Raw genomic sequence first — 57,671 nt, forward strand, 5'->3', positions numbered from 1 at the left:
AATAAAGGCTAAAAGATCTGTATAAGATTTCATATTCTTCTCCTCAATGTAAAAGCTATGGCCTTGTTATCATAAGCGGAAATAAGGTTTTTCTAGCTTTTCTTTTCTCTCAAGTGGTACCAAGTTTAAATCGGAGAGTGATTCTTCCAGTTTATTCGAGACCCCCGACCTCTTGAGGTTGCTTCTTTGTGGGTCGTCTAATGGGTAATTTTAAATTTTATTTAACTTTAATAAGGCCTTTAAGGGATCTAAATGAGCGCCAAAATATTTCACAAGTTCTTATTTTTTAAACCTTTCCCTGTATTTCTTTTCTTTCTTGTTTTCTTTTTTGGAGGGTGTTCTGCTTCTCAAAAATTAATAAGCTCGAATTGGTATGAGGTGGAGACCGAGCATTTTCGCATTGTCACCAATGGGAAGCCGGACAAGGTAGAGAAGTTGGCTGATGATCTTGAAAGACTTAGAGTAGCAGCTACAAAGCATATTAATTTTATTCCAGATCAGCAAAAGTTAACTGTATATGCTCTTTCAGATAGATTGAGTTTTAAAGGAGTTACTGGTAGGGATGATACCCAGAGAGTTGTAGGTTTATTTCAAAATACCTCTCATGGTAGCTTTGCTTTAGTGAACCTATCTGGAAACCAATATTACCCTGGTAACCCGGCACGCCAGATTTTATTTCACGAATATATACATTTCCTTACTTATGGGCGTAACTCATCGAATCTTCCTTATTGGTTTAGTGAGGGTGTGGCGGAAGTCTTTTCAACTGTTAGTTTTCATGGGGAAGAATATGAGCTGGGGATGATACCAGTAAGTCGAGCAATTACTTTAAGTCATTTGGATGAGTTATCTTTAAAGGAACTCCTTACAGCAAAGAATGGCTCTTTAAGTAATAATGAGAGAGAAGCCTTATATGCTAACGGTTGGATGCTGGCGCATTGGCTGCTTTTTGATCCGCATCGTGTTAAAGCTTTGCAGCGGTATTTAGAAGGATATAGTAAGAGCTCAGATGAGGCGCGACCACTTTGGGATGAGTTGGGTATGAGTTTTGAAGAGTTAGAATCCCAATATCTTCGATTATCAAAGTCTGATTTTGGATACTATACAATGCGCATGCCTAAAATGAATATGGCTAATTTTGCTAAGAGCGTAAGGCAGCTTTCCCAAGAAGATGCAATTTTAGAGATTGCGCAATTTATGGCGGTTTCAGGGCAGAAGTCTAACAAATTAAAAGAATTCATTGATTATGCCAAAGAGCAGGGTGTTCATAGTTATCAGTTAAATTCAGCGATGGCTTCTGCAGAGTTTCAGAGTGGAGATTATCTTCGGGCAAGAGAGTGGTTAAGCTCTATTCCCGCTGAATTTCACGATGAAAAATGGTTCCTGGAAGTTCAGACACGCATAAGGCTAGCTGAAGAACTCTCGAAAGCAGAGGGTCTCAATTTAAGCGTAGTAGCCGATATACGAGATGAGTATATTAAGCTTGTTAATTCCCATGATGATGTGCCTGTTTATTGGTATGAACTTGCAATTGCAATGCAGGTACTAGGGTATCCAAGAGAAAGTTATCTAGAAATGCTGGAGCAGGCTTATTTACGTGCGCCAAGGCACACAGGTATAGCATGGTGGTATGCCCATGAGCTTTATATTAGCCGTGAGAAAGAATATTTCTCTCAGGTTGTCAGCCCCCTAATGGTACAGCTATCCAATTTGGAAAGGGAGGCTCGCCTAAGTTCAATGCGCAGGGAAATTGAAAATGTTAGCAGCCCTCGTTTATCCGCTAAACCTGTGAAAGAAGGTCTGGGAGAAGGCATTACTAAATACCAGGGTATGTCAGGGGAAAAAGCCTTCGCGTTGGCTTTAGATTTTAGGGGGGCTTTTGTTGTGGGCTTTTCTGAGAAGAATGTTAATCAGGAATCTGCAAATGATGATGCCCTTAATCTCTGCGAGAAATCTCGGCAGCGTTATAAGGTTTATGGAAAATGCCGCCTTTATGCAGAGGGGAATAAAATTGTAGACTCAGGGGTGGCTAATAGGCAACTTTGATTCACCCTTAATTTTGTATTAGATGCATTGGTAGGAAAAGTGTGGGCTTTTAGCCCACACTTTTAGTTTAAGAATATTGGCTATTTACTAGCTAAGTTCTCATTTACTCTTTCTCTATCCGACTTATGCTGATCAAACCAGTACAAAATAGAAGCCACTTTCGCAATCATCTGGCTGGGTCTTGCGGCAATACTGTGAGAGGCGCCTGGAATTCGTACCATTGCAGCTTCCACATCGTTCAACTTCAGTGCCTGGTAAAACTGCTCTGTTTCAGACATGGGTGTGCGGTAGTCCTCCTCTCCGGTAAGCAGCATAGTTGGCGTAGTGACATTGCCCACATAAGTCAGCGGTGAGCGGCGGCGATACTCCTCCGGTTTTTCCCAGGGCATACCCGAGAACCAGTATTTGGTAAAGAACCTGGAGTAATCTGCAGTTAAAACGAAGCTCTCCCAGTTGATTACCGGTTTGGCAACTACTGCTGCACGGAATCGGTCAGTTTTACCGATAATCCAGGCTGTTAGGGTGCCGCCGCCGCTGCCGCCGGTAACGAATAATTGCCCCTCATCGATATAACCCTGGTCGATTACTGCATCGACGCCGGCCATTAAATCGTCGTAATCCTGGCTCGGGTAATTGTGATGAATCAGGTTGGCAAATTCATGCCCGTAGCTGGTGGAGCCCCGTGGGTTTGTGTAGAGAACTACATAGCCGGCGGCGGCAAAAAGCTGCACCTCGGCGGCAAACCGGGGGCCATAGTTAGAGAAGGGCCCGCCGTGAATTTCCAACAGCAGGGGATATTTTTTCTTCGGGTCGAAATTGGGCGGGTAGGCGACCCAGCCTTGTATATCGCGGCCATCAAAACTGGACTTGTAATTGATCTCCTCCACGCGGGCCATATTGCGCAACGGCATCACATCGTTATTGAGGCTGGTCAGCGCTTTTACTTTGCCGTTGTGGGCCAAAGCCAGCTCTGCCGGATGTTGCGGATTAGTTTTCGTGTAAGCAATAGCTCCGCGTTTGGATGTGGCAAAGTGAGTGCCCGAGTAGGGCCGCCCCAGCGATAGACCGCCAGCATCACTGGCGACTACGGTGTCACTGCCACCAATTTTTTTAATGGCAATTTTTGTGGAGCCCTGATCGTCGTAGCTGTACGCGATACGTTTGCTGTCGCCGAGCCAGTCGAAGCTTGAGATGCTGCGGTCTTTAGCGGTTTGGACTTTGCGGGACTTGCCGCTGTCGAGATCGATGATGCGCAGGCTGTGTTGTTGGTACCCGAGCCGTTGATCCTCGAATCCCAGGTAGGCGAGCTTTTTACCATCGGGGGAAATCTGCGGATGGTGATCGGGCCCGAATCTTTCGGTGATCTGCTCGATTTTGCCATCCTTGAGATTTACTCTATAAATTTCAGAGTTCATCAATTCGATCTCGTGATCGGGGTGGCGGTTTGCAGAAAAGTAAATAGCGTCGTTGTTTTTACTCCAGGCGAGACTACTGCCGTGATCGAACTCACCGCTGGTAAGCTGACGCGGCGTGCCGCCCTCACGGGGGATGACAAATACCTGGGTGTGCCCCTGCTTGAGATAACCCATGCCGTCCGCACGATAAATACTGCGGTCGATAAACTGAGGTGGTTTTGCCCACTCTGCGCCCTCGGGGGCACCGGGTAGTTCAACCGGGAGCGGTTTGCTTTCTGGCACAAACATGGTGAAGGCAATTTGTTTGCCGTCTCGTGACCACTGAATATTTGAAGGGGATTTTGGCAGGTGGGAGATCTGCAGATTTTGGCCGTTGTCGAGCCACATTAGGTGTATCTGGGGGCTGCCGCTGCGGGAACTGATAAAGGCAATTGTTTTACCGTCCGGGGATAGGCGTGGCGAATAATCCGAGTAATCTCCTGAGGTCAGTGGGCGGTGGTCCTTGCCGTCGGCACTGATGCGCCATAGGTTTGCCCGCTTGTTGTCCGCCATTTTGTTCATGGAGTTGCGGACGTAGTAAATACTCTTTCCGTCGTTACTGAACTGAGGGTCGCTGGCATACTCGAGATTGAATACATCCTCATAGCTGAAGTTAGTGGGTTGCTCTTCAGCGAGGGCAGGACTGGCGATTAATATCGCCGCGGCTATTTTCAATAGTCTGTTCATGATCTGCGGGCTCCTCCATTTTGTTATCGGAAGGAGCATACCGCAGAGGCAGTTGGTTAGGAGGCGAATAAGCCGATCCGTGTATTTAGTGGGATAGTCCGTGCAATTAATAAATAATTATCGTCTGAGGCAGTAAGCTCAGGTTAGAAGCTCCCTAAGTACTTCCCGATAGATTTCCTGAAGTATATCCAAATCGTCGGCTTTGACTCTCTCATTAACTTTGTGAATAGTGGCATTGACCGGCCCCAGTTCCACTACCTGCGCTCCTGTTGGAGCGATAAAACGGCCATCGGAAGTGCCCCCGGCCGTCGATAATTCTGTTTCCTTTCCTGTGATTTTTTGAATCGCTTGCTCTGCAGCGTGGACCAGTGGACCCTCGGCAGTGAGGAAGGGGTGCCCGGACAAATTAAAGTTTGCTTCATATTTTAAGTTGTACTTATCCAGGATTGCTCGGGCACGGGCCTCCAGTTCTTCGGCGGTGGATTCTGTAGAAAAGCGCCAGTTACAGAGCAGATCCATCTCACCGGGAATCACATTGGTTGCTCCTGTACCTCCGTTGATGTTGGAAACTTGGAAGCTGGTGGCTGGGAAAAATTGGTTGCCCTGATCCCACTCTTCTGCGGCCAGTTCAGCGAGAGCTGGGGCCAAATTGTGAATTGGGTTTTCCGCCAGATGTGGATAGGCCACATGTCCCTGCACACCGAAGACTTTTAATTCAAGGCCCAGGGAGCCGCGTCTTCCATTCTTGATAATATCGCCGACGCGCCTGTTGCTGGAGGGCTCACCGACAATACAGCAGTCTATTTTTTCTCCCTGCTCCTCAAGCCACTCAATGACTTTGACTGTGCCGTTGATTGCCGGCCCCTCTTCGTCGCTGGTGATCAAAAAGGCGATGCGACCTCTGTGATCGGAGTGTTGCTGGATAAACTCCTCGCAGGCCACCACCATTGCTGCCAGTGAACCCTTCATATCGGCCGCGCCGCGACCATACAGAAAGCCATCGCGGATTTCGGGTTCGAAGGGTGGGCTGCTCCAGTTTTCCTCCGGCCCGCTCGGCACGACATCGGTGTGACCGGCAAAGGCAAGTAGAGGGCCTTTGCTTTGCCCGTTGCGCACCGCCCAAAAATTATCGGTATCGCCACGGCGCAACTTTGTCACCTTGAACCCAATTTTTTCCAGCCGCTCAATCATCTGATCCATACAGCCTGCGTCCTCGGGGGTTACGGAGCGACGGCGGATAAGCTCAAAGGCCAGTTGCAGTGTGGGGGTCACGGAATAATCCTTTTAGTTGATCAGGTGCGTTGTTATCGGAATTTATGCAGATGGAGAGCGGGCGGGGCCGGGGCCCCGCAGGGTCAGGTTTTAATTGCTGTGCAGAGCTGCATTCAACTCAATGGCACTCTTATTCGTTAAACATTCAACGGCGCCATTGGTGGAATTTCTGCGGAACAGGAGGTCGGACTTTCCGGCCAATTCGCGTGCTTTGATGTATTCGACCAGTTTGCCGCTGTCGTCCAGTAGGGCCACTTTGGTCCCAGCGGTGATATATAAACCCGCTTCCACGGTGCAGCGATCCCCCAGGGGGATGCCGATACCGGCGTTGGCACCCAGCAGGCAGTTGTCGCCCACGGAAATCACTATGTTTCCGCCGCCGGAGAGAGTACCCATGGTGGAGCTGCTGCCACCCAGATCGGAGCCAGCACCGACAAAAACGCCGGCCGAGATGCGGCCTTCGATCATGCCCGGTCCCTCGGTGCCCGCGTTAAAGTTGACGAAGCCCTCATGCATGATCGTGGTGCCCTCACCGAGATAGGCGCCGAGACGCACACGCGCGGTGTGGGCGATACGCACGCCCGTGGGCACCACGTAGTTGGTCATCTTGGGAAATTTGTCGACACAGGCAACTTCCAAGTGCTCCCCGTTCAGGCGCGCTTCCAGTTGGCGCTGTGGCAGTTCTTCCAGGTCGATCGCGCCCTGATTGGTCCAGGCCACATTGACCAGTTTGCCGAAGATACCTTCGAGATTCGTTTCGTGAGGTTTCACCAGCCGGTGGGAAAGCAAATGTAATTTTAAATAGGCTTCAGGTACTGTCTGTGGCGCCTCGTCGCTGGAAAGTACGGCCACTACCAGAGGTCGGTGGCTGTTGGCGAACTGCTGTAGGATCTCCGCCTGTTCGCCCGCCCCGGCACTGTGCAGTTTTTCAGTGAGGCTGTGGAGCAGGGTCGCGTCGAGAGGCAGGCTGTGGTTGCCGCTTTCGATATGTAGGGTCTCGGTCACCGCTTTGGCTATTTCTGCACTGGGTTTGAACAGCGGTTTTGGATAGAAGACTTCAAGCCAGTCGCCCTTGCTATTACAGGTGCCAACGCCGAATCCAATGCTGTAGATATCGCTCATATTTTTCTCCTAGTTAGCTTGGCCGGTAAGCGCGGCGAATTCTTGCTCTTTAAAGCCAAAGCGAGTAGTGCCGTCTGAGGTGGTCACTGGACGCTTGATCAGGGTGGGGGTCTCGATGGCCAGGGTCAAAGCGCTGGCGTTGTCCATTGCGTTTTTCTGTGCTTCGCTCAGGGCGCGCCAACTGGTGGAGCGGCGATTCAGCACTTCCTGCCAGCCAAATTTATTTAGCCAGGCTTTTAGGGGCACATTGTCCATGCCGTCTTCACGGAAATCGTGAAACTGATAGTCGACCCCATTCTTTTCCAGCCATTTGCGGGCTTTTTTTACGGTGTCGCAGTTTTTAATGCCGTACAGAGTAATCACAGTTACGCCTTTTTGGTTTTCTTGGGGTTTTTGCGGTTGGGATAGCAGGTGGTGCAGATTTCGCAGACTGTGCCGTCGCAGCCGCGTGCCGAGCAGTACTCGCGGCCATAAAAAATAATCTGCAGGTGCAATTTATTCCACTTTTCTCTGGGGAATAGCCTTTTTAGATCTTTCTCGGTCTGGGTGACATTTTTACCGCTGGTGAGTCCCCAGCGCTGCGCCAGGCGGTGAATATGGGTGTCCACAGGGAAGGCCGGGTGACCAAATGCCTGGGACATTACCACACTTGCGGTCTTGTGGCCGACGCCGGGCAGGGTTTCCAGGGCGGCCATATTTTCCGGCACTTTACTGTGGTATTCGTTGACGAGAATTTGTGACAGCTTGCTGATGGCTTTGGATTTTTGCGGTGATAAACCGCAGGGGCGGATAACCGCTTGAATATCCTCCACGGGTACTAGAGCCATATCCTCCGGGTTGTCGGCCAACTGCCAGAGGGCGGGGGTGATCTGGTTTACGCGCTCATCGGTACACTGCGCCGAGAGTAGTACGGCGACTAACAAGGTGTAGGAGTCTTTGTGATCGAGCGGAATTGGGGTCTGCGGATAGAGTTCTTCCAGGCGCTGTAGAATAAAATCCACGCGCTCTTGCTTGAGTAAATTTTTTACTGCCATTCTCGTCTGTGCCTGGGTGGGGCTCCTGGGTTACGGTGTCTGTTGGATTAGTTCGCCTGTCAGGTTTGCCGGCAAAATTCCTTGATGCGCTCTGCAGCCTCTATGCATTCTTCCAATGTGGCCACCAGGGCCATGCGTACATACTCGCGGCCTGGATTTACTCCCTCGCTATTGCGGGCGAGGAAAGAGCCCGGCAAAACCGTGATGTTTTGCTGGCGGTATAGCTCTCTGGCGAACTCCTCCCCGTTGCCGACTCGCGGCCACAGGTAAAAGCTGGCCTGTGGTTTTTGTACTTCTAAGCAGCCGTCGAGAATATCGAGCACCGCGTCGAACTTTTGTCGGTAGAGTGCGCGATTTTCGCGTACGTGCTCTTCATCCTGCCAGGCGGCAATAGAGGCGTATTGGTTGGGTAGCGGCATTGCGCAGCCGTGGTAGGTGCGATAGAGGAGGAATTTCTCCAGCAGCTGAGCGTCGCCGGCAACAAACCCGGAGCGCAGCCCAGCCAAATTGGAGCGCTTCGACAGGCTGTGAAAAACCACACAGCGGTGATAGTTGCTGCGGCCCATTTGCTCGCAGGCTTGCAGCAGCCCGGCCGGCGGCGCACTCTCATCGAAATAGAGTTCCGAGTAGCACTCATCTGAGGCGATGGTGAAGTTGAAGCGGTCTGCAAGCTTGATGAGTGATTGCAAATCGTCGATCCCTAGCAGGGCGCCTGTGGGATTGCCCGGTGAGCACAGGTAGAGCAGTTCACACTGCTGCCACACCGATTCGGACACCGAGCTGAAGTCTGGGTTAAAACTATTGTCGGCGAGACAGTTGATAAAGTGCGGCTCGGCGCCGGCGAGCAGGGCCGCCCCCTCGTAAATCTGGTAGAAGGGGTTGGGCATCAGTACTTTACTGCCCGGCGTGACTGTGGCCTGTGCGAAGGCGAATAACGCTTCGCGGGTGCCGTTTACTGGCAGCACCTGGGAATCGGCACTCACCTGTTTGAGTTGGAAGCGGGCGCCCAGCCAGTCGGCAATTGCCTGGCGCAGGGGTTCAAGGCCTATGGTGAGCGGGTAGGCGGAGATTTTATCCAGGTACGCGACTAGCGCTCTCTGTACGAATTTGGGCGGCTCGTGTTTCGGTTCGCCGATGGAGAGGGCGATATGGGGTTTGTTCGCCGGCTGCAGGCCCGCTTTCAGTGCCTGTAACTTGGAAAAAGGGTAGGGCTGCAGCTTGTCCAGGTTTGGATTCATGGCGTTCTTATCCGCTCGTCATTGGTGATATTACGGCGCTGTGTGGTCATCCAGCTCCCGGCAAATGGCCTGCTCCAGAGCGCGGTTGGTCTCGGCATTGCAGAGCGCGCGCCCCTCGGCGTCGGTGATATGGAAAATATCCTCCACCCGCTCCCCGAGAGTGGAGATCTTGGCATTGTGCAGGCGCAGATCGTGTGTGACAAAGGTGCGTGCAATCAGGGCCAGCAGGCCCGGTCTATCAGCACTGGTGATTTCCAGCGTGCTGTACTGATCTCCCGGTTCTGTGGATAGGTGCGCGCGGCTCTCCAGTGAAAACATCTTTAGGCGCCTCGGGGTGCGCCGTTGGATCACCTTGGAGTAATCCTCCACCAGTTGCAGCTCCTCTTGTAGGGTTTCGCGAATTTGCTGCAGGCGCTGGGGTTCGTCGAGCAGGGGTTGTCCAGATTCATCCAGTACATAAAAAGTGTCTAGGGTGTAACCTGAGGCCGAACTGTAAAGGCGCGCGTCGTGCACGTTCAGGTTGAGCATATCGAGTCCGGTGACTGCGGCGGCGAACACATTGGCGCGGTCGGGGGTATAGACGAAAACCTGGGTGGCGCCATCGTGCTCACCGGGGCCCGAGTTGCGCGTTAGTACCAGGGTGTCGCTCGGCAGCAGCGGGCTGTTGCTGTGCAGCTCATGGATGGCTGCTGTGTGCCAAACGATGTTGTCGGCGCTCTCGCGCACAAAGTAGTCCTCGCCCATTTGCGCCCAGATATTTTCTATGGAGGCCTCTGGCAGACCGAGGGCGCTCAGCTTTTCCAGTGCCAGGCTGCGGGTCTCCTCGATGATTTCCTCCCGATCGACGGGATTCTCCAAACCACGGCGCAGGGCGTGTTGGGTGGCCTGGTAGAGTTGGCGCATCAGGCTGGCGCGCCAGCTGTTCCAAAGCTCTGGGTTGGTGGCGTTGATATCGGCTACTGTGAGGGCGTAGAGGTAATCCAGGTGTTCGCGGTCGCCCACCTCGCGGGCGAAGGCATGCACCACCTCCGGGTCGCTGATGTCCTGTTTTTGGGATACCTGGCTCATCAATAGATGCTTTTCCACCAGCCAGCACACCAGGCGGCGGTCGCGTGCTGGCAGTTGGTGGCGCTGGCAGAATTCGGCGGCGTCCACCACGCCCAGCTTTGAGTGGTCGCCGCCGCGACCCTTGGCGATATCGTGGTAGAGACCGGCAATATACAGCAGCTCGGGCTGGCGCAACCGCTCGAGGATCTCCGCGGCGATCGGGAATTTCTCGCGTGCTTCGGGGCCGCGAAAACTGCGCATATTGCGCACCACCTGCAAGGTGTGAGCGTCCACAGTGTAGATATGGAAGAGATCGTGCTGCATTTGCCCGGTAACGCGGCCGAATTCTGGCAGGTAGCGCCCGAGAATACCGTAGCGGGTCATGCGCGACAGCTGTGTGGAGAGTCCGCGCGCAGAACGCAGCAGTTCCATAAACAGCTCGCTGTTGGCGGAGTCCGCGCGAAAGCGCTCATCGATCAAGTGGCGGTGCTCCCGGATCAGGCGGATAGTTGAGGCACGCACCCGGGTAATCTGCGGGTGCCTGGCCATCAACACAAAGATTTCCAATAGCGCAGAGGGGTGCTGATTAAACACCTGCGGATAGGCGGCTTCAATCGCGCCGCCGCGCAGTTGGAAGCGCTCATTGATGGGGGTGATAGCCTGCTCACCCCCTTGTTGGATCACCTCGCCTAAATACTGCAGCAATACATCGTTAAGCTCGCGTAGGGCCATTACGATGCGATAGTAGTTGTGCATAAATTGCTCAACTGCCAGCTGGGTGTCGCTGTCTTCATAGCCAAATTGTTTGGCTAGCTCCCTCTGGTAGTCGAACAGTAGTCGCTCCTCGGCGCGTCCGGCAAGCAGGTGAAGGCCGTAGCGCACACGCCAGAGGAAGCTTTCGCCGGACTGCAGGATGGCGAATTCTTCCTCAGTGAAAAAGGCCTTGCCCTGCAGTTGTCTGAGCGTGCGCACCCGAAAAAAGTACTTCGCTACCCAAGAGATAGTCTGGATATCGCGCAGCCCGCCGGGTGCGTTTTTGATATTGGGCTCGAGAATATATTCCGCTGCCTGCTGGCGGTTGTGGCGCTCATCCTGTTCCGCCAGCTTGGCTTTGAAGAAGTCCTCGGTGGACCAAAGTTTGCCACCCTCCATCCCGGCCGCAAGCCGTTCGCCGGGTTTGCTATCACCCACTACAGTACGGGACTCGGTGAGATTGGTGATGACGGTGATGTCCTCGGCGGCCAGCGCCAGGCACTCTTTTACGTTGCGCACTGAGTGACCGATCTCCAAGCCCAAATCCCAGAGGAAAGTAATAAGGCGCTCTATGTTGTCGACTGTTTCATTATCGGCCCGTTCTTCGGTGAGGATCAACAGGTCGATATCGGAATGGGGGTGTAGCTCCCCGCGCCCATAGCCTCCGACGGCCAGCAAGCTGGCGCCCGGTCTCCAGCTGTACTGATGCCAGGCGTAGTGCAACAGGCAGTCGATGAATAAGGCGCGCTCATGCACGAGGGTGGCCACATCTTCCCCCTCGCGAAAACGTTCAGCCATCTGGTGCTCGGCAGCGCCAATCGCATCTTTAAATACTTGCAAGGGCGGTTTTTCACGGGAAGCCAAGTCCCGGCGAAAGCGGGTTTGATCGAAGAAGAACAGGGGGCGCTCGAAGTAAGGGATATTGGCCGGCTGCATGACTGAAGTCCGTTTGGCAGTGTCCCGCCGCGCGGCAGCGGGACTGTGCATCTTTAATTGGAGCGGGGAGAGTTTGCGATTAAAACTTTTCCTCACCGCGTGCGGTCAGTACCTCAACCCCGTTGCTGGTGACCACCATGGTGTGCTCCCACTGCGCCGATAGGCGGCGGTCCTTGGTGACTGCCGTCCAGCCGTCGCCGAGAACGCGGGTTGCGGCTTTGCCGGCATTGATCATCGGCTCAATAGTGAAGGTCATGCCCTCCTGCAAAACTTCGCCAGTTCCGGGCTGGCCGTAGTGCAATATCTGAGGTTCTTCGTGGAAGACATCGCCGATACCGTGACCGCAGAAGTCGCGTACGACGGAGTAGTAATTCTTTTCGGCATGCTGCTGGATCACATGGCCAATATCACCGAGGCTGGTACCCGGGCGCACTATCTCAATAGCCTTGTACATGCATTCTTGGGTTACGCGCACCAGTCGCTCGGCGTGTGCAGCGGGCTTGCCGACAAAGAACATCTTGCTGGTGTCGCCGTACCATCCATCCTTGATCACGGTGACGTCAATATTAATGATGTCGCCCTTTTTGAGGACTTTGCTTTCAGAGGGTATTCCGTGGCAGACCACTTCATTGACCGAGGTGCAAATGGACTTTGGGAAGCCTCGATAGCCGAGGCAAGCGGGAATGGCTTTCTGCACATTGACAATATGGTCGTGGCAGCGGCGGTCCAGTTCTTCCGTTGTGACACCAGGGACCACATATTCGCCAATCATTTCCAGGACCTCTGCGGCGAGGCGGCCCGCGGTGCGCATTTTGGCAATTTGTTCCGGCGTCTTTATGGCTGAGGTCATGCGTGTCCTTAAGTCTATCTGTGAAGGCGGGCATTGTAGCGGATTGCCGGTGGTGGGGCATAGCGTCAGGGCTTGACACTATTCAGCGAGCGAATCGGCGCACTCATTCGCACCATATTTGTCCTCGTCCTTCACTCAGCTGTGCGATTGTGGTATAAAGCGCGCCGCTCCGGAATGCTTCCGGGGTGAAAATGCCGCACACGCATCGACACATGTGTCTGGGTGCCTCGATAGGGGTTGACGCATGGGATGTGTGGAGGACTAACCCGTATATATAGAGGTTTATTATGCCGCAAGTAAGCATGCGCGATATGCTGCAGGCTGGTGTTCACTTTGGTCACCAGACCCGCTACTGGAACCCGAAGATGGGTCAATTCATCTTTGGTGCCCGCAACAAGATTCACATCATCAACCTGGAGCACACTGTACCGGCCTTCAACGAAGCCCTGCAGGTGATCAAGGGGATGGCTGCTCAAAAGAAAAAGATTCTGTTCGTTGGCACCAAGCGTGCTGCACAGAAATCTATCAAAGAGCAGGCTGAGCGCTGTGGCCAGCCCTTCGTCAGCAACCGCTGGCTGGGCGGTATGCTCACCAACTACAAAACCATCCGCGCGTCCATCAAGCGTTTCCGTGAGCTGGAAGCCCAGTCTCAAGATGGCACTTTCGAAAAGCTGACCAAAAAAGAAGCTCTGATGCGCACCCGTATGATGGAAAAGCTTGACCGCTCCATCGGTGGTATCAAAGACATGGGCGGCCTGCCCGACGCGATTTTCGTAATCGACGTTGAGCACGAGCGCATCGCCATCCAGGAAGCTAACAAGCTTGGTATTCCGGTAATCGGTGTTGTCGATACCAATAGCGATCCCGCTGGTGTTGACTATGTAATTCCCGGTAACGACGACGCTATCCGTGCAATCAAGCTGTACACCACTGTTGCAGCTGACGCGGTGCTCGCCGGTGCAGCGGAAGCTGGCAGCGCGGTGAACAAAGACGAGTACGTCGAAGCTAGCGATGACGAAGCTGCTGCAGAGTAATTTGCAGGGCTAAGTGGTGTAACGGAGTAGCGTTACATTGCGAACTTAAAAAGGGGCCCGAATTACGGCCCCTTTTTTCTAATTTTTAGTGACAGAACCCCGAGGAAAAAATCATGGCGATTACCGCGTCAATGGTAAAAGAACTGCGCGAGCGTACTGGCCTGCCGATGATGGAGTGTAAGAAAGCACTTACCGCAGCGGATGGCGATATCGAGAAAGCGATCGAAGACCTGCGCAAAGCCTCCGGCCTGAAGGCTGCTAAAAAAGCTGGCCGCACCGCTGCAGACGGCGTTGTCGCTGCAAAAGTAGCCGAGGACGGCAGCTACGGTGTGTTGGTTGAAGTGAATTCTGAGACTGACTTCGTTGCCCGCGATGAAAACTTCCAGGCTTTTGTTGCCAAGGTGGTCGATAAGGCATTTGCTGAGCGTCAGCAGGACGTAGCAGCCCTGATGGAAGGTGATCTGGAAACTGCTCGCGAAGCACTGGTTCAGAAAATCGGTGAGAACATCGGTGTGCGTCGAATCCAGCTGGTTGAGGCTCCGGTTGTAGGTGCCTACGTACACTCCAATAATCGTATCGCCGCCCTGGTAGCTCTGAGCGCTGGTGAGGTTGAGCTGGCGAAAGACGTTGCTATGCACGTAACCGCGGTAAATCCCCAGGTGAATAAGCCTGAAGATATGCCTGCTGATGTTCTGGAAAAAGAGAAGGACATCATCAAGGCGCAGCCGGATATGGAAGGCAAGCCCGCTGAGATCGTTGAGAAAATGATGGGTGGCCGTATCAAGAAGTTCCTGAAAGAGAACAGCTTGGTCGAGCAGCCTTTCGTTAAGAATCCTGACGTGAGCATTGGCAAGCTGGTTAAAGATGCCGGCGCTGACGTAGCTTCTTTCGTTCGTTTTGAAGTGGGCGAAGGTATCGAGAAAGAAGAGGTGGACTTCGCTGCAGAAGTGGCTGCACAGGTTAAGTCCTCTTCTTAATTGATAATAGTGGGTGCCCTGTGCGCTCACTCGCGGTGGGGTGCCTTCGCTGGAGCCTATGTGCTTACAGCGGGGCACCCCTCTGTGTAAATGACTGAAAGTGTTGTAATGTTCGGCGGCAATACTTGGCCACTAAACAGGTACATTTGAGAGGACCGAAGAATGCCCGGTATTAAAGACCGCAAATATAAAAGAATTCTGTTGAAACTCAGCGGCGAAGAGCTGATGGGTGATCAGGGTTTTGGTATCAGCCCTAAAGTGCTGGACAAAATGGCCCTGGAGATTGGCCAGCTGGTAGGTATCGGCGTTCAGGTTGGATTAGTTGTGGGCGGCGGCAATTTGTTTCGCGGCGCGGCCCTGAGTGCAGCCGGACTCGATCGCGTGACCGGCGATCATATGGGAATGCTGGCTACGGTAATGAATGCCCTGGCCCTGCGAGATGCGCTGGAAAGGTCCAATATCTCCTCGCGGGTCATGTCCTCTATTCAGATGAGCGGAATTGTGGACCACTATGACCGCCGCGCGGCCATTCGCTACTTGGAGCGCGGTGAGGTACTGATTTTTGCCGCGGGTACCGGCAACCCATTTTTTACCACAGATTCTGCAGCCTGCCTGCGCGGTATTGAAATTGAGGCTGAGTTGGTGCTAAAAGCCACCAAGGTAGACGGTGTTTACTCGGCTGATCCGGTACTGGACCCTACCGCAACCCGCTATGACCAGCTGACTTATGACGAAGTGCTCGATAAAAAACTTGGCGTGATGGATTTGACTGCGATCTGCCTCTGCCGCGAGCACAATATGCCCGTTCGGGTGTTCCGTATGGATAAAACCGGTGCGCTGCTCAATATTGTCGTGGGCGGCGAGGAAGGCACGCTAATCGAAGAGGAAGTGAAATCGTGATTGAAGATATCAAAAAAGACGCTAAGACTCGCATGAGCAAGGCGCTCGACGCACTGGCCAATAATTTCAATAAAATTCGCACCGGCCGTGCGCATCCGAGTATTCTCGACGGTATTCATGTTTCCTATTACGGTTCAGATACTCCACTATCTCAGGTTGCCAATGTCACAGTTGAGGATGCGCGCACCTTATCGGTGACTCCCTGGGAGAAAAACCTGGTTCCAGACATCGAAAAGGCGATTATGAAATCGGATCTGGGCCTCAACCCAAGCACAGCGGGTGCGGTTATTCGTATACCGATGCCTATGCTGACCGAAGAGACTCGCAAGAACTTTATTCGCCAGGCTCGCGGTGAGGCTGAGACTGCGCGTGTGTCCATCCGAAATATTCGTCGCGATGCGCTGGCTGAGGTGAAATCTTTGGTCAAGGACAAGGAGATCTCCGAGGACGATGAGCGTCGTGCAGGTGATGATGTTCAGAAAATTACAGATCAGTTTGTAGCGGATGTCGATAAGGCGCTCACAGCTAAAGAAAAAGATCTGATGGAAATTTAATGGGTAATAGTGGTACCAGCTTGAGCTCCCCAGTCCCCCGACATATCGCCATTATTATGGATGGTAATGGGCGCTGGGCCGCCCGCAGAGGGCTCTCGCCCTCGGCTGGGCACAAGGCTGGAGTTGAGCGCATACGCGATCTCCTGTCTGCGTGTAGGAGTCGCGGTGTAGAGGTGCTGACATTGTTCGCTTTTTCCAGCGAAAATTGGCAGCGCCCTCCTAAGGAAGTGGAGCTGCTAATGACGCTGTTTCACTCCTATCTGCGCAAAGAAGCTAGGCGTATGCGTGATGAAGGCGTGCGCCTGAGAGTGGTAGGGCGCAGGGATCGTTTTTCGCCTCGCTTGCAGCGCGCCATTGCGGAAGCGGAAGAGATTACCCGAGGCTGTACCCAGGGCGACCTGGTTATTGCTGCGGACTATGGCGGTCGCTGGGATATTGCCCAGGCGGCAAAGCAGCTTGCCGAAGAGGTGGTCAATGGCCAGCGGTCCCTCGACTCCATTGATGAGGATGCGGTTGAAAGCCATATACAGCTCGCGGATTTGCCATCGGTGGATCTATTGATAAGATCCAGTGGCGAGCAGCGTATTAGTAACTTTATTCTCTGGCAGGCCGCCTATAGCGAGTTATTTTTTACCGATACGCTCTGGCCGGATTTTGATGAAAGCGCCCTTGATGAGGCGATAAAAGCATTTCAACAGCGCGACCGGCGATTCGGTGGGCGCGCTGAAGGTGATGGCACGGCTGTGCAGGCCTGACGGGGATCGGGCCAAATGCGCGGCCATTTTTTTGTCCGCGAATAATTTTTAGGAATATTACACCGGGGCGTTCAGGCTTGCTGTGCGATAGTAGGCTGAGTGTAGGTCCAGATGAAAGGGGTTTTCGGTGCTTAAACAAAGAATAATTACTGCGCTGGTATTGCTGGTACTTTTCGCTGGAGTTTTGTTCCTGCTACCAATTCAATGGTACACACTGATTTTCGTAGCCGTGATTTTGCTCGGTGGTTGGGAGTGGGCCAATCTTTCCAACCTCAATCGCGCACTGCGTTTTGTCTTTCTCGCCGCACTGGGCGGAACCCTGGTATTCACCGCGGAATATGTTTTTTCCATGGATTTCGGATCCCCGGATATTGATCGGGCCCGTCAAATCCTGGCAGTAGCCTGCGGTTGGTGGGCGCTCGCTTTTCACTGGGTCCAGAGCTACCCCGCCAGTGCCTCGCTGTGGGGCAATCGTTGGGTACGTGGACTGATTGGGCTAGTGGTTCTGGTGCCCAGCTGGTTGTCGCTGGTGGTTTTGCGTGGGCTCGATCACGGGGCCTGGCTGGTATTGTATGTCGTCGCTATTGTTGTCGCTGCCGATGTGGGCGCTTATTTTGTCGGGCGCAAGTTCGGAAAGCGCAAGTTGGCCCGCGAAGTGAGTCCCGGCAAATCCTGGGAGGGTTTTTTTGGCGGTTTGGGAGCCTGCTTGATACTCGCACTGGTTACTTCCTATCTGTTTGATCTTCCTCTGAAAAATACTGTGCTGTTCTCTTTTGGTGTACTGGTAACTGCGCTTGCCTCAGTCATTGGCGACCTGCTGGAGAGTATGTTCAAGCGGCACCGGGGTATCAAAGACAGTAGTCATATTCTGCCAGGGCATGGCGGTGTTATGGATCGGCTGGATAGTCTCACTGCGGCTTTACCGGTTTTCACCATGGCGGCCCTCGCTAGTGAGCTGCCTAAGTACTTATAACGGGTACGCCACACTTCAATTTATATCCAGTACTTGTGACCTGCGCCGCCATTGTCTGTCGGTGCTTTGGTCGAGTTACAAGAAGTTTCGTAGGTAAGTCGAGCACTTATGCAAAGGCAATCTCCACAAGTCGTCACTGTCCTAGGTTCTACGGGCTCTATTGGTGTAAGCACACTCGATGTGCTTTCCCGCCACCCCCAGCGCTATACCATCTATGCCCTGACAGCCCGCGAGCGTATCGCTGAGCTGGCCCAGCAGTGTCGTCAATATAACCCTCGCTTTGCGGTGGTGACTGGTGAAGAGGGGGCCGATCAATTGCGCAGTATGCTGGGGGAGGAAGTTTCTACTGAAGTCCTTTGGGGTTTGGAAGGGCTATGCCAAGTTGCCTCTGCGAATGAAGTGGATGTGGTTATGGCGGCAATTGTCGGTGCAGCTGGGCTGCGTCCAACTTTAGCAGCAGTTGAAGCTGGGAAGAAAGTGTTGCTTGCGAATAAAGAGGCTCTGGTGATGGCCGGCCCAGTTTTCCTGCAAGCTTTGCGTGCAGGAGGTGCCCAATTACTGCCCATTGACAGTGAGCACAATGCCATTTTCCAGTGCCTGCCCCAGCCGTTTGGCAGCTTGGAGGGGGCGGGAGTGGAAAAAATCTTGCTAACCGGTTCCGGCGGCCCTTTCCGCACACGCCTAGCCGGTGATTTACATCGAGTGACCCCCGAGGAAGCTTGCGCACACCCCAATTGGTCGATGGGACGGAAAATTTCAGTAGATTCGGCCACCATGATGAATAAGGGGTTGGAGTTTATTGAGGCCTGTTATTTGTTCAGCGCCAGCCCAGAGCAAATAGAAGTGGTCGTGCACCCACAGAGTATTGTGCATTCCATGGTGCAATATCGGGATGGCTCCCTGTTGGCACAGATGGGTAATCCAGATATGCGCACCCCCATCGCTCACGCACTGGCCTTTCCCACCCGCATAGATGCTGGGGTTCCTGCACTCGACCTGATAGCGCAGGGCCGCCTGGATTTTGAAGCGCCAAATTATCAGCGATTCCCCTGCCTGCGTCTGGCACGCGAAGCTATGAATGCCGGCGGCAGTGCTCCCACGGTATTGAATGCGGCCAATGAGGTGGCTGTAGAGGCGTTTTTACAAGGACGGTTGGCATTTACTAGTATTGCTGCGGCTATAGAAAAAGTAATGAATAGCACTCCCACCGTTGAACTGACAGGGCTGGACGTAGTCGAAGCCATTGATCTCAATGCGCGGGAGCTGGCCCAACAAGCTGTTGGGGCCCTTTAATTTTGCTGCTGGGCATATAATGCCGGTGTTTGCGCATGAAAAGAGACTGTAACTGAGTATGGATCTGATTCAGACGGTAATCTGGGCCTTGGTAGCCCTCGGTATACTGGTTTCCTTCCACGAGTTTGGACACTTTCTCGTAGCACGGCTCTGTGGGGTCAAGGTGCTGCGCTTTTCTGTCGGCTTTGGCCGCCGCCTTTTCTCTCGCTATGACCGGCACGGCACTGAGTTTGCTATCTCAGCAATTCCCCTTGGTGGCTATGTCAAAATGCTAGATGAGCGGGAGGGGCCTGTCGCCGCTCACGAGCTGAATCAGGCATTTAACCGAAAGAGTGTTTGGGCGCGTATGGCGATTGCTGCAGCGGGTCCCGCAGCTAACTTCCTGTTGGCAATTGTACTGTTTTGGATTGTCTTTATGGGGGGCACGGCGGGTCCGGTGCCTGTCGTAGATTCCGTCAAGCCTGGAAGTATTGCTGAAGCTGCGGGATTGGAGTCCGGGCAGGAAATTATCGCGGTGGATGGCGAAGCTACACCCACTTGGCAAGCCCTCAACTGGCGCTTGGCTAACCGTTTGGGGGACAGTGGCTCTATAGAATTCTCAGTGCGCTACCCGGACTCTAACCTCGAATATCATATGGCGGCTGATATCGACCGTTGGCTCGCAGGGCAGGAAGTCCCTGACCCATTGGGGGAGATTGGCCTCGGCCTCTGGACGCCGCCCATTAGTATGACGTTGCATAAGGTTGTGGAGGGTAGCGCTGCTAGTGCAGCGGGGCTGCGTGCGGGCGATAAGATTGTGGCTACCGACGGGCGAATTTTTTCCGGCTGGGAAGAGTGGAGTCAGTATGTGCGCGCTCGTGCAGGCGAGCCCCTTCAGGTGGAAGTTGAACGACAGGGGCAACGGTTGACCCTGCCGGTTACGCCGGCGCAGGTGACGCTCGACAGTGGTGAGCGTGTCGGCCAGATCGGCGTACAGCCCGTCACCGAGCGCTGGCCCGAGGATCGCGTACGAGTTTTCCACTACGGTGTAGCTGGCGCTCTTTCTCAGGGGGTGCAAGAGACTTGGGACAAAACACTGTTCACTCTGAACAGCTTGAAGAAATTGATTTTTGGTCAACTTTCGACCAAAAACTTGAGTGGCCCCATCACCATTGCTAAAGTGGCGGGTACTTCCGCAGAGAGGGGGTGGCAGTCTTTCCTGTCGCTTTTAGCTCTGCTTAGTATCAGTCTCGGTGTACTCAATCTGTTACCCATTCCGGTACTCGATGGTGGTCACCTTCTCTACTACGGTATTGAGGCGGTCAAGGGTTCTCCTGTGTCTGATAGAGTGCAGGTGATCGGTTTACAAGTAGGTATGGCCTTAGTGCTTTGTATTATGGGGTTGGCTCTTTATAACGATATTTTACGTTTGTAGCCTCCTGGAGTGCATTTTCCTATGGCGTTTGGAGTGAATAGATTTTTAGAGTGAGCATGGTGCCGGTTACCTTGGGAACCTCTGCTCTTATCAGAAGCGGTTCGGAATTAGTATGAAATATTGGCTGTTAGCGATATCCCTGGGCTTGGTGCTGCCTCTCAGCGCTTTAGCTCAGTCATTCGTTCTCAGCGATATTCGTGTAGAAGGTTTGCAGCGTGTTTCTGCAGGCACCGTTTTTTCAGCTCTTCCGGTGCGTGTTGGCGATGAAATTGAGCTTGCGGATATTCAGGGGGCGACCCGAGAACTGTTTCAAACCGGTTATTTTGAGGATATTCAGATCGGTCGTGAAAGTAGCGTTTTAGTTGTTAACGTGAGAGAGCGGCCAGCCATATCTAAGATAGATATATCAGGAAACAAGGCGATTGCCTCGGAAGATCTGCTAAAGGCGCTGAAGGATTACGGTCTGGCCGAGGGACAGATTTTAAAGCGCTCGACCCTCAAAGGGTTGACCCGGGAGTTTGAGCGCCAGTATGTGACACAGGGGCGCTATGGCGCTAGCGTCCAAGCAGAAGTTAAAGAGTTACCACGCAATCAGGTTGAATTGAAGGTTATTGTCGAGGAAGGGACCGTTGCTGCGATTAAACATATCAACATCGTAGGGAATCGCGTCTTTTCAGATCAAGAGCTCGGAGAAATTTTTGAGCTTAAAACCACTGGCTGGCTCTCTTGGTTGCGGAGTGATGATAAGTACTCCCGTGAGAAGCTCACTGGTGACCTGGAGCGTCTTGAATCTTATTATCTCGATCGCGGATATCTCGACTTCCAGATCGACTCTACCCAAGTATCTCTTGGGCCGGACAAGAAGAGTGTTTTCATCACTGTTAACGTGATTGAGGGTGATGTTTACACTGTTAGTGAAGTAGAACTTGCTGGAGACCCAGTCGTTCCAGAGGAAGAAATTAAGCGCTTGCTGCTAGTGCGTGAAGGGCAGACGTTCTCCCAGGTCAGGATGACAACGACTTCAGACTATATTTCCAAGCGTTTGGGCAATAAGGGTTACGCTTTTGCCGAAGTAAACGGTATTCCAGAAGCCAATAAAGAAGAGAACACGGTAAAAATCACTTTCTTTATTGACCCTGGCAAGCGCACCTACGTTAGGCGTATTACTTTTCGTGGAAACACTCGCACGGCAGATGAAGTCTTGCGGCGAGAGTTGCGCCAAATGGAGTCCGCTTTAGCTTCTTCGGCTCTTATTGAGCAATCTAAAGTTCGCCTTGAGCGACTTGGTTACTTGAAGGTGGTGAAAGTTGAAACGGTCAAGGTACCCGGGAACTCAGAACGGGTTGATGTCGATTACAAGGTAGAGGGGCAACCCTCAGGTTCCGGGGGAGCTGGGCGCTGAATAAAGCGCTGTAACTCCTGGATTGCGAATAAAAACACTCGGAATTAGTAGATGAAAGATTTCCTCAAAGCGGCCTCCCTCGGCCTGATGTTGCCTTTAAGTGCAATAGCGCAGTCGTTCGTGGTCAATGATATTCGCGTGGAAGGATTGCAACGCGTCTCTGCCGGTACAGTCTTCTCTGCCCTTCCCGTGCGAGTGGGTGATGAAATTGAATCCGTGGAAATCCAGAGCGCTACCCGGGCACTGTTCCGCACCGGCTACTTTGAAGATATCCAAATCGGCCGTGAAAATGGTGTTCTGGTGGTCACTGTTCGCGAGCGTCCAGCAATTTCCAAGATTGAGATCAGCGGTAATAAGGCCATCGCCACCGAAGATTTGCTCAAGGGTATGAAGGATAACGGTTTATCCGAGGGGCAGATCTTTAAACGTGCAACTCTGGAGGGGCTCGCCCAGGAGCTTGAGCGCCAATATGTGGCACAGGGGCGCTATGGTGCAAGTGTTAAGACCGAAGTGAAAGAATTGCCACGCAACCAGGTCGAGCTGCGGGTTATCGTCGACGAGGGCTCGGTTGCGGCTATCAAGCACATCAATGTTGTGGGTAACGAGGCATTTTCCGACGAAGAATTGGCAGAAATTTTCGAGCTGCAGACCACAGGTTGGTTGTCCTGGCTGCGCAGCGATGACAAATATTCCCGTGAGAAACTCACTGGTGACCTGGAGCGCCTAGAGTCCTACTATCTCGACCGCGGCTATCTGGATTTTCAAATAGAATCCACTCAGGTTTCCCTGAGCCCAGACAAGCAGAGTGTTTTTATCACAGTCAATGTGAGAGAGGGGAATGTTTACACCGTCAGTGAGGTGGATCTCGCCGGCGACCCGGTGGTTTCGGAAGAGGAAATCAAGCGCTTACTGTTGGTGCGTGAAGGGCAGACTTTCTCCCAGATTCGGATGACCACCACGTCTGACTATATTACTAAGCGTCTGGGCAATGAAGGTTATACCTTTGCCGAGGTGAATGGCATTCCCGAACCCAATAAAGAAGAGAATACGGTAAAAATTACCTTCTTTATCAACCCGGGTAAGCGCGCCTATGTGCGCCGAATCAATTTCCGTGGTAACACCCGTACTGCCGATGAGGTGTTGCGCCGTGAAATGCGTCAGATGGAATCTGCCTCGGCCTCCTCCGCAAGAATTGAGCAATCCAAGGTGCGCCTGGAACGCCTCGGTTACTTTAAAGAGGTGGAAGTAGAAACTGCAGAGGTACCTGGTACTTCCGACCAGATCGATGTGGAATATACCGTAGAGGAGCAACCTTCAGGCTCTATTGGTGGCACTATCGGCTGGGCACAGAGTAGCGGTTTGGTACTCGGCGGTAATATCCAGGAAAATAACTGGCTGGGTACCGGCAAGCAGGTAGGTATAGGTTTAAACGTGTCTACCTACCAGACCGCACTGAACTTTTCCTATCTTGACCCTTACTTTACCCCTGACGGTGTGAGCCGCGGGTTTAACGTTTTTTATAGGGAAAATGACTACTCTGAGGTTAACCTGTCGGACTACAACACGACTAGTTATGGTGGTGGTGTTAGCTTTGGCTACCCGGTTTCAGAAATTTCCCGTGTGGGACTGAATGTTAATTTCAGTCATTTGGAGCTCTCGGCCTCGAGTGGTTCTGTACAGGAAATCCAATCCAGCCCATCTCTTTTGGATGACACCGCTCGTGAGGGGGTGACACTCATTGATGCCGAGACGATTGTTGCAGATCTCAATAATGACGTGGCCAATGATCTTGCAATGATGATTGATCAGAACCAGTTTAATACTTCGGCAGATGGTTTTATCGATCGTTACGGTGATGCGTTTAATAACTTGGCTTTGACAGCTTCTTATGCCCGCTCCACTTTGAACCGCGGTATATTGGCGACTCGCGGGGCATCCCAGAATTTCTCCGCAGAATTTACCGTGCCCGGCAGTGATCTTGAATACTACAAATTTATTTATACTGGTCAGTATTTCCGCCCCCTAACGAAGAGTTTGACGCTACGTCTGCGTACGCGCCTGGGTTACGGGGATGGCTACGGTGATCTCGATCAACTGCCTTTCTTTGAAAATTTCTATGCCGGTGGTTTTGGCTCTGTGCGCGGTTTCAAGCGTAATACACTGGGCCCCCGTTCCACTCCTGCAGAGTTTTATACTCAACTTCCTTGTGCAACCGATGGTGAAAGCATTACAAAAAACTGCTATCAGATAGATGAGAATGGGAACCTGGATATCCGTCAGAACGGTGATGCCGATCCATTTGGTGGAAACATCCTAGTCGAGGGTAGTGCCGAGGTTATTTTCCCGTTGCCGTTTATCAAAGATCAGCGCTCTCTGCAGTCTGCCTTCTTTGTTGATGCAGGTAACGTCTTTGATACCAGTTGTGATGAAACCCAGATCAACTGTTACGATGTGGACTTCGGTAAAATGAATGTTTCCGCGGGCATTGGCTTGACATGGGTTACCGGTTTTGGACCATTGACTTTCAGTTTGGCTAAAGCCTTGAAGGAAAACGAGGATGATGAGACGGAAGTGTTCCAGTTTACCCTGGGTAATAGCTTTTAACTTTATCGAATATAAATGGATTGAGTGCAGCTGCTGCGCATAAAAAATAAAACCAATTGGAGAGACTAAAGTGCTTAAGAATGTAAAGATTTTCGCAATCCTGCTGGCTGGCATAACCCTGTCTGGCGCCACGCTGGCGCAGACCAAGGTTGCGGTATTTAACCTGCAGGCTGCGATTATGAGCACCGATGTGGCCAAGACCAAGGTCAATTCATTGAAGACCAGTTCCGAGTACTCCAAGCTGCAAAGTAGTGCCGAGTCTATTCGTTCAGAATTGCAAAAAATGGCAGAAGATGCGCAGAAAAACAGCGTTACCTGGTCCGATGAGAAGAAAACAGAATATCAGCGTAAGATGAACTTCAAGCGTTCAGACTTTGAAACTACCGTTAAAAAACTGCGCGCAATGGAGGCTCAGGTAGGCCAGGAAATTCAAACTTCTCTGGGGCCCAAGGCTAAAACAGCGCTGGAAGCGATCATTAAAGAGCAAAACCTGGACTTAGTGTTGGATGCTTCTACTGCTTACTTTGCAAATCCTTCGGTCAATCTGACTGAGGCTGTCGTAAAGCGTATGAATGCTGATAAGTAATCGATAGCCTGTATGAGTGACAATTTGTCGTTAACCCAGCTTGCGAATGCTCTGGGTGCTGAGCTGCGTCTGGCCCCCGGGGTAGACGCAGACTATGTAATTTCTGGTCTTAGCACTTTGCAAGATGCTGGGCCCGAGCAGTTGACCTTCCTGGCAAACCCTAATTATCGCCGCTTCCTCAAGACCACGTCAGCGGGCGCTGTATTGGTGACTGCCGAGTTTGTTGAGGAGACACCTGTTAGCGCACTTTGTGTGGATAACCCTTACTTGGCTTTTGCCAGGGCGAGTGCTTTGTTCAATACGGCTCCAACGATTGAGGCGGGTATTCACCCGAGCGCTGTAGTTCATCCGGACGCAGAAGTGGCCTCTAGTGCCTCTATTGCAGCTGGTGCGGTGATAGAGGCGTTTGCGAAAATTGGACCTCAGGCATCGGTTGGCGCCAACTGCTTTGTGGGAGAGGGCAGCACCCTTGGAGAAGGGAGCTGCCTTTATGCGGGTGCAATACTGCATCACGGTTGTCAGGTCGGGCGCGATGTTATCATCCACAGTCATGCGGTTATTGGTGCAGACGGCTTTGGTTTTGCGCTGCATCAGCGTGAATGGATTAAGATTTACCAGCTGGGTGGCGTGCAGGTTGGCGATGAGGTTGAAATAGGCGCCAATACTTGTGTGGATCGTGGGGCACTTGGTGACACTGTGATTGGTCGTGGTGTCAAGATCGACAATTTGGTCCAAATCGCGCACAATGTGCAGATTGGTGACTACTCAGCCATTGCTGCATGCACAGGAATTGCGGGCAGCGCAGTAATCGGTAAGCACTGTGCTTTGGGTGGCAGCTCCCGTATTGCCGGGCATGTAACCATTGCCGATGGCTGCCAAGTTACCGCTAATACTTTTGTGACCAAATCCATCGACAAGCCGGGAATTTACTCCGGCGCTTTACCCTTTGCCGATAGTCAGTCCTGGCGTCGCAACGCGGTGCGCTTCGGGCAGTTGGATAAGGTGGCACGAAGGGTGAAAGATTTGGAGAAGCAACTTAAAGCCCTGTCCCTCGATCGGGATAAATAGCTCACAGCTGCTTTAAGAAAAACAATTTTGATTTGATGTTTTCGGGGCGTTTAACGCCCCGAAGTGGTTTCTGGGGGCATTTGGAATGATGGATGTAACTGAGATTCGCGAGTACCTGCCACATCGCTATCCGTTTTTATTGGTCGATCGTGTCGTTGAACTCGAGGAAGGGAAGTTTATTAAGGGGTATAAAAATATCTCTATTAATGAGGAGCTGTTTAACGGTCACTTTCCACAGATGCCGATTTTCCCCGGTGTTATGATCGTTGAGGCTATGGCCCAGGTTTCAGGAATTCTTGGCTTCAAAACATTTGGCAAGAAGCCCGAGGATGGCTACCTGTACCTGTTTGGCGGTGTCGACAAGGCGCGTTTTAAGCGTCAGGTGGTCCCTGGGGACAGGCTGGACCTGATGTCCGAAGCAGTTTCAGTGCGCCGTAATATCTGGAAGTTTTCCTGTAAAGCGAGTGTCGATGGTGAGCTTGCGGCCTCTGCAGATCTTCTGTGTGCGGTGAAGCAGGTTTAATGCGCTTATTCGTCACTTGACGTGGCTGCTAAGGTGCTTTTGATAACTCTTCCAGTTGTTGTTTATTTGAAGTTGTAGTGTCCGAAGTGTCGCTACCTGAGGAGTAGATTCCAGAATGCAGACAAATATCCACCCCACAGCTATTATCGATCCGACGGCGGTTATCGGTTCCGGGGTGAGTATCGGAGCCTATTCCATAGTTGGCGCCGATGTGGAACTCGGTGATGGCTGTGAAATTGCTTCACATGTTGTATTGAGTGGGCCCACTAAGCTCGGAAAAAATAACCGTATTTACCAGTTTGCCTCGATAGGTCAAGATACGCCGGACAAAAAATATCAAGGTGAGCAGACCACCCTGGTAATTGGCGATAACAATGTTATTCGTGAGGGCGTAACCATCCACCGGGGCACTGTGCAGGATCGTGGGGAAACCACTATCGGCAGTGATAACCTGATTATGGCCTATGCCCATATCGGTCATGATAGTGTTGTCGGTAATCACACCATTCTCGTTAATAATGTGGGGCTCGCCGGCCACGTAATAGTAAAAGATTGGGCAATCCTCAGCGGGTATAGTCTTGTACATCAGCATTGCACCATTGGTGAGCACGCTTTCCTGGGGATGGGCGCAGCGATCGGCAAAGATGTGCCGGCTTATGTCATGGTGGCTGGGAATCCGGCAGAGGCCAAGACTATTAATGCGGAGGGGTTGCGTCGTAGAGGTTTTTCCCGCGAGGACATCTCTTTAATCAACAAGGCATACAAAACGGTTTACCGGCGTGGCCTTACTCTGCAAGAGGCTGTCCAGGCCCTTACGGAACTGCGAGAGCAGTCCCCTGTAATTCAGCCTTGGATTGATTCCCTGCAGACCTCCTCTCGCGGAATTGTCCGCTAAGCACAACCATTTGCGGGAAGTGCTGTTATTGTGCACTTCCTGATTTAGTCTTTTCATATCTTAATCGGTATCTATGAAAATTGAGCCATTTCCACTCTGGGGGAATTGTTAGGCGTGTCAGAAAATAATAAGCCGGTTCGTATTGGTATTGTTGTCGGTGAGGCCTCTGGAGATATCCTCGGTGCAGGTCTTATTGACTCCCTGCAAAAGCGCCTCCCGGGAATTCAGTTTGAAGGGATTGCCGGTCCGCGTATGCAGGCTTTGGGGGCGAAATCCCTTTTTCCAATGGAGCGCCTATCGGTGATGGGGTTGGTTGAGCCGCTAAAACGACTGCCAGAATTATTAAAAATTCGCCGCACTCTGCGCGAGCACTTCACTGAAAATCCGCCGGACCTTTTTATCGGTATCGATTCACCAGATTTTAACTTGTCTCTGGAGGAGTCCCTCAAGGCCGAAGGGGTTCGCACTGTGCATTATGTCAGCCCTTCAGTGTGGGCGTGGCGGCAGGGGCGAATAAAAAAGATTGCTCGTGCTATTGACCATATGCTCACCTTGCTGCCTTTTGAGGCTGCTTTTTATCGTGAAAACCACGTGCCGGTGACTTTTGTGGGGCATCCGTTAGCGGATGATATTCCTTTGCAGGTTAGCAGTGTTGCAGAGCGTAAAGAGCTGGGTCTCACAGTTGATGACCGTGTTATTGCGCTGTTACCAGGTAGCCGAGGTGGGGAAGTGCGTTTGCTTGGGCCACTATTTTTGCAGACGGCTCGCTGGTGTTACCAGCGCCATCCCGATCTCAAATTTGTATTGCCGGCAGCAAATGAGCAGCGTTTAGCCGAATTGCGGGAGCAGCTAAAGGATTTTCCGGAACTGCCTGTCACGATATTGGAGGGAGATTCACACAAGGCGCTCAGTGTGTCGGATGCTGTGTTAATAGCTTCAGGAACGGCAACGTTAGAAACCATGCTACTGAAAAAGCCTATGGTGGTTGCCTATAAACTGGGCAAAATTACTTACGCTATCGTCTCTCGTATGCTGCACACTCCCTGGGTTTCTCTGCCCAACTTGCTGGCACAAAGGGAGTTGGTGCCGGAAATCCTGCAGAGTGATGCGACCCCGGAGAATCTCGGAGCGGCGTTGATGCGCTATTTTGAAGATCCACTACTGGGTGATCAGCTGCAGCGCGAATTTGATGATCTTCACCAGCAATTGCGTCGGAATGCCTCTGAGCGGGCAGCCGATGCTATCTGTGCTCTTTTGAAGTAATCGGGTTTTATAAACCATGAGTGTTAAAAAAGAATTACCTCCGTACATCTGTCCTTATAAAGGTGATCTTCTCGCTGGAGTCGATGAAGTTGGCCGTGGCCCACTGGCTGGAGATGTAGTGGCGGCTGCAGTAATTCTCGATCCAGCAGAGCCCATTTTGGGGCTGGCCGACTCCAAAAAACTTAGTGAGAAAAAACGAGAGTCGCTCTTTGAGGAAATTTGTGAGCGTGCGTTGAGTTTTTCTATTGCCCGTGCAACCGTCGAAGAAATTGATCAGATCAATATTCTGCAGGCGAGTTTATTGGCAATGCGCCGTGCAGTGGAGCAGTTGCCACTACAGCCTGAGTTTGTGTTAGTAGATGGTAATAAAAGACCGGACTGGTCTTATCCCTGCGATACTGTGATTAAGGGGGATGGTCGCGTTGCCGCCATTGCTGCGGCCTCAATTTTGGCCAAAGTGACCCGTGATCGAGAGATGGTGGAGTTGGATGCACGCTATCCAGGTTATGGACTGGCCGGCCACAAAGGTTATCCAACTAAAGCTCATATGCAGGCCCTGGAAGAATTGGGCCCCAGCCCACTGCACCGGGTGAGTTTTGCCCCGGTAAGGAAACTCTTAGAGGATATTGCTTAAGCTCAAGGTTGTAGAGCGCTTGACTAGCGCTCAATTTTTTTGATCCTGGCTCTGATAATCATTTTGTCGGAAACTTCTTCAATTTCCACTTGGTAATTATTGAGGATAAATAAACTGATATTACCATCTGGGATGCTTTCAAGGTGCTCCATAAGGAGACCGTTGAAGGTCTTTGGGCCGTCGGTGGTCAGGTCCCAATTTAGCGTGCGGTTGATATCCCGGATAGAGGTTCCACCCTCGATCATATACCAGCCGCTTTCCATGGCGACAATTTCCTCATCGTCGCTGGGAACTGGGCTCGCGGTGAAGTCGCCGACAATTTCCTCCAGTAGATCTTCTAGAGTTACTATCCCCATCACCTCCCCATATTCATCCACAACCAAGCCCATGCGGCGCTTGGTTTTCTGGAAGTTCATTAGCAGGGTGGGCAGTGGGGTGGCCTCGGGTACAAAGTAAGGTTCATCGGTAAAGGACTTGAGACGTTCAGCTGTGAGTTTGTCTGGGCCGTCTCGCAGTATCTGTGCGGCGCGACGCAGGTGCAAAATACCCACTACCTGATTGATATCTCCCCGGTATACCGGCAGGCGGGTGTAAGTACTCTCTGCCAGTTGTTGGAGAATCTGATCGGCGCTGTTTTCCAGGTCGATTCCCATGACCTCGTTGCGCGGGATCATAATGTCTTCCACTGTGGCCTGGTCCAGGTCCAGCACATTGAGAAGCATGCCTTTGTGCTTGCTGGGAAGCAGGGCGCCAGATTCGAACACCACTGTTCTAAGTTCCTCGGGCGCTAGGTGTTCTGCCTCGTTGCCAGCAGTTGCTTCAACGCCTACCAGGCGCGCAAGTCCATTGGATATGCTGCCGACGAGTAATACAAACGGTGTCAGAAGCCATTGCAGTGGGCGTAAAATTAGCGATGCAGGAAATGCCACTCTCTCCGGGTGAAGAGCGGCAATGGTTTTTGGGGTGACTTCCGCAAAAATAAGAATAACGATTGTGAGAGCGCCGGTAGCGTAGAAGAGGCCGGCATCGCCGTACAGTTGAGTAAAGACAGCACCGGCAATTACTGAGGCCAGGATATTGACCAGATTATTGCCAATCAGGATAACGCCGATCAGCTTGTCCGGTCGGGCAAGCAGTTCCATGGCCCGCTTGGCGCCGCGGTGACCGCTCTTGGCCTGGTGGCGCAGGCGGTAGCGGTTCAGCGCCATCATGCTGGTTTCGGAGCTGGAAAAGAAAGCCGATATCACAATCAGCAGGGCAAGCAGGCTAAACAGCAGGCCCGGGGGCATCTCGTTCAAGGGAGAACTCTTTTTATTTCTGAGCGGAGATATTGAAACAGAACGGCTACCTCCGCAAGTTTTCCGGTCACTTATAAACCTAAATAAACCCGGTAAAGGCTATAGGGGCGGTTGAGGAGATCAAGGGGTGTTTGGTCTCCTCCCTGAAAATGGCACCTGTGAGCGAATGTCAGTGCCGTTTGCTTATACTCGACTTTAAACGGCTCCTCTTTAGTATTCTTAGCCGCGCTGAAGGATAACCTCAATAACCAACTTACTACCAAAGTAGGCCAGCATTAGTGCAGCAAAGGCACACAGAGTCCAACGCACGGCAGTGTTACCGCGCCAACCCCACTGCCAATGCCCCCAAAGAAGAATACTGTAAAGCACCCAGGCGAGCAGGGAGAGCACTGTCTTGTGTAGGGGGCCCTGCTCAAAAAGGTTACCCACAAAGATAAATCCGGTAATCAGGGAGGCAGTTAACAGTAATTGGCCGAAAGCAATTAACCCAAAGAGTAATGACTCCATGCTTTGCAGGGGGGGGAGCAGGCGCATGGCACCCACTGGCCGATGGTTGTGTAGCTGCTGGTTCAGGTAATAAAGGTAGATGGCCTGTAGGGTTGCAAGAGTAAGTAGGGAGTAGGCGGAGATTGATAGCAGCGCGTGTATGGCAATCCCAGAAGATAACTGTTGGTGTGGTGCAACGCCTCCCCAGGTGTGGGACGCGGTCAGTTCGGTGAGTGCTCCTAACGGGGCAAAAATCAGTATCAACAAGGTTAGTGGTCGATTCACCGCTAGGATAAGCAACAATAAGTTCACCACCCAGGTGATTAATGACAGCATTGCTAACAGATCAAAGCGATAGCCTGCTGAGGAAAACAGTGTCTGCGCAAGGGATATTGCGTGGGTGGCCAGGGCTCCGGCGAGCAGGCCCAGGAGCAGTTTACGATCGGGCTGTTGGGCGCGGGCAAGGGCCCTGGCCGCGACAATGGTGGTAGCTATATATAGCGCGATGGCCGTCCAGTGGGCGAATGCCGCCATTGGTTAGATCCGTATCTTCTAAGCAGTGGAGGAGGAGTGTGTCACAGCACGCTTTAACAGGGAAGATCTGGTGATATTTCGGCTGTGACGGGACCTGAGCTATACTGCCGCGCCTCAGAGTGGGAGTTTGGAGATACTCCCCAAAAAAATTTCGCGGCCCTCCGCACCGGGGTCCTGTCCGCAATCGGAGAAATCGAGACGAATTTATGTTCGATAACCTGAGTGACCGCTTATCGGCGGCCCTAAAAAAAGTCACCGGCAAGGCCCGTCTGACCGATGACAATATCCGCGATACCCTGCGTGAAGTGCGCAAAGCGCTGCTTGAGGCGGATGTCGCTCTGCCAGTCGTGAAGGCCTTTGTACAGCAAGTGCGCACAGCCGCTGTTGGGCAGAAGGTTAGCAAGGCCCTGAACCCAGGGCAGCAGTTCGTCAAGATTGTTCAGGATGAGCTGGTTAAGGTGATGGGTGCTGCTGCAGAGCCGCTCAACCTTGCAGTTCAGCCCCCCGCTGTGATTTTGATGGCGGGCCTTCAGGGGGCCGGTAAAACCACCAGTGTTGCCAAGCTAGCCAAATACCTGCAGGAGCGGGAAAAGAAGAAAGTTATGGTGGTGAGTGCGGACGTGTATCGCCCCGCAGCCATCAAGCAGCTGGAAACTCTGGCAGGTGAAGTGGGCGCACTGTTCCATGCTTCAACTCCTGATCAGAAGCCCCTGGATATTGCCAAGGGTGCAGTGGATGCGGCGCGAAAGCAATTTGCCGATGTACTGATTGTCGATACCGCGGGTCGTCTGCATATTGACAGTCAGCTGATGGATGAAATCCGCGAGCTGCACAGTGAGTTGGATCCCGCAGAAACCCTGTTTGTTATCGACGCAATGATCGGTCAGGATGCGGTAAATACCGCCAGCGCCTTCAATGAGGCCCTGCCACTGACCGGGGTTATTCTGACTAAGGCAGATGGTGATGCACGCGGTGGTGCGGCACTCTCTGTGCGCCATGTTACTGGCAAGCCGATCAAGTTTATCGGTGTTGGTGAAAAGACCGACGCCCTGGAAACCTTCCACCCGGACCGTATCGCCTCCCGTATCCTGGGTATGGGCGACATTCTGTCTCTGATTGAAGAAGCAGAGCAGAAGATCGATAAAGAGAAAGCCGAAAAGCTGGTTAAGAAGGTCCAGAAAGGTAAAGGCTTTGACCTGGAAGACTTGCGCGACCAGTTGCAGCAAATGCAAAACATGGGTGGCTTTGGCTCCCTGTTGGAGAAAATGCCCGGCATGGGTGGTGTGGCGCAGGCCGCACAACAGGCCGACATGGGTAAAGAATTTAAGCGTATGGACGCCCTGATTTCCTCCATGACGCCGGCCGAACGCCGCAATCCTGACCTTCTTAACGGTTCGCGCAAGCGCCGTATCGTCGCCGGCTCCGGCACCCAGCTGCAAGACCTCAATCGCTTGCTTAAACAGCATAAGCAGATGGGCAAGATGATGAAAAAGCTCAAGGGCGGCGGTATGGGCAAGATGATGCGCGGCCTCGGTGGAATGACCGGGGGTGGTGGTCTGCCCGGAGGTCTCGGCGGAATGGGCGGTATGCCCGGTGGCCTGCCCCCCGGATTCAAGAAAAAGTAAGGGTTTTCGGGGCTCTGAGGGCCCTAGGAATCGCTATACAAATCTCTGGCGGTACATTAGAATACGCCGCCTTTCAGCCGGGTGAGCTGCCGGCAGAGATGTTTGGGTGACAGCTTATTGCTGTCGCCAAGTGTTAAAAAATACAGGAAAGTTACATGGTAACCATTCGTTTGGCTCGTGGCGGTGCTAAAAAACGCCCGTTCTATCACCTGACCGTAACCGACAGCCGCAAGTCTCGCGACGGTCGATTCATTGAGCGTGTTGGCTTCTTCAACCCGGTTGCCCGTGGCCAGGAAGAGCGTCTGCGCATTGATCGTGAGCGTGTTGACTACTGGCTGGGTCACGGTGCTCAGGTTTCTGATCGCGTCAGCAAGCTGCTGAAAGAATCTGCTTAATTTGCGCGTAAGTGGTGCTCCTGTGACAGATAACGGAAAACCTTCCGAAGAGTTGGTCACGGTTGGGCGCGTTACTACCGTTTATGGTGTGCGCGGCTGGGTCAAGGTTCACTCCTATACCGAGCCGATGGACAACATCCTGCAGTTCCCTAATTGGCGCTTGCAGGGGCCGAAAGGTTGGGAAGCTCTCGAAATTGACGCTGGTAAGCGTCACGGTAAGGGCTTAATAGTACATGTGAAAGGCATTGATGACCGCGATTTGGCGGCTCGACTTTGCCAGCGCGATATAGCTGTAGCTCGTGAACTGATGCCTGAGCTTGAGCGGGGTGAGTATTACTGGCACCAGCTCGAGGGATTAAAGGTTGTCAGCCATTTCGATGGCGAAGATCACGACTTTGGTATCGTCGCTCGCATGATGGAAACTGGCGCCAACGATGTAATGGTGGTGCGCGGTGGAGCGGATAAGCGCGAGCGCTTGATTCCCTATCTGCCGGATCAGTTTATAACCAATATTGATCTGGAAGCCGGTGTAATAACCGTCGACTGGGACCCAGCTTTTTAAGGCGCTGAGCGATGACTAAAAAAATCGCTCTGGTAAGCATTTTTCCGGAGATGTTTGCTGCATTGACCGAGTATGGTGTCAGCGGTCGGGCCGTCAAAGATGGCCTGTTGGAAGTGCGCTGCTGGAACCCTCGGGATTTCACCAGTGACAAGCATCGCACTGTGGATGATCGCCCTTATGGCGGTGGTCCCGGAATGGTGATGATGGCTGAACCCCTTTATCAGTCCCTGCAGGCCGCGCGCGCCTGGGCTGGGGAAGAGGGCGAAGCTGTACGCACTATCTACCTGTCTCCGCAGGGACAGCAACTGGATCAGCGCGGGGTCGAAAACCTCTCTGGCGCTGGCAATCTGGTTTTGTTGGCCGGGCGTTACGAAGGGGTAGATGAGCGTATCGTCGAATCAATGATCGACGAGGAGTGGTCCATTGGTGACTATGTCCTAAGTGGTGGTGAACTGGCTGCTATGGTGTTGGTGGATACCATTACACGGCTGATTCCCGGCGCGCTAGGGCACGACCAGTCGGCGGTTGAGGATTCATTCTCCTCGGGTTTGCTCGACTGTCCCCACTATACCCGGCCCGAACAGTACCGGGGTGTGGCGGTACCGGAAGTGTTGCTCTCGGGCAACCACGAAAGAATACGCCGCTGGCGCCTGAAGCAGGCACTGGCGCGCACACAGCAGCGTCGACCCGACCTTTTGGATGGGCTGGAGCTGAACAAGGAGCAGAAGCAACTGTTGGAAGAAATTCGACAGGAGTGGAAATCCGATAAAACTTGATGCCGGATTCGCCGGGAGGCGGGAGTAGTTCGGTGAACTAGCTGAGAAGCTACATAAACTCTATTTGGGAGCAAATCCAAATGACTAACAAAATTATCCAGCAGCTGGAGCAGGAACAGCTGAAGAGCGAAGTACCTCCCTTCGCGCCGGGCGACACTGTAATCGTTCAAGTGAAAGTAAAAGAAGGTAACCGCGAGCGTCTGCAGGCGTTCGAAGGTGTGGTAATCGGCAAGCGCAACCGCGGCCTGAACTCCTCCTTTACCGTGCGTAAAATCTCCCACGGTGTTGGTGTTGAGCGTACTTTCCAGACTCACAGCCCGCTGGTTGACAGCATCAAGGTTAAGCGTCGTGGTGACGTACGCCAGGCTAAACTCTACTACCTGCGCAGCCTGACTGGTAAAGCCGCACGTATTAAAGAGAAGCTTAACTAAGCACCTCTCATACAGCTCGCAGAAAAGCCGGGGTTATTCTCCGGCTTTTTTGTATCCGTAGTCTTCCCTTTATGGCCAGTCATGTGCCAAGCCCGAAAGGCTGAATCGCTCATGGAAGTGCATTTGAACTTCTGGCATCACGCTTCTCCCTTTGTCCCCGACAGTTACGCTATCTACCCCTGTATCCTTTAGATCAGCGCACAACTTGGGAGTTTGTACGTAGTGTCCAGTGCCTGAATATGTTAAAACGCGCCATGTGGATCTGAAATGGCATATAGCTGCCATACTGGCTGGAACTGAAGGCCGACGTTTGAGTCGAACCTCATTGAGAATTTAAGGAGCAATCGGTAATGATGCTTATCAAGAAGCCGCTGGCGCTCGCTGGAGTGCTGCTCGGTCTGCTTGGCCCAGCGGCCCTTGCAGAGGTCGACGCAAACGTTGCGAAGACAATCAAAGCCCGCCTTGAGGCAAGTAACCCCAAGCCTACTTATGGTGAAGTGCGTGAGACCCCGATCGAGGGGCTCTACGAAGTAGAGCTTGACGGTGGTAGCAGTACTCTGTTTGTCTCAGCCGATGGCAACCATTTTATTCTGGGGGACCTGTTCCAGGCTAAGACTGGCGGAGGTTTTGCGAACCTCTCTGAGGGGCGCCGGGCAACTCGCCGGGCCAAGGTGATGGAAACCCAAAGCATCGACGATATGATCGTCTTCTCGCCCAAAGGCGAGACCAAAGCGCGTATCTATGTTTTCACCGATGTCGACTGTGGCTATTGCCGCAAGTTGCACCAGGATGTTCCTGAGCTGAACAAGCGCGGGATCGAAGTAAGATATTTGGCATTCCCGCGCGGCGGCCTGCAATCTCTGGGTTATCGCAAGCTCGCTACTGCCTGGTGTGCCGATGACACCAATAAAACGCTCACCGCATTGAAGAACCGCGAAAACGTGCCTTTGCAGGTCTGCAATAACAACCCGGTTGCCGCCCAATATAAATTGGGTAACGAGGTGATCGATGTACGCGGCACGCCCACTATTGTGATGGAGGATGGCAGGGTTGTGCCCGGTTATCTGCCTCCAGCCACTCTAATTAAAGAGCTGGGTATTTAAGATCAGCGGAAGAAAGCGGCCTCTCTAAAGCGGCCGCTTTTTTATCTAAGTCGGGCTCTTCAATGCTACTTTACGTGGCTGAGTCATATTCTCTGGAGCGAGAATATCATTTAACTCCTCCTCACTTAGTAACCCCTCATCCAAAATCAACTGCTTGACGCTCGCGCCCGTCATCAATGCTTGCTGGGCAATACGAGTGGCATTTTCGTAGCCGATAAACGGATTTACCGCGGTGATCAGGCCGATACTGTTTTCTACCAACTGCCGGCAATGCTCTTCATTCGCGCTGATGCCATTGACACAGCGTTGAGCCAAGGTATGCATGGCTTGGGTCATTAAGCGCATAGACTGTAGCAAGTTGAAGGCGATAACTGGTTCCATGACATTTAACTGCAGCTGGCCCGATTCCGCTGCCAAGGTGATTGTCAGGTCGTTACCGATTACTTGGTAGGCCACCTGGTTGACCACCTCGGGAATTACTGGATTTACCTTACCAGGCATAATGGAGGAGCCTGGCTGCATCGGTGGCAGATTGATTTCATTGAGACCTGCGCGAGGGCCGCTGGAGAGAAGGCGTAGGTCGCTGCAGATCTTTGAAATTTTTACTGCGATACGTTTCATTACCCCGGAAAACATGACGAAGGCACCCATATCAGAAGTGGCCTCTACTAGATTTTCCGCGCAGACAAAGTCGATGCTGGAAATTTCAGACAGTGCCGATACAACCAGTTGACGATATTGCGGGTCGGTATTAATACCTGTACCGATTGCGGTGCCGCCCATATTGATTTCTTTAAACAGGGCTACTAGCTCTTTAACCCGAGCGGCATCTTCACGAATGGTTGCAGCAAAAGCGGCAAACTCCTGCCCCAGGGTCATGGGTACTGCATCCTGTAGCTGGGTGCGGCCCATTTTAATAACCTGTGCAAATTCCTTGGCTTTGCCATCAAATTCGATACACAGCTCCTCCATAGACTGCACCAGGTCGTTGTAGCTGAGCAGGACTGCTAGGTTGATGGAGGAGGGGTAAACATCGTTGGTGGATTGCGATAGGTTTACATGGTTGTTGGGGTGAGCGTTTTTGTATTCACCCTTATTGTGGCCGAGCAATTCCAGCGCGCGATTGGCAATTACTTCATTGGCGTTCATATTGGTGGAGGTGCCGGCACCGCCTTGAATCATGTCCACCAGGAATTGATCGTGCAGCTTGCCTTCAATAATTTCATCGCAGGCTTTGGCAATTGCCACTTCCAGGTTCTTTTCTAAGTAGCCGAGTTCGCAGTTGGCATGAGCCGCAGCCTTCTTCACCATGGCCAGCGCTTTGACCAAGTTAGGGAAGTGGTTGAGGGTGATACCAGTAATTTGGAAGTTTTCCAGGGCGCGCAGGGTTTGAATGCCAAAATAGACATCGGCCGGTACTTCGCGCTCTCCGAGCAAATCTTTTTCGATGCGGTATTCACTACTGGTAGTGAATACCGGCATGGGTTTTAGGGTGTGGAAATCGTTTGTCATGGTACTTCTGCTTTCTCTTCATCTGCATAGGGGCAAGTGCACCAATAACCAGGATTAACCTGGGTTACGGGGTGCCCGTGGTTGTTATCATTTGGGCCTCTTGGTTGGGCCTTAATAGAAATTCATGCTTAAAGTGGAGTGGCAAAAAAACTCTGTGGACCTTCAGTGTTTGAGGCTCGGATATTTTCGCGAATACTGCGATTGATCTCATCGGAATCCGGGCCAAATACCCCGCACAGTTTTAATGCGTTTTTGATGCTGATATTACGTCCGAGAGATTCCAGCAATACTTTTGTACATACGGGTTCGCGCCGGTCACTGGCAGAGGCGCCCAGCTTGAGGCCGGATAAATAACTCACTCGGCTTTTATAGGTGGGATAGAGGATTGTCTGGGCGATTTCGTTGCGTGTCAGCGCTTCATAGCCAATCAAAAATATACGCTCCGAGAGAAAAAGCAGCATGCCTTTGTAGCGGGATTTGTACCACTCCTCCCTATCTGGATAGCGCATGCGCTCGAAGCGCTGGAAATAATATCCTTCCCCATCGGACTCGATATGCAGCAGGCTGCGAATAATATGATCGGGAAAAGTCATCGAGTAGTGATATTCAAAGTAAAAGCCCAGGTATTTATCAGCGCGCCCCTGTGACTCCCGCATTAGCAAGTCAATATCCATAGAGTAGGGGCGGGAGGATTCGACAGTCGTAGCGGTGCGGCGTACCCGAACAATTTGCTCAAACTGTTCGGCGGGCATCAGAATTTCATGGGGTTCAACACCAAAGAAGTGGCAGATTTTACTGAGAGTGTACTGTGAGGGCTGTGTATTACCGCTGAGGTATTTATTAAATTGTGCTCGGTTCACACCCATGCGCCGACACACCTCGGCGATGGAGCGATAGAAACTGCACAACAGGCGCAAGTTTTGTGAAAAATTATTGCTCATCAAGGAGTATCTGCTTCTGGTCTAAGTGCCCAGTATTTTCCTCTAAACTAATACCTGGCCACATTTGGTCGCCCGATAAAAAGCCGTCGGGATTTATATCTGCAACGATAAGCTGGCAGAATTTTTTCTGCGTATTGCTCAATAAATCCCGTTTGATTTTGTTAGGGGGTGCATTCCCCGCATAGCGGAGTTTCCATTAAGTCTTTAACTTCACTGTTTGTGAAGTTCATGGCTAACAGATGATTCAATTTGGCATAGCAGGCTTCGCTGGTCATATCCAGGCCACCGATCACCCCGGCGTGCAATAGTGCCGAGCCGGCAGCGTACTTGCCGAGATCCACATGGTTTTCCAGGCATTGTGATACCGCCACACAAATAATTCCCAGCTCTGTAGCTCTGGTAAGCTGCTCGGTAAATGCCTGATTGTCGGTGGGGGCATTGCCGGTACCGTAGGTTTCAATCACTATACCGCGTGGGCGTGCTTCAATAACTTTACTGAGAAACAGCGGAGTAATTCCGGGGAATAATTTCACCAATACAACGCTGCCATCGGCGTTGTTGGGGATTTCAAACTGCGGTGTGTCTCCGTGCATCAATAAAGCATTAGGATCGATATGCACCTGGATGCCCACTTCGCCGAGGCTTGGATAATTGGGGCTGGAGAAGGCATCCAGTGAGCCGGAGCTGACTTTTACCGCACGGTTGCCGCGGAGCAGCTTGCCGTTAAAGTAGAGGCAGACCTCACCGATACTATCTGAACCGCTCAACAGCAAGGCGGCGATTAAATTGTTATAAGCGTCGCTGCGCATTTCCCGCAAGGGGATCTGAGAGCCGGTTACCACTACCGGTTTGGCCAGTCCCTGCAGGGCGAAGGACAGCGCGGAGGCGGTATAAGCCATAGTATCGGTGCCGTGCAGCACAACGAAGCCTGTGTAGTGGCTATAGTTGTCGCGTATCAGGGCGGCGATGCGGTACCAGTCCTGGGGTTGCATATTGGCGCTGTCGAGGAGCGGGTCGAGGGCCTGGAAGTCATAGCTCGGTAGTTGGCCGATCACATCCTGTAGCAGGCGCTGCAGGGCACCTTCAAGATCGGCGTCCGGCACATAGCCGGATTCACTGCGGCGCATTCCCAGGGTTCCGCCAGTATAAAGGATAAGGGTTTTTTTCATCACTCGACCGCTATCTGAGTCCGTTTTTCAGTGCGCCCATTTTTTGGAAAAGGCGCGGTGGATGCAATTTCGCAGGTTGCTGGTACCTGATGCTAGTAGATGCACTTATAGCATCTACTGAGGATGGCTCCTATTTCAAGGAGTTCTTTTGGGTGACAAAAGTTTCGTTTACCCCATCGTTGAGGGTGGAGTCTGGCTGGCGCAATTTTATTGACTTTTTTGCTTTCAGCTCGGTAAGGTTGTCGATATTTTGTTAATTTTATTTGTTTTTATTGCGTCTTCTCCTGGTGTGGCATTTTAGGTTGGGGTGCATTGCCGGGGGCCTACGCGCGGAGGGAATTTGTGAGCGCAACAATTGAAGACGTCGCAGAGGCGGCGGATCAGATGCCTGCGGTAGAGCCGCAGCGTGCAGTGCGTATCGGTGTTTGCGGTTTGGGCACGGTGGGCAGCGGAACAATCAATGTCCTGGCGCGCAATGGAAACGAAGTGGCCGCGCGTTGTGGCCGCTCGGTAGTGATTGAGCAGGTCGGGGCCCGCCGCGACAACCCCGATTGCGATACCAGCGAGCTGGATGTTACCCGCGATATCTTCGATGTCGCCAACAACCCCAATGTTGATATTTTGGTGGAGCTGATTGGCGGCACCACGGTAGCGCGCGAGCTGGTCCTGGTGGCAATTGAAAACGGCAAGCATGTGGTGACCGCGAACAAGGCACTGATCGCCGAGCACGGTAATGAGCTGTTTGAACTGGCCGCACAAAAGGGGGTCACCATTGCCTATGAAGCGGCCGTGGCCGGTGGCATCCCTATTATTAAATCTCTGCGCGAGGGCCTGGTGGGCAACCGCATCGAATGGCTCGCCGGTATTATTAATGGCACAGGAAATTATATCCTCACTGAAATGCGCGAGAAGGGTCGCAGCTTTGATGAGGCTCTGGTTCAGGCGCAGGCTTTGGGATATGCAGAAGCAGACCCGACCTTCGATGTAGAAGGCATCGATGCTGCGCACAAGCTGGTAATTATGGCTTCCTTGGCTTTCACTATCCCGCTTGCCTTCGACAAGGCTTATACCGAGGGTATCAGCCGCATTTGTCCGGAAGATATCCGCTATGCCGATGAACTCGGCTATCGCATTAAACATCTGGGCATCGCGCGCCGCACAGAGCAGGGGGTGGAACTGAGGGTACATCCAACCTTGATTCCCCAGCGTCGCCTGATCGCCAATGTAAATGGTGTGATGAATGCGGTGCTGGTCAACGGCGATGCGGTGGGGCCAACGCTGTATTACGGCGCAGGCGCCGGTGCCGAAGCTACAGCCTCGGCAGTGATTGCCGATATTGTCGATGTGGCGCGCACCCTGGATGCCAAGCCGGATCAGCGGGTACCGGCTGCCGGGGTGGCCTTGGCAGAGCAGGGCGATACCCTGGTGTTGCCGGAGGAAGAAGTGGTCACCAGCTATTACCTGCGTATTTCCGCTCATGATAAGCCGGGTGTTATGTCCAAGGTGGCAACTATTTGTAGCGATCAGGGCATCAGCATTGAGGCCCTGATTCAGCACGAGCCGGTCGATGGGGAAGAGTTGGTCCCAGTGGTGATTCTCACCAGCCGTGCCAGGGAGGCCTGCCTGCGCGAGGCGGTCGCGCAAATTGAGGCCCTGGATACAGTCGAGGGGGAAGTGGTGCGCATTCGCGTGGAGAGCCTCGGCTGATCCTTACTCCCTTTGCTACATGGCGCCGTTCCATAGGAGTCGGTGCCAGTTTTCACTATTGCCCACGAGATCCAAGAGCGAAATAACATCGTGAAATTTGTCAGCACCCGCGGCCGCGCGCCGTCTCTCTCTTTTGCCGATACCGTCCTCACCGGGCTCGCCAGCGATGGCGGTCTCTATGTGCCCGAGTCACTGCCGCAATTTTCCCGAGTGGATATTGCGGCTATGGCGGGTATGGATTACCAGCAGTTGGCTTTTGAAATTATCCGGCCGTTTGTGGGAGAGGATCTCAGTAAGCGGGAGCTGCGGGATATTATCGGGCGCTCCTATGGTTTGGGGCAGGGTCAGTTTCGTCACAGGGCGGTAGCGCCTTTGGTACAGACCGATACCAATGAGTGGATTCTTGAGCTTTTCCACGGCCCGACTTTGGCCTTTAAAGATTTTGCCCTGCAGTTTCTCGGTCAGTTGTTCGACCACCTGCTGAAAAAGCGTGGTGAGCGCGTGGTGGTGATGGGGGCGACTTCCGGGGATACCGGTTCGGCGGCAATTGAAGGCTGCCGCCACTGCGACAATATCGATATTTTTATTTTGCATCCCCACAATCGGGTCTCAGAAGTACAGCGCCGGCAGATGACCACAGTGTTGTCAGACAATGTGTTCAATATTGCCATGGAAGGTAATTTCGACGATTGCCAGAATATGGTGAAGGCCAGCTTCGCCAACCAGTCATTTTTACCCGATGGGCGCCGTTTAGTGGCGGTGAACTCCATTAATTGGGCGCGCATTATGGCGCAGATTGTCTACTACTTTTACGCGGCCTTGCGCCTGGGCGCACCAGATAAGACGGTAAATTTCTCCGTGCCCACCGGCAATTTTGGCGATATTTTTGCCGGTTACCTGGCGAAGCAGATGGGTTTGCCAATCGACCAATTGGTGATCGCTACCAACGCCAACGATATCCTGCACCGCTGCATCAGCGATAACGACCACACGCCCAAGCCGCTGATACACAGCCTGTCGCCCAGCATGGATATCATGGTGTCGAGCAATTTTGAGCGCCTGCTGTTTGATCTCTACGGCCGCGATGGTGCCGCAGTGGCGGAGTTGCTGGCAGATCGCAGTGTACCTATGCACTTGAGCGAATCGGCCCTGGCGCAGGCCCAAAAGATATTTTCCAGCTATAGGGTCGACGATGCGCGTACTATTGAGGTGATTCGTGAACAGTACCTGGCGACCGGTTATCTGCTCGATCCCCATACCGCTATTGGTGTCGAGGCCGCAAGAAGAGTGCGCCGCTCCGCCGAGCAGCCAATGGTTTGCTTATCCACCGCACACCCGGCAAAATTCCCCGATGCTGTGGCGCAGGCACTGCCACAAACCGAAATTCCCCTGCCGGCCCATATGCAGGACCTCTGGCAACGCGAAGAGCGATTCAAGGTGCTGCCCAACGACTTGTCCCAGGTGCACGACTATATGGCGACCATGCTGTCCGAAGGGCACTAGCTGGCGCAGCGAGGGATTTGGCGGCCGGATTAAAAATAGCTGAGAGAGAATGAATACAACAATTCAGCGGCGGCCAGTGGATTTTTCCACTGGCCGTTTTGCTTCTGAAACCCCCAAAATTTTGCAGAGGGTACTGCTTGGTCGCGGTATCGTCAGCGAGGAAGCCCTGGACCACAGCCTCGCCAAGCTGCAACAACCACAGTCGATGCGGGGGCTGGATACAGCGGTGACACTGCTGGTGGAAGCCGTGCGGGCGCAACAGATGATCTTGATCGTCGGTGACTTCGATGCCGATGGTGCCACCAGCAGCACGCTCGCCGTGCTGGCACTGGGGGCCATGGGTGCGCCGGGCGTGGACTTCCTGGTGCCGAACCGCTTTGATTTTGGTTACGGCCTCACCCCGGAAATCGTAGAGGTGGCCAAGGATTACGCCCCGGATATGCTGATCACCGTGGATAACGGCATCAGCAGCATTGATGGGGTGGCGGCGGCCAAGGCCGCAGGCATGACAGTGATCGTAACCGATCACCACCTGCCCGGCAGTGAGCTGCCGGATGCCGATGCCATTGTGAACCCGAACCAGCCGAACTGTGATTTCCCCAGTAAGAATCTCGCCGGTGTGGGAGTTATCTTTTACCTGTTGAGTCGCCTACGCAGTGCCCTGCAGGAATGCGGTTGGTTTGCGCAGAGCGGTATCGCTCCGCCGAATATGGCTGAATATCTCGATTTGGTGGCGCTCGGCACTGTCGCTGACCTGGTGCCGCTGGATCACAACAACCGCATTCTGGTGCACCAGGGTATCGCCCGTATTCGTTCCGGGCGCTGCCGACCCGGTATTTCCGCTTTATTTGAGGTGGCCGGGCGAGACCAACGCAGGCTTTCCACCACCGATATTGGTTTTATCCTGGGGCCACGTATCAATGCGGCCGGGCGCCTGGATGATATTGGCACAGGCATCCGCTGCCTCCTGACCCGCGATCCCAGTGAAGCTCGTGAGTTGGCGGGGGAGCTGGATAGGCTCAACCGGGACCGCAAGGCCATAGAGCAGGGTATGCAGCGGGAAGCTCTAGCGGCGTTGGAAGAACTGCAGCTGGAGGGGGAAATTCCCTGGAGCCTGTGTCTCTACGATGCCAATTGGCATCAAGGGGTGGTGGGTATTCTTGCCAGTCGTATCAAGGAGAAATTCCACCGCCCGGTAATTGCCTTTGCCGAAGGGGATAACGACCTGGTAAAAGGCTCGGCGCGTTCCATACCCGGCTTGCATATCCGCGATGCCCTGAGCGATGTGGCCGCAGCCAATCCTGAGCTGATCAGTAAATTCGGCGGTCATGCCATGGCCGCAGGGTTGAGTCTGCCTGCACAAAACCTCGATGCTTTCCGGGCGGAGTTTGAACGAGTGGTGCGCAAGCGCCTGGATGAGAATCAATTGCAGGCCGTGATCGATTCCGATGGTGAATTGGATATTGCAGACTACACCCTGCAAACCGCGGCCCTGTTGCGTGCCTGTGCCCCCTGGGGGCAGGCGTTTCCCGAGCCGGTCTTCGATGGCGAGTTTCTATTGCTTCAGCAACGCATTGTCGGCGAGCGGCACCTGAAAATGGTGGTCGCTCCGCTGCAGGCGCCACAGCTGGCCCTTGATGCCATTGCTTTTAATATAGATACAGACCAGTGGCCGCAGCCCACCGAGCGAGTGCGCCTGGCTTACAAGTTAGACGTCAATGAATTTCGTGGGCGCGAATCCCTGCAATTAATGGTGAGCCTGCTGGAGGCTATATAGGAGCACCTTTCGGAAAGTTGTGAATTGCTTGGAGCTTGTTCACAACAGTAATAAAAAGTGGTTGGAAGTAAAAAGTAGTGAAACGTAAACAAGTCCAGGCCGAAGTCCTGCTGTTATTAGCCGCTCTTTTCTGGGGCGTCGCCTTTGTGCCACAAAAGATCGCCATGGCAGATATTGAGCCGTTGGCGTTCAATGCCTGGCGCTTTATCCTCGGCGGCCTTATTTTAGTGCCCATCGTTTATTGGCTATCTTCGCGCAGAGATGCCCAACCTGGCGAGGCGAACGGACATACCGTTAGCCACCGCTGGAGAGCCTGTTTACCCGGCGGTGCTCTACTCGGTTTTTGGTTGTTCCTAGGTGCGGCGCTGCAACAGATCAGCCTGCTCTACACCACTGCTGGCCGCGCTGGTTTTATCACCGGGTTTTACCTCCTGTTGGTGCCGGTTATCGGTTTGTCCCTCGGGCATAAAACCAATCGCTGGACTTGGGGCGGTATTGGTCTGGCTTTATTTGGCCTCTACTGGCTGGCGGACTTCAGTGAAGAATCTCAGTTAGTTGGCGACCTGATGGTGTTTGCCAGTGCTTTTGTCTTCGCCATCCAGGTGCTCTCTGCGGATCGCTTGGTGAAACGCTACGATGCACTGCGTCTGGCCTGTATTCAGTTTCTGGTCTGTGGTCTGTTGTCGGCCCTGGCATCCCTCTTCACCGAGCAGGCAACGATACAGTCCGCTGTGGATGCGGCCTGGCCGATCGCCTACATGATGATTTTCTCCACTGCGCTGGCATTTACTTTCCAGTTGTTGGCTCAGCGCCATGCGGCACCATCCCACGCCACGGTGATTATGAGCCTGGAGGCGGTGTTTGCTCTAGCGGCAGGCTGGTTATTCCTTAATGAGATGCTTAACACCACAGAATTGATTGGCTGTGGCCTGATGCTGGCTGGGATGCTGGTAAGCCATTATGGGAACCACAGTGGTACCCATCACTAGGAAAATACAATGGAATTGTCTGTACTCGCGCTTTTTGTCCCCGCCAGCTTTTTTGCCTCGGTAACCCCGGGACTGTGCATGATGCTGGCCCTAAGCCTTGGTATTACGGTGGGGGTGCGCCACACCCTGTGGATGATGGTTGGCGAGCTGGTAGGAGTAGCGCTAGTGGCCTTGGCTACGGTGCTCGGTGCGGCGGTGGTAATGGTGCAGTATCCCACTGTATTTCAGCTATTTAAATACTGCGGCGGTGCCTACCTCGCCTGGATGGGCATACAGATGTGGCGTTCCCGGGGGCAGCTGGCTTCTCTTGATGCGGCACAGGGGCGCGCCCGGCCCTCCGCAAAAGCGCTGATGGTTCAGGGGTTTATTACTGCGGTTGCAAATCCTAAGGGGTGGGCCTTCTTTATTGCTCTGTTGCCGCCCTTTATCAACCAAAGCAAGCCCTTGGCACCGCAGCTTTCTATGTTGATCGCCACCATACTGTTGCTGGAAACCTTGTGTTTGCTGATTTACGCTGGGGGTGGTCAGGCCCTCAGTCGCCTGCTGGAACGCGCTGAAAATGTACGTTTAATTAACCGTATTTCCGGTACTTTGATGTTACTGGTGGGAGCCTGGCTGGCGCTGTCTTAAGCTGGGTGGCCATTGCTTTATGGAGGAAGTGTGATGGTGAAAATAAAATTGTCTGCTTTGCTGGTGCTGACTTTACTGGCTATGGCGGCCTGCGGTGGAGCCAAGGAGGAAAAGGCTATGGAAAATCAGGTAGAGAATACCCCGGGCTCCAGTCAGCCAGAGGTGACGTCCAACCCTCCCGCAACTAGGTCGGGTGAACTGGTTTGGGTCTATCGCAAGAGTGGCCGCAAGCAGTGCGAGGGCGGTGGCATGACTTTACAGCAGAGTCAGGCCAAGTTACGGGAAAATGGTTTGATGGTGCAGGAATCCCGCTGCGGTGTGCGCACAGATCGAATGTTTCCGGCTGTCTGTGGTGCGCCCACAGGGGATATATTGTTGCACTTGATCAGTATGGACGCTCTGGATGCCGCCCTGGAGCTGGGTTACGACCCTGCCGAAAAGATGCAGTATCAATTTTCCCAGTGCCGGGATAACAGCGCTTAAGGGTAAACTCTAGTGGTCAATAGGTTGGGAGTTGGCAGTGAATATTTCTCAGGCGGCACAGCATTCGGGGCTCAGTAGTAAGGCCCTGCGCCACTATGAATCGATCGGTTTGGTGACTCCCGCGCGCAAGGCCAATGGCTACCGCCATTACACCGAGGACAATCTGGAGACCTTGCGCTTTATCCAGCGCGCTCGCGCCTGCGGCTTCTCCATAGAGGAGGTACGCACTCTGTTGGGGCTTAAGGGTAATCCCGAGCGACACAGCCGTGAAACCAAGCAGTTGGTGCACGAAAAACTCTCCATGCTAGAAACCCAGTTGCGCGATATGTTGGCAATGCGTGAAACCCTACATTCGTTTATCGACAGTTGTGCCGGTGATGACTCACCGGACTGCGCGATTTTGCAGAAGTTATCCGGTCAGTTCTGCAAATAGGGATTTTGCGCAATTTACAGCGGCTGGCTGACTGGAAGGACCCCCGCGCGCTGCGGTAGAATGCGCGCCGCTTTTTATTTTGTCCGGACACCGAAAGTTCATGGAAATCAATCCCCTCCTCAATCAATTAAAAGACCTCGAAGAGCGCACTGACGTTCTTAGGGGGTATCTTTGACTACGCCAGCAAGAAAGAACGTCTCACCGAAGTAGAGCTGGAGCTGGCTGAGCCAAGCGTTTGGGACGACCCCAACCGCGCACAGGAACTGGGGCGCGAGCGCTCTTCCCTGGAAACGGTGGTTAATACCATCGAAAACCTCGACTCCGGCATTGCCGATTGCCGCGAACTGTTGGAAATGGCAGTCGAGGAAAATGATGAGGACTCCGTAGGGGAGGTCTCCACTGAGATCGAAGGTCTCCAGCAGCAGCTGGGGATTCTGGAATTCCGCCGTATGTTCTCCGGAGAGAATGACGAGAACAATGCCTACCTGGATATTCAGGCTGGCTCCGGCGGTACCGAGGCCCAGGACTGGGCGGAAATGATCCTGCGTATGTACCTGCGCTGGGGTGAAGCCCACGGCTTCAAGACCACCCTGGAAGAGGTCTCCGCGGGGGAAGTGGCCGGTATCAAAAGTGCCACTGTGCATTTCGCCGGCGACCACGCGTTCGGATGGCTGCGCACAGAAACCGGTGTACATCGCCTGGTGCGCAAATCGCCGTTTGATTCCGGCAACCGCCGTCACACTTCTTTCAGCTCGGTATTTGTGTCACCGGAAATCGATGACAATATCGAGATTGAAATCGACAAATCCCAGGTGCGTGAAGACACCTATCGCGCGTCCGGCGCCGGTGGTCAGCACGTGAACAAAACCGATTCTGCGGTGCGTTTGACCCACACAGAATCCGGTATCGTCGTGCAGTGCCAGAGCGAGCGCTCCCAGCACCAGAACCGCGATAAAGCCTGGAAAATGCTGCGCGCAAAAATGTACGAGCAGGAAATGCTCAAGCGCAACGCAGAGAAGCAGGCCATGGAAGACAGCAAGGCCGACATCGGTTGGGGCAGCCAGATCCGCTCCTACGTGTTGGACGACCAGCGTATCAAGGACCTGCGCACCAGTGTCCAGACCAGCAACTGCCAGGCAGTACTGGATGGAGACCTGGACCAGTTTATCGAAGCCAGCCTCAAAGCCGGCCTCTGATTTAAAGACTCCACTCTCACCGCGCCCCTCGTCTCTCACTAATGGGACGAGGGGTAATATCACTCACAAAACTGATAGATCACCATGACTGATATCCAGCAAGACGAAAACAAACTGATCGCCGAGCGCCGCACCAAGCTTTCCGCTCTACGCGAGAAGGGCAATGCTTTCCCCAACAGTTTTCGCCGCGAGAACCTCGCTGCCGACCTGCAAACTGAGTTCGGCGATAAACAGAAAGAGGAGCTGGAAGAACTGGGTAAACGGGCGTGCGTAGCGGGGCGAATCCTGGCTAAACGCGGACCCTTTATGGTGATCCAGGATGTATCTGATCGCATCCAGCTCTATGCCGATAAAGCGGCACAAAAAGATATTAAAGAGCGCTTCGGTGCCTGGGATATCGGCGATATCGTCGGCGTAAAAGGCACACTGCACAAATCCGGCAAGGGCGATCTCTACGTCAACTGTGAAGAGTACAGCCTGCTAACCAAAGCGCTGCGCCCGCTGCCGGAAAAATTCCACGGCATCGCCGACCAGGAAATGCGTTATCGCCAGCGCTACGTGGACCTGATCGCCACGCCGGAAGCCCGCGAAGTGTTCCGAGTGCGCTCTAAAGTGATTGAGTACATCCGCGACTTCCTCAACGCCCAGCAGTTTATGGAAGTGGAAACACCCATGCTGCAAGTTATTCCCGGTGGTGCCAGCGCGCGTCCGTTCGTTACCCACCACAATGCGCTGGATATCGATATGTACCTGCGTATTGCCCCGGAGCTGTACCTGAAGCGTCTGGTTGTGGGTGGTTTTGAGCGGGTTTACGAGATCAACCGCAACTTCCGCAACGAGGGTCTGTCCACGCGCCACAACCCCGAATTCACCATGCTTGAGTTTTACCAGGCGTACGCGGACTACAATGACCTGATGGATCTCACCGAGAAGATGCTGCGCGGTATCTGTGAAGATGTACTGGGCTCCACCACTGTGGAATACCAGGACAGCAGCTACGACTTCTCCAAGCCGTTCGCGCGGTTGTCTGTGTTCGACTCCATCCTGCACTACAACCCGGAACTGACTGCGGCTGATATCGACAATATCGAATCCGCCCGCGCGGTAGCCGAGAAGCTGGAAATCCCGCTGAAAGATAGCTGGGGCCTGGGTAAGGTACAGATCGAGATCTTCGAGAAGACTGTAGAGCACCGTCTCGACCAGCCGACCTTTATCACTGAGTACCCAACCGAAGTGTCTCCGTTGGCTCGTCGCAACGATGACAATCCGTTTGTCACCGACCGCTTTGAATTCTTCGTTGGCGGCCGCGAGATTGCCAATGGTTTCTCCGAGTTGAACGACGCGGAAGATCAGGCTGAACGCTTCAAAGCCCAGGTTGCGGAGAAAGATGCCGGTGACGACGAAGCCATGCACTACGACGCCGACTATATCCGCGCGCTGGAATACGGCCTGCCGCCCACCGCTGGTGAGGGCATCGGTATCGACCGTCTGGTAATGCTGTTTACCAACTCTCCATCGATCCGCGACGTACTGCTGTTCCCGCATATGCGCCCTGAAGTGAACGACTAAGCGAGCAAAAACGTAAACCCTGCGCACTATCCCAAGTGCCTACAGCCACCGCGCCATTTCCGGCGCGGTGCTTTCCCTTCGGTCAATTCCCCGCCTGGCTATCGCTATCTATTCTTAATGGATGCTTATTGAGATTGAACCTCGGTAAAACCATTAAATGGAGATGCTCTTGTCAGTAATAAGGGCGGTGGCAATTATTTCTGGGTTAATAGCGCTTTTTTTTTCGTATGCAATTTCAGCCCAATATGCGCCTCAGAGCCGCCCCCCTGCGACAACCGTAGATGACTGGCGCTTTGCGGCCACCCCCTACATTTTTCTGCCACTTCGCACCAAAGGAAAGGCCACAGTGGCGGATACCACTGTGGATGTAGATCTGAACTTAAGAAAAACCCTAGAGCTCCTGAATGCGGCTTTTTCTGTACGTCTGGAAGCTTGGAGAGGACGCTTTGGCCTGGTTTCGGACCTCTATTATGTACACCTCAATTTAAATGAGGGCACAACGATTGCGCCACCCCGAAACCCCCAGTTGGATATAGATGTTGATATCGATGTGAATGTGGATGTTCATCAGGCGTGGGTGGCTGCATTTGGCGCTTACCGGGTACTGCAAGGCCATTTTGGCGAAAGCGAGCGGCGCTATTTTTGGGATATAGGCGTGGGTGTACGTTGGAATCGCCTGAGGCAGGAAGTGAAAGCCCGCGTGGGTATTGATATCGGCAGAATGCCAGAAATCCAAAATCGTTTGGGCGGCCGCAAAAGTTGGTGGGAGCCGACTATTGGTACCCGTATGGGTTTTGCTGTGAATGACTGCCTGACCCTGGGGGCGCGTACCGAAATCGGCGGTTTTGGAGCTGGCGGTGATGATTTGCAGTGGAATCTATTGGCAGGATTAGACTGGCGCGCCTGGAAAACCGCCTCATTGCGCCTGGGCTACCAATATTACAGTATTAATTATTCCGATCGACTTTCTGATGGTCGCTTTGCCTATGATATTACCCAGCATGGACCCTATCTGGCGGTGACTTGGCGCTGGTAAATAGAATAGTTTTTTGTTTCTGCGCTGAGCTTGGTTTCCCTTTATAAATACCTCTTATTAGTGATTAATATCTGTTAAAAAATTTTCCGTGATTAATTTTTTAAAGTGGGCGGTGATGAAGGGGGGATATAACAAATGATTCTATTTGGTTCGGAATCTAACCCGCTTTTACACATACCTCCACCTAACTGGTATGGAGGTGTCTTATGGCATGAAGAAAGCACTAAGCGACACAACTCCGATGGCGGCTGATTAAGGTGTTATGCTTTTCTAAGTCAGTAGGTAATCTGTGAAAGAAGAGTTTAATGAAGTGATTTTCGAAGGGCTTCGGAAGGCCAAGGCTAGAGAATTAAATATCTATACTTTTGCCTTGTATCATTATCATGAGTCTCAAGTAGTTACTGTGTGCATTGATACGATTGAGTCATCTTCTAGGTCTGTTAGGTCAAGCAATGAGTTCATAAAGCAGCAATTTACAAAGGCGATTGATGAAGGGGACCTACAATCAGTCATGTCTTGGATTTCAAACGCTGACAAGAGTTTTTCGTTGGGTAATTTTCATTAGAAGTTATGAAACAGCTTCTAGTGTTTTTAGTGCGCTTATAGTGTGTTCCGAAAAGGTAAGTTTAGTTTTTCAGAAAGTGTTTGCGGGAGGATTTACTGCACTTGCCCTAAAATTAGTGTTTAGCGAGAGGGCATAATAGGTAAAGGTACTCGACATCAAAATTTTTGTTTCATTCAGGTTTTGACGTAGGTGCTTTAGGATTAAAGCTGTAGAAATCTATTAATGGATAGTTTTCTTTGGTAAATTGGGGATTCTATATCTTCTACATGCCTAACTTGAAACTAAAACTTTTATTGAAGTCAAGCTTTCATAGTTACGATCAACTTCGAAGGGTAGATTACAATCTTAAGTCTTTGATTTTACGTTTCACCTGTTTGATAGGTGTGGTACGAGCTTTGAATACTCAAATTTGATCCAGTGAGATGATCTGAGCTTTTTACTTGGATTGTAGAAGGAAGATAACTGATTGGTTAAGGGTTTTGTTGAGTAGTTTTTTATAAGCTCTATATAAGCTATGAAATCACTAGCGCTGCTTGTATCGATTGTTTTTCTTTCAGTTTATGGGTAGGCATCTCCAATGCTTAGAGGCGAGGTGACCAATGAGCAGTCCAGTGAAGTCACTACGTACCTTAATAAAGGTACGATTGTTTAGTTAAGGGTCTTCCTCTTCGAGCACTGCCGGATAAATTGCGATACTAGAGTGTTCTGCCGAGGTTGTGACACGTAACCATTAGCTCCCTTCCATCTTATGGGTTTTATATATTTGAATTTTTTGTCAAGTAAGCGGTTGACATTGAGTGATGCTTAAATCAAGATGAGTAAATGAATACAATTTCAACGCAACCAACTGCTCGAATTATTCTTATCATTCCATAAGAATGGTGGGATTGTTGATGTGTTACTAATTTATCAAACCCGCCAAAGAGGCGGGTTTTTCGTTTCTGCCTCTGGGGGTTGCACTAGATGAAGGAACTGGAATGAAAAAAATAGCAATCTTTGGTAAGCCAGCTAATGGGAAATCTACTTTAGGTAAAAAGCTAGCGTCAGTAACCGGTATAAAATTGTATGCTTTGGATTCCATTTTATATCAGCAGAGTGGTCAAGAGGTAGATCTTCATAGCTATGAAGATACTCACGTGAATATTCTCGCTTCAGAAGAGTGGATTATTGAAGGCTTTGGGCCAATAAGCTCACTGGATTCTTTTTATAGGCGCTTAAGCGAAGCCGATACGCTTATCTATATAGATTTACCTTACTTTGTTACCTATTGGTTAGTGACGAAGCGGCTCTTTACAGGATTGTTTAAGAAACCAGAAGGCTGGCCTAATGGGAGTTCCATTTTAAAGGGAACGCTTGAGAGTTACAAAATATTAAGGTTCTGTCCAAAATTTTGGAATGATAGATTTTTACAAGGGTTGAAAAAACTATCGGAAAATAAAAAGTTGTATGTTATTCGATCGATTTCTGAGTTGAATAGCTTCGTTGAGAAAAATGTGCAATAAATCACATTTAGTAATGTGGTACAAAAATATCTATATCCGGATTCTCTGAAAGTATCAAAAATTTTTTCCTTCAGTAGGCTTCTGGTTGAGTTTGAAGCGACATCTGTGGGTAGGCCTGAGGTTGTCAGTGAGAGTATTCATTTATCAGTTTTCGAATTTTAAAGTGATGAAACCTATAAAATTAATGAAAACGATTGCTTGGATTTTCTGAATCTTAACTTATGTTTTATAAATGTTGATTTAACGAGCCCTTTTTTATGTGATTTCTATATAATTCCAGATAGAGTATACATTGTATTTATAGTACGCTTAATACAGAATTGTCTGCCACATGTTTATTTCGGATGTTTTGAAATCACAACTAAAGGTGTGTATTCATGATAAAGATCAGGAAGCCCAATTTACAGCTAATTTATGTTTCGGATATACAGCACTCCACTGAATTCTATCAGAATTTATTTAATTTTGAACCCTACTTTGTAAGCCCTAGATATGTAGTTTTTAAGGTTGATGGGGTTGCGGATTTTGCTATTTGGTCAGGTGGCGAGTCTCCAGAGCATGAGTCACCAAGATTTGCAGAGATTGGTATTAATCTTGAGACTGATAACGAAGTGAAAGAGCTTTATAAAGAGTGGAAGGCTGATGCTGGGATAAATATATATAAAGACTTATATACAGATGTCTTTGGTGAGACCTTCTTGGTTAAGGATCCTGATGGTCATGTTATCCGTGTATCTTCTGCGGACTAAATGCTACTGTTTGTGGGGTTAATGTGAACTCAATACACTGTCCATATATGTGAAAGATTTACCTGCGCTTTTATTGTCCGTAGTGATTTTTTCGAATGTATATTGGGGTTTATTGTGGTGGGCTAAGAGCCAATCAATATGCTGCTTTCAAATACATAGGTGGAGAAGTTTATGCTTCAAGCATTAATATCGGCAGGTGTGGTTTTTATCTTGTTAAAGTTCCTTGAGCGGGGTAAAAATCGAGGGTTGGATGGGTTTGCATCTATAGCTTTTGTTCTTGTGCCAGCACTACTGATCTTATTGGCCAATATTGGAGCTGGAATAATTGGAGTTGACAAGCGTTTTTTGATTCCGCTAGCGCTTTTGTATTTTATCGTGCCCTTATTTATGTTGCGTCTGCAGTTTGATTTATCTTGGGGGCGGTCATTTTTATATGGCTTTTTCGTTTTCTTGGTTGTGATAGTTGTTGATAGTTTATTTTATCTGATGATCGGTTTTATTCGTAGATGATAGTTTTTCATTGGTTTCTATTCTTATTTGAAAGGTTATTTATTTAAGTGAATATGCAGAGTAATCCTTATTAGGATAAGGAAGACTTTTTCTGCCGCTGTGCTCCACCTGTGTGATCCTGCTTGTTTTATCGTAGGTACTGTGTTTAGTATTGGTTGATGAGTTTTAATTGTTGGTAGAAATTATGTTGCAGAAGTTAAAGGCCTCTCTGGGAATTGGTGCGGCTAAGGTTGATACGGTACTGGAAAGCGCGAGTGTATTTCAGGGAGGGCTAATCACGGGGAATGTCCATGTTCAGGGGGGTGATACTGAACAGGCGATTGAAGCTATTAACTTAAAGCTTTGTACCGAAGTGAAAGTTGAAAATGACAATGGTACTAGCTATGTCAACATGATTTTGAGCGCTGTAAGAATTATGGAGCCATTTACCATTGGTGCCGGTGAGGGTAGAGAGATTCCCTTTGAATTCAAACTAAACGATGAGACACCCATCACTGCATTGGTGGCGAGAAAGAATCAGTGTCGGGTTTGGTTGGAAACGGCATTGGATATTGATTTTGCCATTGATCCTAAGGATCGAGATTATCTGGAAATAAAGCCCTTGCCGGTGGTGCAGTCTATTATTGCAATGATTGAGGGCGAAGGCTTTGATTTGGTGAAGACAGATGTTGAAAAGGGCTATTTGAATGGCGGCGCTTTTTCTTCTAAATCTGGGTGCTACCAAGAAATTGAATTTAAGGGTGGTGGCTTCTTCGGGGCGAAGGAAATAGAGCTTTCATTTATTTTGGATGGTGAAATGGTGCATTGCCTGGCCGAGATTGACCGTAGATTTGGCGGGAGCGGTGATGAATATCGGTCTTTCTGCCTCGGTATCAATGCCAGTGATAATGAGGTTCAAACTGCGGTTGGGGCAATTCTCTCCCGCTGACCTCGATTGTTATGTAACTTTCGGGTGATAGCCTCAGATGACCAACAATAAACCAAATGTTGCCGGGTAATAGCCCGGCTATATTTTGATTCGCTGCTCCTAAAAACAATATCTTACGTCAATTACCCTAAACAGGAGTGATTGTAGTGATTTCACATATTTCACTTGGTGCCAATAACCTGGAGCAGGCTCGCAGTTTTTATGGTCGGTTAATTAGCTTACTTGGGGGTAAGGAAATTTATGCGTCTGGTAGAGTGGTCTTTTGGGAATTTCTCAACGCCTCTACGAAACTCGCGCTCACTGTGCCGCTCAATAATGAGTCTGCCAACTTTGGTGATGGCACTATGGTTGCTCTTAAAGCCGAAAATAAAAAGGAGGTTGATCGTATTTTATGGCTCTTAGCTTGGGTGCTGTGAGCGAAGGTGAACTTGGCCATAGAGACCCTGGAGTCTTTTGAGGGGCTTATTTCCACGATCTGGATGGAAATAAGATAGCGATCTTTTCCCGCTGATGCCCTTCAGCTTATTTTGTGGCTTCCAGTTCGGCCACCAGGGTAGTAATCAGCTCTGCTGCGGGTAGTGCCCGGCATAGAGGGGCTCCCTGGCCGGCCCATTGCACGGCAAAGCTATCACTGTCTGCTGTACTTGAAGCGTTGGCGAGCGCTTTGCCAGCACTGTAGCAGATTGGGTAGTCAGGTCTTGTCGGGGCGTTGTGGTTTAGATCAGTGTAAAAGCGGTTGGAGATACCGCGAGCAGGGCGCCCAGAGATATTCGCAGTAACAGCAGTGTTATGGGCGTGCTCACTTTTAAGTGCTTTTCGGTAGTTTTCGTCAGCGGCGGACTCTGGGCAAAGTATAAATGCGGTTCCCATTTGCACAGCACTGGCGCCCAGGGAAAGAGCCGCATGTATTCCGGCTCCATCCATAATGCCTCCTGCAGCAATAATAGGCAGGTTGCTTTGGCAGCAAAGCAGGCGAACCAAAGCGAGTGTACCTATTTCCCGGTCTTCCTCAGGTACAAACACCCCTCTATGGCCACCGGCTTCTATACCTTGAGCAATTAAGGCATCCATTCCCGCTTCTTCTGCGGATATTGCTTCCTCTGGGGTTGTAACGGTGGCAATCAGGATGATACCAGCATTTTTTAAAGCATTGATTGTGGCTTGATCGGGTAATCCGAAATGAAAGCTTACCACGGCGGGCTTTTCCTGCAGGAGCATCTCAAGCATCTCGCGGTTGCCAAGAAAGCTTGGGTAGGGCTCGTGTAATGTTTGTGGAGGTGTTGTCTCTAATTCTGAGAAATACGGAGCCAGGAAATTGAGCCAGGTGTCCTCGCGTTGGGCATCTGCAACTGCAGGTTGATGACAAAAGACGTTGACGTTGAAAGGGTGCTGAGTAAGTGCACGGGTTTGTTGGATTTTTTCGGCGGCTTTTTGCGGGGAGTAGGGGCCGAGCCCGATGGCGCCGAGTCCGCCCGCATTGGAGACGGCCGCAGCCAATTCAGGGGTAGATACACCGGCCATTGGTGCTTGAAGAATGGGGTGGGAAATTCCTAGTGTTTGCAGAAAAGGTTGCACTGCCCGCTCGCCTCGCTGTTCATGCTCAAAGGAAACTCTGGAGAGTTTACTGTGTTTCTGCGGCCCTCAGGAATACCTAGCGGGATATTAAGCGGTGATGTTGAGAGAGGTTCGTGCTTCGCATTGCGGTATCTCAAGGGGCGAAATGATGAACCCACCTTAGGGGAATTCCGGCGCGCTAGCTATAGCGTGCCGGAAGTAATTTGCGAATCGATGTGAATGATTCAGGGCTTGGGCTTACAGGTGCAGGTTGAGACCAATATAGGCCCCTTTGATTTCAATATCGCTTTGCAGATCATCCAGCTCATCCAGATTTAAGGTCATTACGCGGTAGCCGGCTTCAATCGCCAGGTCCACAGCAGGTACGAAATCC

The 57,671-nt window shown here is 51.8% G+C and carries 53 protein-coding genes and 1 pseudogene (1 of these 54 cut by a window edge); 39 read left to right on the top strand and 15 right to left on the bottom strand.

Features of this window, described 5'->3' with window-relative positions:
- The first annotated feature begins 252 nt into the window (after positions 1-252).
- On the top strand, positions 253-2,046 hold the full coding sequence (locus ACJJIC_RS09055; protein ID WP_444910177.1) for a hypothetical protein: 1,794 nt from the start codon (positions 253-255) through the stop codon (positions 2,044-2,046).
- 80 nt (positions 2,047-2,126) lie between these two features.
- Here ACJJIC_RS09055 and ACJJIC_RS09060 read toward each other — a convergent pair whose 3' ends face one another.
- The 8 genes from ACJJIC_RS09060 to map form a co-directional block, all read right to left on the bottom strand.
- Positions 2,127-4,187: an alpha/beta hydrolase family protein gene (locus ACJJIC_RS09060; RefSeq protein ID WP_445356801.1), complete on the bottom strand. Its 2,061-nt coding sequence runs from the start codon at positions 4,185-4,187 to the stop codon at positions 2,127-2,129.
- A gap of 138 nt (positions 4,188-4,325) precedes the next feature.
- Complete coding sequence (gene dapE, locus ACJJIC_RS09065; protein ID WP_445356802.1) at positions 4,326-5,459, bottom strand: succinyl-diaminopimelate desuccinylase; 1,134 nt, start codon at positions 5,457-5,459, stop codon at positions 4,326-4,328.
- A 90-nt stretch (positions 5,460-5,549) separates the two neighbouring features.
- The gene (gene dapD / locus ACJJIC_RS09070) at positions 5,550-6,581 is read right to left on the bottom strand and encodes a 2,3,4,5-tetrahydropyridine-2,6-dicarboxylate N-succinyltransferase (RefSeq protein WP_252082679.1); all 1,032 of its coding nucleotides are present in this window, start codon (positions 6,579-6,581) and stop codon (positions 5,550-5,552) included.
- Positions 6,582-6,590: 9 nt separating this feature from the next.
- Positions 6,591-6,944: an ArsC family reductase gene (locus ACJJIC_RS09075; RefSeq protein WP_444902806.1), complete on the bottom strand. Its 354-nt coding sequence runs from the start codon at positions 6,942-6,944 to the stop codon at positions 6,591-6,593.
- 2 nt (positions 6,945-6,946) lie between these two features.
- A complete protein-coding gene (gene nth / locus ACJJIC_RS09080) occupies positions 6,947-7,615 on the bottom strand; it encodes an endonuclease III (protein WP_252082677.1) in 669 nt (222 codons plus the stop codon).
- 59 nt (positions 7,616-7,674) lie between these two features.
- Positions 7,675-8,853 (bottom strand): succinyldiaminopimelate transaminase, encoded by a 1,179-nt coding sequence (gene dapC, locus ACJJIC_RS09085; RefSeq protein ID WP_444910173.1) that lies wholly within the window; start codon positions 8,851-8,853, stop codon positions 7,675-7,677.
- Positions 8,854-8,883: 30 nt separating this feature from the next.
- Positions 8,884-11,589, bottom strand: a complete 2,706-nt coding sequence (locus ACJJIC_RS09090) for a [protein-PII] uridylyltransferase (RefSeq protein WP_444910172.1) — start codon at positions 11,587-11,589, stop codon at positions 8,884-8,886.
- Between the two features lie 79 nt (positions 11,590-11,668).
- On the bottom strand, positions 11,669-12,439 hold the full coding sequence (gene map / locus ACJJIC_RS09095) for a type I methionyl aminopeptidase (RefSeq protein WP_252082672.1): 771 nt from the start codon (positions 12,437-12,439) through the stop codon (positions 11,669-11,671).
- Positions 12,440-12,726: 287 nt separating this feature from the next.
- Between map and rpsB the strand changes: the two genes are divergently transcribed.
- From rpsB to rnhB, 16 genes and pseudogenes are all read left to right on the top strand, one after another.
- On the top strand, positions 12,727-13,473 hold the full coding sequence (gene rpsB, locus ACJJIC_RS09100) for a 30S ribosomal protein S2 (protein ID WP_252082670.1): 747 nt from the start codon (positions 12,727-12,729) through the stop codon (positions 13,471-13,473).
- A 113-nt stretch (positions 13,474-13,586) separates the two neighbouring features.
- On the top strand, positions 13,587-14,450 hold the full coding sequence (gene tsf / locus ACJJIC_RS09105; RefSeq protein ID WP_444910171.1) for a translation elongation factor Ts: 864 nt from the start codon (positions 13,587-13,589) through the stop codon (positions 14,448-14,450).
- Between the two features lie 162 nt (positions 14,451-14,612).
- Positions 14,613-15,350: a UMP kinase gene (pyrH, locus tag ACJJIC_RS09110; protein ID WP_152452478.1), complete on the top strand. Its 738-nt coding sequence runs from the start codon at positions 14,613-14,615 to the stop codon at positions 15,348-15,350.
- Positions 15,347-15,904: a ribosome recycling factor gene (gene frr / locus ACJJIC_RS09115; protein ID WP_444886827.1), complete on the top strand. Its 558-nt coding sequence runs from the start codon at positions 15,347-15,349 to the stop codon at positions 15,902-15,904. Before pyrH ends, frr begins: the two co-directional genes overlap by 4 nt.
- On the top strand, positions 15,904-16,659 hold the full coding sequence (gene uppS, locus ACJJIC_RS09120; RefSeq protein WP_444886826.1) for a polyprenyl diphosphate synthase: 756 nt from the start codon (positions 15,904-15,906) through the stop codon (positions 16,657-16,659). The genes frr and uppS overlap by 1 nt, the downstream gene beginning before the upstream one ends.
- Positions 16,660-16,786: 127 nt before the next feature.
- Positions 16,787-17,632 (top strand): phosphatidate cytidylyltransferase, encoded by an 846-nt coding sequence (locus tag ACJJIC_RS09125; RefSeq protein WP_252082663.1) that lies wholly within the window; start codon positions 16,787-16,789, stop codon positions 17,630-17,632.
- Between the two features lie 108 nt (positions 17,633-17,740).
- Entirely contained in the window at positions 17,741-18,925 is a 1,185-nt protein-coding gene (gene ispC, locus ACJJIC_RS09130) for a 1-deoxy-D-xylulose-5-phosphate reductoisomerase (RefSeq protein ID WP_444910170.1), read from the top strand.
- A gap of 58 nt (positions 18,926-18,983) precedes the next feature.
- Positions 18,984-20,339: an RIP metalloprotease RseP gene (rseP, locus tag ACJJIC_RS09135; protein ID WP_445356803.1), complete on the top strand. Its 1,356-nt coding sequence runs from the start codon at positions 18,984-18,986 to the stop codon at positions 20,337-20,339.
- Positions 20,340-20,451: 112 nt separating this feature from the next.
- Positions 20,452-21,729, top strand: a pseudogene (gene bamA / locus ACJJIC_RS09140) (outer membrane protein assembly factor BamA); the annotation flags it as partial.
- 63 nt (positions 21,730-21,792) lie between these two features.
- Positions 21,793-24,345 (top strand): outer membrane protein assembly factor BamA, encoded by a 2,553-nt coding sequence (gene bamA / locus ACJJIC_RS09145; protein WP_252082656.1) that lies wholly within the window; start codon positions 21,793-21,795, stop codon positions 24,343-24,345.
- 70 nt (positions 24,346-24,415) lie between these two features.
- Positions 24,416-24,931 (top strand): OmpH/Skp family outer membrane protein, encoded by a 516-nt coding sequence (locus ACJJIC_RS09150; protein ID WP_445356804.1) that lies wholly within the window; start codon positions 24,416-24,418, stop codon positions 24,929-24,931.
- A gap of 12 nt (positions 24,932-24,943) precedes the next feature.
- Positions 24,944-25,999: a UDP-3-O-(3-hydroxymyristoyl)glucosamine N-acyltransferase gene (gene lpxD / locus ACJJIC_RS09155; protein WP_444910167.1), complete on the top strand. Its 1,056-nt coding sequence runs from the start codon at positions 24,944-24,946 to the stop codon at positions 25,997-25,999.
- Between the two features lie 85 nt (positions 26,000-26,084).
- On the top strand, positions 26,085-26,522 hold the full coding sequence (gene fabZ, locus ACJJIC_RS09160; RefSeq protein ID WP_444886822.1) for a 3-hydroxyacyl-ACP dehydratase FabZ: 438 nt from the start codon (positions 26,085-26,087) through the stop codon (positions 26,520-26,522).
- Between the two features lie 115 nt (positions 26,523-26,637).
- The gene (gene lpxA / locus ACJJIC_RS09165; protein WP_444884183.1) at positions 26,638-27,417 is read left to right on the top strand and encodes an acyl-ACP--UDP-N-acetylglucosamine O-acyltransferase; all 780 of its coding nucleotides are present in this window, start codon (positions 26,638-26,640) and stop codon (positions 27,415-27,417) included.
- Positions 27,418-27,531: 114 nt separating this feature from the next.
- Complete coding sequence (gene lpxB, locus ACJJIC_RS09170; protein WP_444902802.1) at positions 27,532-28,680, top strand: lipid-A-disaccharide synthase; 1,149 nt, start codon at positions 27,532-27,534, stop codon at positions 28,678-28,680.
- A gap of 16 nt (positions 28,681-28,696) precedes the next feature.
- Positions 28,697-29,314: a ribonuclease HII gene (gene rnhB, locus ACJJIC_RS09175; protein WP_444884185.1), complete on the top strand. Its 618-nt coding sequence runs from the start codon at positions 28,697-28,699 to the stop codon at positions 29,312-29,314.
- Positions 29,315-29,337: 23 nt separating this feature from the next.
- On the opposite strand, the gene ACJJIC_RS09180 is transcribed toward rnhB, so the two are convergent.
- Both ACJJIC_RS09180 and ACJJIC_RS09185 read right to left on the bottom strand, forming a co-directional pair.
- Positions 29,338-30,612, bottom strand: coding sequence for an HlyC/CorC family transporter (locus tag ACJJIC_RS09180; RefSeq protein WP_445356805.1), 1,275 nt, complete (start codon positions 30,610-30,612; stop codon positions 29,338-29,340).
- Between the two features lie 219 nt (positions 30,613-30,831).
- Positions 30,832-31,632: a cytochrome C assembly family protein gene (locus ACJJIC_RS09185; protein ID WP_444884187.1), complete on the bottom strand. Its 801-nt coding sequence runs from the start codon at positions 31,630-31,632 to the stop codon at positions 30,832-30,834.
- A 206-nt stretch (positions 31,633-31,838) separates the two neighbouring features.
- Here ACJJIC_RS09185 and ffh point away from each other — a divergent pair, with 206 nt between their 5' ends.
- From ffh to ACJJIC_RS09215, 6 genes are all read left to right on the top strand, one after another.
- Positions 31,839-33,257, top strand: a complete 1,419-nt coding sequence (gene ffh / locus ACJJIC_RS09190; RefSeq protein ID WP_252082643.1) for a signal recognition particle protein — start codon at positions 31,839-31,841, stop codon at positions 33,255-33,257.
- Positions 33,258-33,412: 155 nt separating this feature from the next.
- Positions 33,413-33,652 (top strand): 30S ribosomal protein S16, encoded by a 240-nt coding sequence (rpsP, locus tag ACJJIC_RS09195; RefSeq protein ID WP_226648429.1) that lies wholly within the window; start codon positions 33,413-33,415, stop codon positions 33,650-33,652.
- Positions 33,653-33,674: 22 nt separating this feature from the next.
- Entirely contained in the window at positions 33,675-34,214 is a 540-nt protein-coding gene (gene rimM / locus ACJJIC_RS09200) for a ribosome maturation factor RimM (RefSeq protein WP_444886821.1), read from the top strand.
- Between the two features lie 11 nt (positions 34,215-34,225).
- Positions 34,226-34,990: a tRNA (guanosine(37)-N1)-methyltransferase TrmD gene (gene trmD, locus ACJJIC_RS09205; protein WP_444910166.1), complete on the top strand. Its 765-nt coding sequence runs from the start codon at positions 34,226-34,228 to the stop codon at positions 34,988-34,990.
- Positions 34,991-35,064: 74 nt separating this feature from the next.
- Positions 35,065-35,421, top strand: a complete 357-nt coding sequence (rplS, locus tag ACJJIC_RS09210; RefSeq protein ID WP_286037023.1) for a 50S ribosomal protein L19 — start codon at positions 35,065-35,067, stop codon at positions 35,419-35,421.
- Positions 35,422-35,771: 350 nt separating this feature from the next.
- Positions 35,772-36,524, top strand: coding sequence for a DsbC family protein (locus tag ACJJIC_RS09215; protein ID WP_252082637.1), 753 nt, complete (start codon positions 35,772-35,774; stop codon positions 36,522-36,524).
- Positions 36,525-36,569: 45 nt separating this feature from the next.
- On the opposite strand, the gene aspA is transcribed toward ACJJIC_RS09215, so the two are convergent.
- From aspA to ACJJIC_RS09230, 3 genes are all read right to left on the bottom strand, one after another.
- Complete coding sequence (gene aspA / locus ACJJIC_RS09220) at positions 36,570-38,036, bottom strand: aspartate ammonia-lyase (RefSeq protein WP_444910165.1); 1,467 nt, start codon at positions 38,034-38,036, stop codon at positions 36,570-36,572.
- Positions 38,037-38,164: 128 nt separating this feature from the next.
- Entirely contained in the window at positions 38,165-38,977 is an 813-nt protein-coding gene (locus ACJJIC_RS09225) for a helix-turn-helix domain-containing protein (protein ID WP_252082633.1), read from the bottom strand.
- A 161-nt stretch (positions 38,978-39,138) separates the two neighbouring features.
- Positions 39,139-40,146 carry an asparaginase gene (locus ACJJIC_RS09230; RefSeq protein ID WP_444910164.1) on the bottom strand — a complete coding sequence of 336 codons (1,008 nt, stop codon included), beginning with the start codon at positions 40,144-40,146 and terminating at the stop codon, positions 39,139-39,141.
- A gap of 384 nt (positions 40,147-40,530) precedes the next feature.
- Here ACJJIC_RS09230 and ACJJIC_RS09235 point away from each other — a divergent pair, with 384 nt between their 5' ends.
- The 16 genes from ACJJIC_RS09235 (at position 40,531) to ACJJIC_RS09310 (ending at position 56,139) form a co-directional block, all read left to right on the top strand.
- Positions 40,531-41,853 (top strand): homoserine dehydrogenase, encoded by a 1,323-nt coding sequence (locus tag ACJJIC_RS09235; protein WP_444910971.1) that lies wholly within the window; start codon positions 40,531-40,533, stop codon positions 41,851-41,853.
- 90 nt (positions 41,854-41,943) lie between these two features.
- Complete coding sequence (thrC, locus tag ACJJIC_RS09240; RefSeq protein ID WP_444910970.1) at positions 41,944-43,356, top strand: threonine synthase; 1,413 nt, start codon at positions 41,944-41,946, stop codon at positions 43,354-43,356.
- A gap of 49 nt (positions 43,357-43,405) precedes the next feature.
- On the top strand, positions 43,406-45,133 hold the full coding sequence (gene recJ, locus ACJJIC_RS09245) for a single-stranded-DNA-specific exonuclease RecJ (RefSeq protein ID WP_444910163.1): 1,728 nt from the start codon (positions 43,406-43,408) through the stop codon (positions 45,131-45,133).
- A 77-nt stretch (positions 45,134-45,210) separates the two neighbouring features.
- A complete protein-coding gene (locus tag ACJJIC_RS09250) occupies positions 45,211-46,122 on the top strand; it encodes a DMT family transporter (RefSeq protein ID WP_444884194.1) in 912 nt (303 codons plus the stop codon).
- 9 nt (positions 46,123-46,131) lie between these two features.
- Entirely contained in the window at positions 46,132-46,752 is a 621-nt protein-coding gene (locus ACJJIC_RS09255) for a LysE family translocator (RefSeq protein WP_444884195.1), read from the top strand.
- A gap of 33 nt (positions 46,753-46,785) precedes the next feature.
- Positions 46,786-47,235 (top strand): hypothetical protein, encoded by a 450-nt coding sequence (locus tag ACJJIC_RS09260; protein WP_444884196.1) that lies wholly within the window; start codon positions 46,786-46,788, stop codon positions 47,233-47,235.
- A 37-nt stretch (positions 47,236-47,272) separates the two neighbouring features.
- Positions 47,273-47,668 (top strand): MerR family transcriptional regulator, encoded by a 396-nt coding sequence (locus tag ACJJIC_RS09265; RefSeq protein WP_444884197.1) that lies wholly within the window; start codon positions 47,273-47,275, stop codon positions 47,666-47,668.
- 100 nt (positions 47,669-47,768) lie between these two features.
- Positions 47,769-48,864, top strand: a protein-coding gene (gene prfB, locus ACJJIC_RS09270; protein WP_157533496.1) for a peptide chain release factor 2 whose coding sequence is annotated in 2 segments (ribosomal slippage) — positions 47,769-47,840 and positions 47,842-48,864 — 1,095 coding nt in all. Because the reading frame shifts where the segments join, the coding sequence is not laid out codon by codon here.
- A gap of 84 nt (positions 48,865-48,948) precedes the next feature.
- On the top strand, positions 48,949-50,433 hold the full coding sequence (gene lysS, locus ACJJIC_RS09275) for a lysine--tRNA ligase (RefSeq protein WP_444910162.1): 1,485 nt from the start codon (positions 48,949-48,951) through the stop codon (positions 50,431-50,433).
- A 169-nt stretch (positions 50,434-50,602) separates the two neighbouring features.
- Entirely contained in the window at positions 50,603-51,469 is an 867-nt protein-coding gene (locus ACJJIC_RS09280; protein WP_444910161.1) for a hypothetical protein, read from the top strand.
- Between the two features lie 289 nt (positions 51,470-51,758).
- Positions 51,759-52,034 (top strand): hypothetical protein, encoded by a 276-nt coding sequence (locus ACJJIC_RS09285; RefSeq protein ID WP_445356806.1) that lies wholly within the window; start codon positions 51,759-51,761, stop codon positions 52,032-52,034.
- Between the two features lie 977 nt (positions 52,035-53,011).
- The gene (locus ACJJIC_RS09290) at positions 53,012-53,536 is read left to right on the top strand and encodes a P-loop NTPase family protein (RefSeq protein WP_444910159.1); all 525 of its coding nucleotides are present in this window, start codon (positions 53,012-53,014) and stop codon (positions 53,534-53,536) included.
- A 377-nt stretch (positions 53,537-53,913) separates the two neighbouring features.
- Complete coding sequence (locus ACJJIC_RS09295) at positions 53,914-54,285, top strand: VOC family protein (protein ID WP_444910158.1); 372 nt, start codon at positions 53,914-53,916, stop codon at positions 54,283-54,285.
- A 171-nt stretch (positions 54,286-54,456) separates the two neighbouring features.
- Complete coding sequence (locus ACJJIC_RS09300; RefSeq protein ID WP_444910157.1) at positions 54,457-54,795, top strand: hypothetical protein; 339 nt, start codon at positions 54,457-54,459, stop codon at positions 54,793-54,795.
- 184 nt (positions 54,796-54,979) lie between these two features.
- Positions 54,980-55,723 (top strand): sporulation protein, encoded by a 744-nt coding sequence (locus ACJJIC_RS09305; protein WP_444910156.1) that lies wholly within the window; start codon positions 54,980-54,982, stop codon positions 55,721-55,723.
- A gap of 146 nt (positions 55,724-55,869) precedes the next feature.
- A complete protein-coding gene (locus ACJJIC_RS09310; protein WP_444910155.1) occupies positions 55,870-56,139 on the top strand; it encodes a VOC family protein in 270 nt (89 codons plus the stop codon).
- Positions 56,140-56,245: 106 nt separating this feature from the next.
- Here ACJJIC_RS09310 and ACJJIC_RS09315 read toward each other — a convergent pair whose 3' ends face one another.
- Both ACJJIC_RS09315 and ACJJIC_RS09320 read right to left on the bottom strand, forming a co-directional pair.
- Positions 56,246-57,298 (bottom strand): NAD(P)H-dependent flavin oxidoreductase, encoded by a 1,053-nt coding sequence (locus ACJJIC_RS09315; RefSeq protein ID WP_444910154.1) that lies wholly within the window; start codon positions 57,296-57,298, stop codon positions 56,246-56,248.
- A 237-nt stretch (positions 57,299-57,535) separates the two neighbouring features.
- Positions 57,536-57,671: the 3' end of a TIGR04219 family outer membrane beta-barrel protein gene (locus ACJJIC_RS09320; protein WP_444885614.1), read on the bottom strand. Its footprint extends 602 nt past the window's final position; the window shows 136 of its 738 coding nt (coding positions 603-738); the start codon falls outside the window, past its right edge; its stop codon occupies positions 57,536-57,538.

The organism is Microbulbifer mixtoriginis (SeqCode) (assembly GCF_052468275.1).

Coding starts and splice junctions, on each gene's coding strand:
- ACJJIC_RS09055 (WP_444910177.1), top strand. CDS start 253: ATGAGCGCCAAAATATTTCACAAGTTCTTATTTTTTAAACCTTTCCCT.
- ACJJIC_RS09060 (WP_445356801.1), bottom strand. CDS start 4,187: ATGAACAGACTATTGAAAATAGCCGCGGCGATATTAATCGCCAGTCCT.
- dapD (WP_252082679.1), bottom strand. CDS start 6,581: ATGAGCGATATCTACAGCATTGGATTCGGCGTTGGCACCTGTAATAGC.
- nth (WP_252082677.1), bottom strand. CDS start 7,615: ATGGCAGTAAAAAATTTACTCAAGCAAGAGCGCGTGGATTTTATTCTA.
- dapC (WP_444910173.1), bottom strand. CDS start 8,853: ATGAATCCAAACCTGGACAAGCTGCAGCCCTACCCTTTTTCCAAGTTA.
- ACJJIC_RS09090 (WP_444910172.1), bottom strand. CDS start 11,589: ATGCAGCCGGCCAATATCCCTTACTTCGAGCGCCCCCTGTTCTTCTTC.
- map (WP_252082672.1), bottom strand. CDS start 12,439: ATGACCTCAGCCATAAAGACGCCGGAACAAATTGCCAAAATGCGCACC.
- rpsB (WP_252082670.1), top strand. CDS start 12,727: ATGCCGCAAGTAAGCATGCGCGATATGCTGCAGGCTGGTGTTCACTTT.
- tsf (WP_444910171.1), top strand. CDS start 13,587: ATGGCGATTACCGCGTCAATGGTAAAAGAACTGCGCGAGCGTACTGGC.
- pyrH (WP_152452478.1), top strand. CDS start 14,613: ATGCCCGGTATTAAAGACCGCAAATATAAAAGAATTCTGTTGAAACTC.
- uppS (WP_444886826.1), top strand. CDS start 15,904: ATGGGTAATAGTGGTACCAGCTTGAGCTCCCCAGTCCCCCGACATATC.
- ispC (WP_444910170.1), top strand. CDS start 17,741: ATGCAAAGGCAATCTCCACAAGTCGTCACTGTCCTAGGTTCTACGGGC.
- rseP (WP_445356803.1), top strand. CDS start 18,984: ATGGATCTGATTCAGACGGTAATCTGGGCCTTGGTAGCCCTCGGTATA.
- bamA (WP_252082656.1), top strand. CDS start 21,793: ATGAAAGATTTCCTCAAAGCGGCCTCCCTCGGCCTGATGTTGCCTTTA.
- lpxD (WP_444910167.1), top strand. CDS start 24,944: ATGAGTGACAATTTGTCGTTAACCCAGCTTGCGAATGCTCTGGGTGCT.
- fabZ (WP_444886822.1), top strand. CDS start 26,085: ATGATGGATGTAACTGAGATTCGCGAGTACCTGCCACATCGCTATCCG.
- lpxA (WP_444884183.1), top strand. CDS start 26,638: ATGCAGACAAATATCCACCCCACAGCTATTATCGATCCGACGGCGGTT.
- rnhB (WP_444884185.1), top strand. CDS start 28,697: ATGAGTGTTAAAAAAGAATTACCTCCGTACATCTGTCCTTATAAAGGT.
- ACJJIC_RS09185 (WP_444884187.1), bottom strand. CDS start 31,632: ATGGCGGCATTCGCCCACTGGACGGCCATCGCGCTATATATAGCTACC.
- ffh (WP_252082643.1), top strand. CDS start 31,839: ATGTTCGATAACCTGAGTGACCGCTTATCGGCGGCCCTAAAAAAAGTC.
- rpsP (WP_226648429.1), top strand. CDS start 33,413: ATGGTAACCATTCGTTTGGCTCGTGGCGGTGCTAAAAAACGCCCGTTC.
- trmD (WP_444910166.1), top strand. CDS start 34,226: ATGACTAAAAAAATCGCTCTGGTAAGCATTTTTCCGGAGATGTTTGCT.
- ACJJIC_RS09215 (WP_252082637.1), top strand. CDS start 35,772: ATGATGCTTATCAAGAAGCCGCTGGCGCTCGCTGGAGTGCTGCTCGGT.
- aspA (WP_444910165.1), bottom strand. CDS start 38,036: ATGACAAACGATTTCCACACCCTAAAACCCATGCCGGTATTCACTACC.
- ACJJIC_RS09225 (WP_252082633.1), bottom strand. CDS start 38,977: ATGAGCAATAATTTTTCACAAAACTTGCGCCTGTTGTGCAGTTTCTAT.
- ACJJIC_RS09230 (WP_444910164.1), bottom strand. CDS start 40,146: ATGAAAAAAACCCTTATCCTTTATACTGGCGGAACCCTGGGAATGCGC.
- ACJJIC_RS09235 (WP_444910971.1), top strand. CDS start 40,531: ATGCCTGCGGTAGAGCCGCAGCGTGCAGTGCGTATCGGTGTTTGCGGT.
- recJ (WP_444910163.1), top strand. CDS start 43,406: ATGAATACAACAATTCAGCGGCGGCCAGTGGATTTTTCCACTGGCCGT.
- ACJJIC_RS09255 (WP_444884195.1), top strand. CDS start 46,132: ATGGAATTGTCTGTACTCGCGCTTTTTGTCCCCGCCAGCTTTTTTGCC.
- ACJJIC_RS09260 (WP_444884196.1), top strand. CDS start 46,786: ATGGTGAAAATAAAATTGTCTGCTTTGCTGGTGCTGACTTTACTGGCT.
- lysS (WP_444910162.1), top strand. CDS start 48,949: ATGACTGATATCCAGCAAGACGAAAACAAACTGATCGCCGAGCGCCGC.
- ACJJIC_RS09290 (WP_444910159.1), top strand. CDS start 53,012: ATGAAAAAAATAGCAATCTTTGGTAAGCCAGCTAATGGGAAATCTACT.
- ACJJIC_RS09295 (WP_444910158.1), top strand. CDS start 53,914: ATGATAAAGATCAGGAAGCCCAATTTACAGCTAATTTATGTTTCGGAT.
- ACJJIC_RS09300 (WP_444910157.1), top strand. CDS start 54,457: ATGCTTCAAGCATTAATATCGGCAGGTGTGGTTTTTATCTTGTTAAAG.
- ACJJIC_RS09305 (WP_444910156.1), top strand. CDS start 54,980: ATGTTGCAGAAGTTAAAGGCCTCTCTGGGAATTGGTGCGGCTAAGGTT.